The sequence below is a fragment of the Streptomyces sp. CB01881 genome, assembly GCF_002953255.1.
Taxonomy (GTDB): Bacteria; Actinomycetota; Actinomycetes; order Streptomycetales; family Streptomycetaceae; genus Kitasatospora.
On the sequence record NZ_CP026498.1, the window covers coordinates 8,317,297 to 8,363,573 of the forward strand.

General features: G+C 73.9%; 40 protein-coding genes, 3 tRNA genes and 1 pseudogene. 24 read left to right on the forward strand and 20 right to left on the reverse strand.

Features of this window, described 5'->3' with window-relative positions; translation table 11 throughout:
• Positions 1-1,231: pseudogene (locus C2142_RS26290) on the forward strand (glycine--tRNA ligase); the annotation flags it as partial.
• Positions 1,232-1,309: 78 nt separating this feature from the next.
• Here the strand turns inward: C2142_RS26290 and C2142_RS26295 are convergent.
• The 3 genes from C2142_RS26295 to C2142_RS26305 all read right to left on the reverse strand — a co-directional run bounded on the left by C2142_RS26295 (position 1,310) and on the right by C2142_RS26305 (position 4,445).
• Entirely contained in the window at positions 1,310-2,683 is a 1,374-nt protein-coding gene (locus C2142_RS26295) for a hypothetical protein (protein WP_153882822.1), read from the reverse strand.
• A 68-nt stretch (positions 2,684-2,751) separates the two neighbouring features.
• Complete coding sequence (locus C2142_RS26300; protein WP_148645228.1) at positions 2,752-3,870, reverse strand: hypothetical protein; 1,119 nt, start codon at positions 3,868-3,870, stop codon at positions 2,752-2,754.
• A complete protein-coding gene (locus tag C2142_RS26305; RefSeq protein ID WP_148645229.1) occupies positions 3,867-4,445 on the reverse strand; it encodes an NADAR family protein in 579 nt (192 codons plus the stop codon). Before C2142_RS26305 ends, C2142_RS26300 begins: the two co-directional genes overlap by 4 nt.
• A 92-nt stretch (positions 4,446-4,537) precedes the next feature.
• On the opposite strand from C2142_RS26305, the gene C2142_RS26310 reads away from it, so the two are divergent.
• A complete protein-coding gene (locus C2142_RS26310; RefSeq protein WP_148645230.1) occupies positions 4,538-4,975 on the forward strand; it encodes a hypothetical protein in 438 nt (145 codons plus the stop codon).
• 222 nt (positions 4,976-5,197) lie between these two features.
• Here the strand turns inward: C2142_RS26310 and C2142_RS26315 are convergent, their stop codons facing one another.
• A complete protein-coding gene (locus C2142_RS26315; protein WP_148645231.1) occupies positions 5,198-6,535 on the reverse strand; it encodes an ALF repeat-containing protein in 1,338 nt (445 codons plus the stop codon).
• Positions 6,536-6,746: 211 nt separating this feature from the next.
• Positions 6,747-8,096: an MFS transporter gene (locus C2142_RS26320; RefSeq protein ID WP_241003273.1), complete on the reverse strand. Its 1,350-nt coding sequence runs from the start codon at positions 8,094-8,096 to the stop codon at positions 6,747-6,749.
• 311 nt (positions 8,097-8,407) lie between these two features.
• Here C2142_RS26320 and C2142_RS26325 point away from each other — a divergent pair, with 311 nt between their 5' ends.
• On the forward strand, positions 8,408-9,310 hold the full coding sequence (locus C2142_RS26325) for a helix-turn-helix transcriptional regulator (protein WP_148645234.1): 903 nt from the start codon (positions 8,408-8,410) through the stop codon (positions 9,308-9,310).
• Between the two features lie 92 nt (positions 9,311-9,402).
• On the opposite strand, the gene C2142_RS26330 is transcribed toward C2142_RS26325, so the two are convergent.
• Both C2142_RS26330 and C2142_RS26335 read right to left on the reverse strand, forming a co-directional pair.
• A complete protein-coding gene (locus tag C2142_RS26330) occupies positions 9,403-9,816 on the reverse strand; it encodes a hypothetical protein (RefSeq protein ID WP_148645235.1) in 414 nt (137 codons plus the stop codon).
• The gene (locus tag C2142_RS26335) at positions 9,813-10,355 is read right to left on the reverse strand and encodes a hypothetical protein (protein ID WP_148645236.1); all 543 of its coding nucleotides are present in this window, start codon (positions 10,353-10,355) and stop codon (positions 9,813-9,815) included. The genes C2142_RS26330 and C2142_RS26335 overlap by 4 nt, the downstream gene beginning before the upstream one ends.
• Before the next feature lie 135 nt (positions 10,356-10,490).
• Here C2142_RS26335 and C2142_RS26340 point away from each other — a divergent pair, with 135 nt between their 5' ends.
• The 6 genes from C2142_RS26340 (at position 10,491) to C2142_RS26365 (ending at position 18,541) form a co-directional block, all read left to right on the forward strand.
• On the forward strand, positions 10,491-11,720 hold the full coding sequence (locus C2142_RS26340; protein ID WP_148645237.1) for a sensor histidine kinase: 1,230 nt from the start codon (positions 10,491-10,493) through the stop codon (positions 11,718-11,720).
• Entirely contained in the window at positions 11,708-12,352 is a 645-nt protein-coding gene (locus C2142_RS26345) for a response regulator transcription factor (RefSeq protein ID WP_148645238.1), read from the forward strand. Before C2142_RS26340 ends, C2142_RS26345 begins: the two co-directional genes overlap by 13 nt.
• A 2-nt stretch (positions 12,353-12,354) precedes the next feature.
• The gene (locus C2142_RS26350) at positions 12,355-13,152 is read left to right on the forward strand and encodes a DUF4097 family beta strand repeat-containing protein (RefSeq protein ID WP_148645239.1); all 798 of its coding nucleotides are present in this window, start codon (positions 12,355-12,357) and stop codon (positions 13,150-13,152) included.
• Positions 13,153-13,312: 160 nt separating this feature from the next.
• Positions 13,313-14,482, forward strand: a complete 1,170-nt coding sequence (gene dusB / locus C2142_RS26355) for a tRNA dihydrouridine synthase DusB (RefSeq protein WP_148645240.1) — start codon at positions 13,313-13,315, stop codon at positions 14,480-14,482.
• 563 nt (positions 14,483-15,045) lie between these two features.
• Positions 15,046-17,754, forward strand: a complete 2,709-nt coding sequence (gene ppdK, locus C2142_RS26360) for a pyruvate, phosphate dikinase (RefSeq protein WP_148645241.1) — start codon at positions 15,046-15,048, stop codon at positions 17,752-17,754.
• A gap of 268 nt (positions 17,755-18,022) precedes the next feature.
• Positions 18,023-18,541 (forward strand): ribonuclease domain-containing protein, encoded by a 519-nt coding sequence (locus tag C2142_RS26365; protein WP_148645242.1) that lies wholly within the window; start codon positions 18,023-18,025, stop codon positions 18,539-18,541.
• 118 nt (positions 18,542-18,659) lie between these two features.
• Here C2142_RS26365 and C2142_RS26370 read toward each other — a convergent pair whose 3' ends face one another.
• Entirely contained in the window at positions 18,660-18,944 is a 285-nt protein-coding gene (locus tag C2142_RS26370) for a hypothetical protein (RefSeq protein WP_148645243.1), read from the reverse strand.
• Entirely contained in the window at positions 18,848-19,738 is an 891-nt protein-coding gene (locus C2142_RS26375; RefSeq protein WP_148645244.1) for a hypothetical protein, read from the reverse strand. The genes C2142_RS26370 and C2142_RS26375 overlap by 97 nt, the downstream gene beginning before the upstream one ends.
• 26 nt (positions 19,739-19,764) lie before the next feature.
• On the opposite strand from C2142_RS26375, the gene C2142_RS26380 reads away from it, so the two are divergent.
• Positions 19,765-21,033 (forward strand): ADP-ribosylglycohydrolase family protein, encoded by a 1,269-nt coding sequence (locus tag C2142_RS26380; protein ID WP_194235812.1) that lies wholly within the window; start codon positions 19,765-19,767, stop codon positions 21,031-21,033.
• Between the two features lie 12 nt (positions 21,034-21,045).
• Here C2142_RS26380 and C2142_RS26385 read toward each other — a convergent pair whose 3' ends face one another.
• Positions 21,046-21,771 carry a GNAT family protein gene (locus tag C2142_RS26385; RefSeq protein WP_148645245.1) on the reverse strand — a complete coding sequence of 242 codons (726 nt, stop codon included), beginning with the start codon at positions 21,769-21,771 and terminating at the stop codon, positions 21,046-21,048.
• Between the two features lie 689 nt (positions 21,772-22,460).
• Here C2142_RS26385 and C2142_RS26390 point away from each other — a divergent pair.
• Both C2142_RS26390 and C2142_RS26395 read left to right on the forward strand, forming a co-directional pair.
• A complete protein-coding gene (locus tag C2142_RS26390) occupies positions 22,461-23,405 on the forward strand; it encodes a PAC2 family protein (RefSeq protein ID WP_148645246.1) in 945 nt (314 codons plus the stop codon).
• Positions 23,406-23,668: 263 nt separating this feature from the next.
• Positions 23,669-24,649, forward strand: a complete 981-nt coding sequence (locus C2142_RS26395; RefSeq protein ID WP_162002548.1) for an SGNH/GDSL hydrolase family protein — start codon at positions 23,669-23,671, stop codon at positions 24,647-24,649.
• Positions 24,650-24,772: 123 nt separating this feature from the next.
• On the opposite strand, the gene C2142_RS26400 is transcribed toward C2142_RS26395, so the two are convergent.
• Positions 24,773-25,363 (reverse strand): TetR/AcrR family transcriptional regulator, encoded by a 591-nt coding sequence (locus C2142_RS26400; protein ID WP_162002549.1) that lies wholly within the window; start codon positions 25,361-25,363, stop codon positions 24,773-24,775.
• Between the two features lie 97 nt (positions 25,364-25,460).
• On the opposite strand from C2142_RS26400, the gene C2142_RS26405 reads away from it, so the two are divergent.
• From C2142_RS26405 to C2142_RS26430, 6 genes are all read left to right on the forward strand, one after another.
• Entirely contained in the window at positions 25,461-26,750 is a 1,290-nt protein-coding gene (locus C2142_RS26405) for an MFS transporter (protein WP_148645249.1), read from the forward strand.
• A 20-nt stretch (positions 26,751-26,770) separates the two neighbouring features.
• The gene (locus C2142_RS26410; protein WP_148645250.1) at positions 26,771-27,184 is read left to right on the forward strand and encodes a nuclear transport factor 2 family protein; all 414 of its coding nucleotides are present in this window, start codon (positions 26,771-26,773) and stop codon (positions 27,182-27,184) included.
• A 163-nt stretch (positions 27,185-27,347) separates the two neighbouring features.
• Positions 27,348-27,713 carry a hypothetical protein gene (locus tag C2142_RS26415; protein WP_148645251.1) on the forward strand — a complete coding sequence of 122 codons (366 nt, stop codon included), beginning with the start codon at positions 27,348-27,350 and terminating at the stop codon, positions 27,711-27,713.
• 156 nt (positions 27,714-27,869) lie between these two features.
• A complete protein-coding gene (locus C2142_RS26420; protein WP_148645252.1) occupies positions 27,870-29,180 on the forward strand; it encodes a deoxyguanosinetriphosphate triphosphohydrolase in 1,311 nt (436 codons plus the stop codon).
• Positions 29,181-29,242: 62 nt separating this feature from the next.
• Complete coding sequence (gene dnaG, locus C2142_RS26425; protein WP_148645253.1) at positions 29,243-31,150, forward strand: DNA primase; 1,908 nt, start codon at positions 29,243-29,245, stop codon at positions 31,148-31,150.
• 226 nt (positions 31,151-31,376) lie between these two features.
• Positions 31,377-32,489, forward strand: coding sequence for a sigma-70 family RNA polymerase sigma factor (locus C2142_RS26430; RefSeq protein ID WP_241003274.1), 1,113 nt, complete (start codon positions 31,377-31,379; stop codon positions 32,487-32,489).
• Here the strand turns inward: C2142_RS26430 and C2142_RS26435 are convergent.
• The 4 genes from C2142_RS26435 to C2142_RS26450 all read right to left on the reverse strand — a co-directional run bounded on the left by C2142_RS26435 (position 32,486) and on the right by C2142_RS26450 (position 37,486).
• Positions 32,486-33,640: an XRE family transcriptional regulator gene (locus C2142_RS26435; protein ID WP_148645255.1), complete on the reverse strand. Its 1,155-nt coding sequence runs from the start codon at positions 33,638-33,640 to the stop codon at positions 32,486-32,488. The genes C2142_RS26430 and C2142_RS26435 overlap by 4 nt on opposite strands.
• A gap of 489 nt (positions 33,641-34,129) precedes the next feature.
• Positions 34,130-35,533, reverse strand: a complete 1,404-nt coding sequence (locus C2142_RS26440; protein ID WP_148645256.1) for a glutamate decarboxylase — start codon at positions 35,531-35,533, stop codon at positions 34,130-34,132.
• Positions 35,534-35,651: 118 nt separating this feature from the next.
• Positions 35,652-37,085: an FGGY family carbohydrate kinase gene (locus C2142_RS26445; RefSeq protein WP_148645257.1), complete on the reverse strand. Its 1,434-nt coding sequence runs from the start codon at positions 37,083-37,085 to the stop codon at positions 35,652-35,654.
• Between the two features lie 107 nt (positions 37,086-37,192).
• Entirely contained in the window at positions 37,193-37,486 is a 294-nt protein-coding gene (locus tag C2142_RS26450) for a hypothetical protein (protein ID WP_241002793.1), read from the reverse strand.
• 243 nt (positions 37,487-37,729) lie between these two features.
• Between C2142_RS26450 and C2142_RS26455 the strand changes: the two genes are divergently transcribed.
• Positions 37,730-37,802, forward strand: a tRNA-Asn gene (locus tag C2142_RS26455).
• A gap of 60 nt (positions 37,803-37,862) precedes the next feature.
• Positions 37,863-37,935 (forward strand) — tRNA-Asn (locus C2142_RS26460).
• A gap of 133 nt (positions 37,936-38,068) precedes the next feature.
• Here C2142_RS26460 and C2142_RS26465 read toward each other — a convergent pair.
• Positions 38,069-38,818, reverse strand: coding sequence for a trypsin-like peptidase domain-containing protein (locus tag C2142_RS26465; RefSeq protein ID WP_148645259.1), 750 nt, complete (start codon positions 38,816-38,818; stop codon positions 38,069-38,071).
• Between the two features lie 155 nt (positions 38,819-38,973).
• Positions 38,974-39,837, reverse strand: coding sequence for a hypothetical protein (locus tag C2142_RS26470; RefSeq protein ID WP_148645260.1), 864 nt, complete (start codon positions 39,835-39,837; stop codon positions 38,974-38,976).
• A 191-nt stretch (positions 39,838-40,028) separates the two neighbouring features.
• Here C2142_RS26470 and C2142_RS26475 point away from each other — a divergent pair.
• Together C2142_RS26475 and C2142_RS26480 are read left to right on the forward strand one after the other, a co-directional pair.
• Positions 40,029-40,102: transfer RNA gene (locus tag C2142_RS26475), tRNA-Ile, on the forward strand.
• A 196-nt stretch (positions 40,103-40,298) separates the two neighbouring features.
• Positions 40,299-41,222 carry a pyridoxal-phosphate dependent enzyme gene (locus C2142_RS26480; RefSeq protein ID WP_148645261.1) on the forward strand — a complete coding sequence of 308 codons (924 nt, stop codon included), beginning with the start codon at positions 40,299-40,301 and terminating at the stop codon, positions 41,220-41,222.
• Here C2142_RS26480 and C2142_RS26485 read toward each other — a convergent pair.
• Together C2142_RS26485 and C2142_RS26490 are read right to left on the reverse strand one after the other, a co-directional pair.
• The gene (locus C2142_RS26485; protein WP_148645262.1) at positions 41,219-42,778 is read right to left on the reverse strand and encodes an LCP family protein; all 1,560 of its coding nucleotides are present in this window, start codon (positions 42,776-42,778) and stop codon (positions 41,219-41,221) included. The two genes, C2142_RS26480 and C2142_RS26485, sit on opposite strands and share 4 nt — an antisense overlap.
• 157 nt (positions 42,779-42,935) lie before the next feature.
• Complete coding sequence (locus tag C2142_RS26490) at positions 42,936-43,400, reverse strand: MarR family transcriptional regulator (RefSeq protein ID WP_148645263.1); 465 nt, start codon at positions 43,398-43,400, stop codon at positions 42,936-42,938.
• Positions 43,401-43,494: 94 nt separating this feature from the next.
• On the opposite strand from C2142_RS26490, the gene C2142_RS26495 reads away from it, so the two are divergent.
• Positions 43,495-44,517: an NADP-dependent oxidoreductase gene (locus C2142_RS26495; protein WP_148645264.1), complete on the forward strand. Its 1,023-nt coding sequence runs from the start codon at positions 43,495-43,497 to the stop codon at positions 44,515-44,517.
• 361 nt (positions 44,518-44,878) lie between these two features.
• The gene (locus C2142_RS26500; protein ID WP_148645265.1) at positions 44,879-45,373 is read left to right on the forward strand and encodes a DUF3145 domain-containing protein; all 495 of its coding nucleotides are present in this window, start codon (positions 44,879-44,881) and stop codon (positions 45,371-45,373) included.
• 73 nt (positions 45,374-45,446) lie between these two features.
• Here C2142_RS26500 and C2142_RS26505 read toward each other — a convergent pair.
• Positions 45,447-46,277 (reverse strand): beta-ketoacyl-[acyl-carrier-protein] synthase family protein (locus C2142_RS26505; RefSeq protein ID WP_241002794.1); only part of this gene is annotated, 831 nt, incomplete at its 5' end.

Below are 46,277 nucleotides of genomic sequence, written 5' to 3' on the forward strand. Positions count from 1 at the left end.
GCCTGGCGCGCGATGGTCCAGGCCCGCGAGGACGTCGTCGGCCTCGACTCGTCGGTGATCCTGGCCCGTGAGGTCTGGGAGGCCTCCGGCCACGTCGCCACCTTCAACGACCCGCTGACCGAGTGCCTCTCCTGCCACAAGCGCCACCGGGCCGACCACCTGGAGGAGAAGTACGAGGCCAAGCACGGCTTCCCGCCGCCGAACGGCCTCATGGACATCAACTGCCCCGACTGCGGCACCAAGGGCTCCTTCACCGAGCCCCGGGAGTTCTCGGGCATGCTGAAGACCCACCTCGGCGTGACCGAGGAGGCCGGCGGCCTGGCGTACCTGCGCCCGGAGACGGCCCAGGGCATCTTCACCAACTTCAAGGCCGTCCAGACCACCTCGCGCAAGAAGCCGCCGTTCGGCATCGCCCAGACCGGCAAGAGCTTCCGCAACGAGATCACCCCCGGCAACTTCATCTTCCGCACCCGCGAGTTCGATGGAGATGGAGTTCTTCGTCAAGCCGGGCGAGGACGAGCAGTGGCACGACTACTGGCTCCAGCAGCGCTGGGACTGGTACGTCGACCTCGGTCTGCGGACCGAGAACATGCGCTTCTTCGAGCACCCGAAGGAGAAGCTCTCCCACTACGCCAAGCGCACGGTGGACATCGAGTACCGCTTCAACTTCGGCGGCCAGGAGTTCTCGGAGCTGGAGGGCGTCGCCAACCGCACCGACTACGACCTCACGGTGCACAGCGAGGCCTCCGGCCAGGACCTCAAGTACTTCGACCAGGAGTCCGGCGAGCGGTACTTCCCGTACGTCATCGAGCCGGCGGCGGGCCTCAACCGCGCCATGCTGGCCTTCCTGATCGACGCCTACTTCGAGGACGAGGCGCCCAACGCCAAGGGCGTCATGGAGAAGCGCGTCGGCATGCGGCTCGACCCGCGCCTGGCCCCGGTCAAGGTCGCCGTGCTGCCGCTCTCGCGCAACGCCGACCTCTCGCCGAAGGCCCGCGGCCTCGCCGCCGACCTGCGCACCGCGTGGAACGTCGAGTTCGACGACGCCGGCGCGATCGGCAAGCGCTACCGCCGCCAGGACGAGATCGGCACGCCGTTCTGCGTCACCGTCGACTTCGACACCCTTGAGGACAACGCGGTGACCGTGCGCGACCGCGACACCATGTCGCAGGAGCGGGTCTCGCTGGACCAGGTGAAGTCGTACCTGGCGGCGCGGCTGATCGGCTGCTGACGTCCGGTTCTGCTCCGGGGAGCCCCCGTTCGCCTTCGGGCGGGCGGGGGCTCCCTGCGTCCTGCAGGGGCCGGCTCCCTAGCGCCTCCCCCAGCGGGAGCGGGGCGGGGCGGCCTGGGTCGTCGGCAGGCCGGCCGTGCGGAGGGCGGCGAGGGTGCTGCGGTGGCGGACCTCGTCCGCGGTCAGGGCGGCCAGCAGGGCGCCGTACAGCTCCCGGTGCGGCTCCAGGGCGGCGGCCAGTCCGACCAGTTCGTCCGGCGGGCGCAGCGCCGCCAGGTCGTGCAGCAGGGCGGCGGGCAGCGGGGCGGGGAGCGAGCCGGCCAGCGCGGCGAGATCGGCGGTGGGCCGGCCCGCGGCCTGGCGCAGCAGCGCCCGGGCGTCGCCGGACCGGCCGCCGCGCTCCAGTGCGGTGGCGAGCGCGGCCAGTTCGGCGGTCGGTGCGGATCCCCACTCCCAGAGCAGGGTGGCGCCGTCCGCGTGCTGCCCGGCCCGCTCCAGCGCCGCCAGCAGGGCGGGCAGGGCGGCCACCGGGTAGCTCCACAGGGCGTGGAACAGCTCGGCCGCCTCGGCGGCCAGCCCCGCCTGGCGCAACTCGGCGAGCGTGCCGGCGGCCTGTGCGGGGGTGCTCCGGGCCGCGCCGCGGGCCAGCAGGAGGGAGGCGTCGGGCGGGCCGCCGCGGGCGAGCAGGCCCGTCAGGTGGGCGGTGTCCTGCGGGAGGAGCAGGGTGGCCGCCTCCTCCAGCAGGGCGGTGTACGCGTGGGCGGCGCCCTGGCGGTGCAGGGCGCTCACCTGTTCGGCGAGGGCGGCGAGTTCGGCGGGGGAGCGGCGGCGGGGGCCCTGGGTGCTCTGGGGGATCGGCGGCGGAGGGGGTGCCGCCGTGGCCCCTGCGGTCTCCGTGGGCCGGGGCTGGGGCTGGGGCTGGAACTCGGATCGGGGCTGGGGCTGGGGCTGGGGCTGGGGCGGGAGCTGGGAGTGCGGCGGCGGTTGAAGCTGGGGCTGTGGCTGGGGCCTGCCGAAGCGGGCCCCGGTGGCGGGGGGTGCCGGTTGTGGCGTTCCGGGGGCGGGCGCTTCCTCGTACACGCTGTCCGGGAAGTGGGCCCCGGCGGGCTGACGGGGCGCGGGGCCGGCCTGCCGCGACGCGGGGCCGCCCTGCCGCGGGGCCGGCTGGCGCAGGCGGCCCTCCAACGCGGTGAGCTGCTCGGTCAGTTCGATGCAGCGCGCGCCGAGGTCCTCGCGCAGCGTCCGCGCCTGGTCCAGCTGCCGCAACAGCTCCCCGTCCGGCCGCTGCCGCTCCGGGAGGGCCCGCACGGCCTCCCTGAGGCGGCGTTCGCGCTGGTTGGCGTACTGCCTGGCCCGGAATAACTCGTCCAGCTCCGCTCGGAGCTCAAGTGCGTCCTGCTCGCTCTCGCCGATGTGCCCGGTTGTTGGTTGTTCTGTGTGACGTATCCGCATGATCGCCGCACCCTATCCATCTCGACCCTGATTGCGGGTCATCCTGGCGTCGGTATACGGCTGCCGAGTTACGGGAGTGCGTCCAGCGGTTGGCGAGTCGCATCCAGGGCCGCACAGGTGGCGGTGGCGGCGAGGAGCCCGACGACGGCCGCCGGGAGCAGGGCGGCCTCGTAGTACGGCGCCGGGAACCAGAGGACGGCCAGGGCGCCGGCGCCCGCACCGGCGACGGCGGGGAGTGCGAGCCGGACCGCGTGCCCGGCCACGGCGGCGAGCAGCACCACGGCGCCCGCCGCAGCGGCGACCCAAGGGGTGCCGAAGCTGCCGGCGTACCGGATGGCGAGGGCGGGGACGAGGAACAGCGCGAGGCCCCGGCCGAGGGTGTGCGAGAGCGCCGTGACGCGCGGGCCGGGAAGCTCCTCGTACCGCGAGGCGAAGGTGGTCGCGACGAGCACGGCCGGCACGGTGAGCGTGCTCTCCAATCCGGGGCCGAGGCGGGCGAGGTTGTAGAGCAGGACGCTGTCGTACAGCGTCAGCATCAGATGGCCGTACGCCCAGAGGTCGACCGCGAAGACGAGCGGCCGGGGGGCGTACGGCGTGGTGTCGGGCTCCCGTCCCGCGATCCAGGCGAGGAGCGGCGGGGTGACGACCGCCGACAGCACCCGGATGACGATGTCGTCCACCGTGTACGGGTTGCGGAGGTCCCACTCGACCGCGCAGAACGCGACGGTGTACGAGGCCGCGGCGAGCGGGAGCAGTGGCGAGCAGGCCACCCGGACGTACAGCACCCGGTCCAGCCGGCGCAGCACCGCGGCGAACGAGAGGAGCACGAGCGGGAGTTCGAGGAACGCCTGGACGCGGAGGACGGACGGCGCGAGCAGTCCGGGCGCGGGCGTGTGCGCGGCGAACCAGTCGACGACCGGGTTGTCGCGCGGCACGTCGAACCAACCGGGCGGCAGGTACCGCGCGATGAACTCGGTGCTCCCCCCGTGCACCCGCTGGACGTAGACGGCGAAGGCCAGTTGGTTGACGAGGATCAGCGCCACCACGATCGCGAGCAACGCCTCCGGCCCGGGCACGCCTCCGCGCCCGGGCCGGACCTCCCGTCTCAACGCCCGTGGCGTGACGGCCAGGGCGGCGACGGCCGACACGACCACCGCGGCGTCCAGGACGTGCGCGACGGTGCTCACCGCGCCAGCCGGGTACGGGCCTCCATCAGGGCGAACCCGAGCAGGTTCTCCCCGCGCCAGTCGGCCGGCCGCTGCGCACGCTCGTCGTCGGCGGCGAGTCCGATGCCCCAGAGCCGGTCCACCGGGCTGGCCTCGACCAGGACGCGGTTCGCCGTGCCGAGGAGGTACGCGCGCAGTGCCTCGTCCTGCCCGAACTTGGCGACGTTCCCCTCGGTGACCAGCTCGAACCGCCCGGCCGCCCAGGCGGGTTCGTCGAACCCCTTGACCATCCGGCCGAGCTTCTTCGCCTCGGCGGGGGTGCGGGCCGCCAGGATGTGCGGCACGATCGCCTCGTCCCCGAACATCCGCGCCTTGCCCGCCATCATCCAGTGCTCGGCGCTGGCGTACGCCACCCCGTCGACGCTGAACCCGGACGGCCACCACTGGCTGAGCGACCCCGGCCCGACCGACCCGTCCCGCTGCGGCCGGTGGCCCCAGAACATCAGCCACTTCGGCTGCGCGCCGGCCGCGATCGCTGCCGTCAACTCCGCGCGGTTCCGGGCGTCGAGTGGGTCCCCCGTGTACGTGCTGCTCATATCGTCATCCTGACATGAAGGGGGTGGGCGGTGCCAGCGCTTTCCCCGCACGCCGGTTGCGGCCGGGGCCCTCGGAGCGGAATCATCGCCGTGTGTTCGAGATCCTCCCCGGTGTCGGCCTCCGCCTGCCCGGCCGCGCGGGCGTGCTCCGCTTCGGCGACGACGAGCGGACCGCGCAGTGGGCCGTCGCCACCGTCGCGGACGTGCGCGAGGGGTGGGTCTGCGGGGCGGGCTGGTCGTTCACGGCGGAGTACGAGGGTCTCCGGCTCGGCGTCCTCGGTGACGTCGGCGACCGCCACGGCCGCTACGAGGACGTTCCCGGCCTGGCGGGCGTCGACCTCACCCGGGACCCTCTCTGCCTGACCGCCCCGGTGGTCCTCGACGGCATCGACCTCTTCGGTCACCCGAGTGCCGAGGTCCTGGACGCGCTCGGCGACAACCTCCCCCCGGCCGTCCGCCTCCGCGGCGACGGCCACCACTTCACCACCATCCGGCTCGACGCGGAACGCGTGCCGGCCAGGGACACCTGAGGGCCGGAGCGGGACGTCGGACTCGCCGGCTTCCCGCTCCGCACCGGTGGTGGCGTCGTCGGGAGAGGCGGACGCCCGCGGTGGGACGGCGTGTTCGCACCGGAGGTCCGGAGGCTTGGAGACCCGGGGGCCTGGAGCCCCGGGGCCCACTGCCCCGGCCCGCGGAAAGCGGCGTGCCCCGGCCGGTGGGCCGGGGCACGCTGTAGCCGGGGGGAGCCGGGGTCAGCTCCCGGTGGCCTGGCGGCGGCGGGAGACGGCGACCAGGGCCGCGCCCGCGGCGACGGCCGCGGCGGCGCCGCCGGCCTCCCAGCCGAGGTCGTCGCCCGCGCCGGTGGCGGCGAGCCGGCCGGAGGCCGCGGTGGTCGTCGTCCAGGCGGCGGCCGGCGCGTGGGCCGAGGCCGGGTTGGTGCCGGTGGTCGAGACGTTGGCGGCGGTCTGGACGGTCGTGCCGGTGCCAACGCCAGTACCGGCGCCCTGGGCGGCCTGGTCGGGCTGCGGGGCCGGCTGGGTGGGCTTGGCGGCGGCCGCGGCGTTGGCCTCGTCCTCGGCGCGGGCCGTGTACTGGCCCTCCTTGAGGAACTTGACGACATCCGCGTAGGTGCCGTCGAGCGCGGCGCCGGCGGCCTTCCTGACGGCGGGGCCGCCGGCCTCCAGGAGCTGGGAGACCTTCACCCGGTCGTCGCTCTCGCGCAGGGCCGGCAGCTCGACGTCGAGGAAGCGGCGGACGTCCTCGGGCGTGCCGCTCAGCGCCTTCTGCGCGGCGGCGTTGACCCGCGGGCCGGTCTCCTTGTTGGCGATGATGACGAGCACCGCGACCCGGTCGTCCTCGGCGCGGGCCTTGGGCAGGTCCTCGTCGAAGAGCTTGTGGAGGGCTTCGGCGGTGTTGATCCGGAGAGCCTTGTCGACGGCCTCCTTGACGGAGCGCCCGCCCGCGTCGGCGATCTGCACCGCCTTCAGCCGGAGGTCGGACGTGCGGGCTTCCTCCAGGCCGGTCGCCAGGAACTGGCGCAGCTCGACGGCGCTGCCCTTGAGGGCCTTCTCGGCGGCCTCGCGGACGCCGCGGCCCGTCTCCTTGTCGGCCAGGATGCGCTCCACCGCGGCTCGGTCGTCGTCCTCGGCGCGGGCCGTGTACTGGCCCTCCTTGAGGAACTTGACGACGTCGGCGTAGGTGCCGTCGAGTGCGGCGCCGGCGGCCTTCTTCACGGCGGGGCCGCCCGCGGCCATGATCTGGGCGAGCTTGACCCGGTCGTCGTCCTGGCGCTGCTTGTCCAGCTCGACCTCGAAGAAGTGGCGCAGGTCGACGGCGCTGCCCTTGAGGGCCTTCTCGGCGGCCTCGCGGACGCCGCGGCCCGTCTCCTTGTCGGCCAGGATGCGCTGGATCTCCGCGCGGTCCCGGTCCTCCTGGGTGGTGTCGTGGTCCCCGGCGGGGTCGGACGCCGTGTCAGGACCGGACAGCCCGGTGGGCTTCGGCTGGTCCGCGGCGGACGCCATCGAGGGGAACAGGACGGTGGGGGCCAGCACAGCCGCGGCGAGGACAGCGGACGCCCGGGGCAACTTCATCAAGCAGACCTGCTTCTCATGGGGAGATCACGGGGAAGGTTCGTGAACCTGCACAGCATAGATCGTTCTGGCTGCTCGGCATATCAACTATTCGGCGGGGTGGGTTCGTTCAGGATGTTACGGACAACTGCCGACAAACGGCGCCGCGCCCGCCCGCCCCGTCGGGGGCAGGTGGGCGCGGCGCCGTCCGTGACCCGGCCGTCCGGGGCCGTCAGCCGATGGACCGGGGGAGACGCGTGGTCAGGTACAGGATGGTGAAGGATCCCAGGAGCTGGATGCCGAGGCAGAGGGCCAGGGTGCGGTCCATGCCCAGCGTCGAGGAGAGGGCCAGGTAGAGGCTGCCCAGGGTGGCCACGCCGAGGGCGAGGCTGGACTGCTGGCCGGTGGCGAGGACGCCGCTGCCCACACCGGCGCGGTCGGCGGGGACCTTGGAGAGGACGACGCGGAACAGCGGGGTGCCGATCAGGCCCTGGCCGATGCCGGCAAGGGCGACACCGGGGGCCATCCGCAGCGGCGAGAAGTGCTGCCAGTCCGCGAGGACGGTGAGCGCCAGGGTGGCGAGGCCCAGGGCCTGCACCACGGCCCCGGCCGTGAGGACGCGGCTGCCGAAGCGGCCGATCAGGCGGGGGCCGGACAGCGAGGCGGCGAAGTAGCCGACGGCCATCGGGACGAGCGCCCAGCCGGCCGCGACCGGCCCGAGGTGGAGGCCCTGCTGGAGGGCGACGGCGATCACGAACATGAAGCCGCCGAAGCCGCCGAAGTAGGGGAGCGCGATGCCGAGGCCGCGCCGCATCTCCGGGATCCGCAGCAGGCTGGGCGGCACCAGCGGGGTGGCACCGCGGCGTTCGGCGCGCAGCTCGACCACGCCGAACGCGACCGCGAACACCGGGAAGAGCGCGAGCAGCAGCCAGGACCAGAGCGGCCAGCCGGCGGCGCGGCCCTCCATCAGCGGGACGAGCAGGGCGAGCAGGGTGGCGGTGAGCAGCAGCGTTCCGGGGACGTCCACGCGGGCGGCCTGCTCGGCGCGGCTCTCGGGGACGTAGCGGACGGCCAGGACGAGGGCGAGCAGGGCGAACGGGACGTTCAGCAGGAAGACGGAGCGCCAGCCGCTTCCGAACAGGTCGGCGGCGACCAGCATCCCGCCGAGGACCTGCCCGATCACCACCGAGATGCCGCCGACCGCGCCGTAGACGGAGAGCGCGCGGCCGCGGCGTGCGCCGTGGGTGGCGGCGGTGATGGTGCCGAGCACCTGGGGGATGAGCAGGGCGGCCGAGGCGCCCTGGGCGGCGCGGGCGGCGACCAGGGTCCAGGCGCCGGGGGCGAGTCCGCAGGCGAGCGAGGTCAGGGCGAAGGCGGCGGCGCCGACGACGAACAGCCGGCGGCGGCCGAAGATGTCGCCGAGCCGCCCGCCGAGGACCAGCAGCACGGCGAAGGCGATGCCGTAGCCGGCGGCCACCAGCTCCAGGACGGCGGGGCCCGCGGCGAGGTCGTGGTCGATGGTGGGCAGGGCGACGTTGACGATGAAGAAGTCGAGCATCGGCAGGAAGGCGCCGAGCAGCACGGTGACCAGCCCGGCGGTGCCGAGGACGGAGCCCGGGGCGGCCGCGGCGGAGCCCTTCCCGGAGGTCCTGGTGGAGGCCTGGGCGGAGCTCTCGGCGGAGGGCCTCGGGGAGGGGGCGGAGTCCGGGGCGGCGGAGGCGGCGGTGGCCGGTCCGGCGGGACGGGCGGTTGCGGCGACGGTGGTCTTGGCGACGGCGAGTTGTGGGGTCACGGGTCATACGATCCGCCGTCCGCCAACCTGGTACCAGAGTGTGGTTATCCAGGTATAAGAAGTACCTGGCAACAGGATGCGCGTTGGCGCATGCTGGGTGCATGAGCCTGACCACCGCCCCCGCCACGACCGCGCCGGTGAGAGCCGTCCCCGCCCCCGACGAGGCCCGGCGGCACGAGCTGGCGGCCTTCCTGCGCAGCCGTCGCGAGCGGATCGCGCCCGAGCAGGTGGGCCTGCCGATGACCGGCCGCCGCCGTACGCCGGGGCTGCGCCGCGAGGAGGTGGCGCAGCTCGCCGCGGTCGGAGTGACCTGGTACACGTGGCTGGAGCAGGGGCGGGACATCCAGGTGTCCGCCCAGGTGCTGGACGCGGTCGCCCGCGCGCTGCTGCTGGATCCGGCCGAACGGGGCCACCTGTTCGTGCTGGCCGGGACGGAGGACCCGGCGCCGGTGCGGGAGTGCCTGACGGTGACTCCGGCGATCCGGCTGGTGCTGGAGCAGATGTCGCCGATGCCGGCCGCGGTGGTCAACACCCGGTACGACGTGCTGGCGCACAACCCCTCGTACGCCCATCTCGTCGGGAACCTCGACGAACTACCCTTCGAGGACCGGAACCTGATGTGGATGGCGTTCACGCCGTCGCGGTTCCGGGAGGTGCTGGTGGACCACGAGAACGAGCGGGACGGGATGGTGGCCCGGTTCCGCTCGGGGATGGCCGACCACAGTGCCGAACCGGCCTGGAAGGCGCTGCTCGCCCGGCTGCGCAAGGCCTCACCGGACTTCGAGGCGGCCTGGCAGCGGCACGACGTGATGCTCCCGGGCAACGGGCTGAAGCGGTTCATGGTGCCGGGCGTCGGGCTGCTGCACTGCGACTACACGAACTTCTGGCTGGGGCCGCGTCCGAGCGCCCGCCTGATCGCGTACACGCCCAGGGACGAGGAGACCCGTGAGCGGATGGAGCTGATGGCGGGTGGGCTCCAGGGCGGGGCGCAGGGCGGGGCGTAGGACCGGGCGCGGAGCGAGGCGTAGGGGCGGGTCCCGGAGCGGGGCGTGGCAGCGCGGGCACCGGGGCGTGCTGCCGGCCGGACCGCGGTGGGTCAGGCGCGGGCCGCGCGGCGGCCGAGTGCCAGGCAGAGCGCGGCCAGCGGCAGTTCGATGCAGCCGGCCATCACCACGGCGGCGAGCAGCGGCAGGCCGGTGCCGGCGGTGCCGATGTCGGCCAGGGCGTCGCCGGCGAGCAGCAGCGCCACCGCGCAGGCGGGCAGGATCGCGGCCGGGCTGCGGCGGCGCAGCAGCGCGTCCAGCGAGAGCAGGGCGGCGAGTTCGAGCAGGTCGAGGACGACCCACGGGATCTCGTGGCTGACGGCGAGCACCGCCAGCCAGGGCAGCAGGGCGAGTGCCGCGAAGGCGGGCACCCGCTCGGCCCACGCCGGCAGCGCCGCGGTGCCCGGAGCCGTGGTGCCACGAACCGTGGCGCCACGAACCGCGGCGCCCAGGACGGCGGTGCTCATCGCGCACCGCCGGTCGCGGCACCGCGCCGACGGCCGGGGACCCGCGCCAGCGACTGCCGCTCGCAGCCGCCCGCGTGCTCCACCAGCACCCCGTCGAACCGCCCGTGCGCCCAGGCGAGCCAGAACTCCCCGGCCACCGTGACCACTTCGGGACTCCCGGCGACCCGGCCGGCCCGTCCGAGCCACCCGCCGGTGAACCGTACGGCGGGCGCCGCGCCGTCCTGCGCCAGCCGCCCCCAGGCCAGCCCGTACCGCCCCCGGGAGCCGGGGACGGCGCAGCGCCGGGCACCGCGCAGCAGCTGCGAGGTCAGCCGGGCCGCGACCAGGACGTCCAGCAGCTCCCCGTGCTCGTACACCTCCAGCGCCGCACGCCCCCGCGTCGCCCGGGCACTGCGCACCGCCCACGGCCCGCGCGGACCGGCGGGACCGGCCGGGTCGGCCGGGCCGACGGGCAGCGGCCCTTCTGCGTCGGCCGTCCCGGCGCCCGGGGCGGGCCGCCCGTGGGGCGGAGTGGCGGAGTGCGGTGCAGGGCTCGTCATGTCCTCAAGACTTCCGCGCACCACCCCCCGGTGTCGGTAGTGCACCGCTCCGAATCGGGGGTGTAGCCAGGTACACCCCCGTCCTCCAGCCCCCTTCATGGCGTCAGTCGATCTTCGGGGCCTACGCTGTCGGGCATGCCCTCCACCCCGCTGCGCCGAGCGCTCGCCAGGAGCGCCGAGCGCCCGCCGTGGTCGGCCGCCGCCTGGCGCGACGTCCGTTTCATAGCCGCCGGCATCCCGTTGGCCATGCCGATCTGGCTGGCCTGCCTGACCCCCAAGGCCTTCCTGCCGGTCACCGCCCTGACCCTGCTCTGCCTGCGCCTGCTGACGGCGGCTCAGCGCGGCCGGCTGCGCGCCCTGCGCGGCGTCGAGGTGCCGGCGCTGCTGCGGTCCGCGGACACCCCTGCGGGCCTGCTGACCCGGCTGCGCACGGGGGTGAGCTGGCGTCAGGCCGGCTACCACCTGCTGGTCGGCCCGCTGCTGGCGCTCGGCTCGCTCTGCCTGCTGTACGCGTGGGGCGCCGGCCTGCTGCTGACCACCGTCCTCGGCTGGGCGTGGCTGATGCCGTCGTCCAGCCCGGTGCGGGAGCACCCGCTCCAGCTGGACGTCCCGGTGACCCTCTGCGGCGCCGTCCTGCTCGCGGTGCTGCCCTGGGCCGTCGCGTGGCTGGCCCGGCTGGAGGAGACGGCCGCCCGGCGGATGCTGGGCCCGGGCCGGGCGGAGACGCTGGAGCGCCGGGTCGAGGAGATCGCCGAGAGCCGGGCCGGCCTGGTCGACGCCGTCGACGCCGAGCGCCGCCGGATCGAGCGCGACCTGCACGACGGCGCCCAGCAGCGGCTCACCTCGCTGGCGATGAACCTGGGCCTGGCCCGGCGCGCGCTCAAGGACGTCCCGCCCGAGGTCATGCAGGTGATCGTGGACGCGCACGAGGAGGCCCAGGCCGCCATCGACGAACTGCGCGACCTGGTCCGCGGCCTGCACCCGGCCGTCCTGGAGGACCGCGGCCTGGACGCGGCGCTGTCCGGCATCGCCGCGCGCGCCCCGCTGCCGGTGCGCCTCGACGTCGACCTCACCGAGAGGATCGCGCCGACCGTCGAGGCGGTCGCCTACTTCACCGTCTCCGAGGCGCTGACCAACGTCGCCAAGCACGCCCGCGCCTCGCGGGTCCAGCTCTCGGTGCGGACGGCCGGGGGCCGGCTGCTCCTGGTCGTCAGCGACGACGGCGTCGGCGGCGCGGACGCCTCGCGCGGCACCGGGCTGACCGGCCTGCGCAAGCGGGCCGCCTCGGTCGACGGCACGCTGTCCGTTCTCAGCCCCCTCGGGGGTCCCACCACCATCACCGTGGAGTTGCCGTGCGCGCTGTGATCGCCGAGGACTCGGTCCTGCTCAGGGTCGGCCTGGTCAAGGTCCTGGAGGCGGTGGGCTTCGAGGTGGCCGCCGCCGTCGGGGACGCCGAGGAGCTGCTCGCCGCGGTGGAGGAGCACCGGCCGGGGGTGGTGGTGGCGGACGTCCGGATGCCTCCCGGCTTCACCGACGAGGGCGTCCGGGCGGCGCTGATGATCCGCCGGCAGTGGCCGGAGGTGGCGGTGCTGCTGCTCTCCCAGTACGTCGAGGAGCGGTACGCGGCCGACCTGCTGGCCACCAACACCAGCGGGGTGGGCTACCTGCTCAAGCAGCGGGTGGCCAACGTGGACGACTTCGTCGACGCCCTCCAGCGGGTCGCCGAGGGCGGCACCGCGCTGGACCCGGAGGTGGTCGCCCAGCTGCTGGTCCGCCGTCACCGGGATCCGCTGGAGAAGCTGACCCCGCGCGAGCGGGACGTGCTCGGCCTGATGGCGGAGGGCCGCTCCAACGCCGCGATCGCCGCCGCCCTGGTGGTCAGCGACAGCGCGGTGGCCAAGCACATCAACTCGATCTTCACCAAGCTCGACCTGCCGCCGGCCGACGCCAGCCACCGCCGGGTGCTGGCGGTGCTGCGGTTCCTGGAGGTCGGGTAGCGGTGGGGTGGGGACGGGGGACGGTCGGCGGGCACCGGGCCTGGCGGATCACCGGGACGCTGGCGATGGCGCTGACCATGGCGTTCGGCGCCGTGCAGACCTGGGGGCTGGTGGTGCAGCAGGAACGGGTGTACTACCGGGCGTACCCGGTCGCCGCGACCAGGGTGCACCTGGACACCGGTACCGCGGCGGTGCGCATCAGGCCGGGACAGCCCGGCCGGGTCGTGGTGACCCAGCGGCTGGACTGGACGGTGCGCCGGCCGCGGGTCGAGACCCTCGTCGTGGGCGACGTGGTCACCGTCCGGATGCGCTGCAACCAGGTGCTGCCGGTCGTGGAGCTCGGCTGCGGCGCGCAGATCGAGCTGGAGGTGCCGGCCGGCATCTCGGTGGACGGCGGCGCGTCCTCCGGCAGCGTCGATGTCGGCGGCCTGAGCGGGGACGTCCGGCTCGACGCCTCCTCGGGGGCGATCGAGCTGTCCGGGCTCTCCGGGCAGGTGTACGCGCGGACCACGTCCGGGATGGTGAAGGGCACCGGCCTGACCTCCGGCCGGGTCGACGTGAACGCCACCTCCGGCGCGGTCGAACTGGACTTCGCGCGCCCGCCGCACGTGGTGTCGGTCGGTGCGACCTCGGGATCGGTGTCGGTGACCCTGCCGCATGGCTCGGGCTACAGCTTCGCCGTCGACCACGGCTCGGGCGACGTCCACGTGGACACCGGGCTGTCCGACCCCGCCAGCCCGGACACCGTCCAGGTCTCCACCACCTCGGGCGCGGTCAACGTGGTCCCGGCCGAGGGCTGACCCGGGGCCGGGCGGCGACCGGGCCTGGGGCCGGAGCGGGGCCGGGCCGGCGAGCGGGGCCGGGCCGACGGGGGACGGCCGGACCGGACGGCTGAGGGCCCGATCCGCGGGTGGGGGACAATGAAGAGTCCCGAGCCCCCGTCCCCGAGGTCAGCCGCGCATGACAGTCACGCCCGCACCCACCGCGACCACCGACGAGTTCGCGCCGCTGACCATCGGCCCGATGAAGGTGTGGCCGCCCGTCGTGCTGGCACCGATGGCCGGCATCACCAACGCGCCGTTCCGCACCCTCTGCCGCGAGCAGAGCGGCGGCAAGGGCCTGTACGTCTCGGAGATGATCACCACCCGGGCCCTGGTCGAGCGCAACGCCAAGACGATGCAGCTGATCAGGTTCGACGCGAGCGAGAAGCCGCGCTCGATCCAGCTGTACGGGGTGGACCCGGTCACCGTCGGCAAGGCGGCCCGGATGATCGCCGACGAGGACCTGGCCGACCACATCGACCTGAACTTCGGCTGCCCCGTCCCCAAGGTGACCCGCAAGGGCGGCGGATCGGCGCTGCCGTACAAGCGCAACCTGCTGCGCGAGATCCTCCGCGAGGCGGTCGCCAACGCCGGGGACCTCCCGGTGACCATGAAGATGCGCAAGGGCATCGACGACGACCACCTCACCTTCCTGGACGCCGGCCGGATCGGCGCCGAGGAGGGCGTGGCCGCGATCGCCCTGCACGGCCGCACCGCGGCCCAGCACTACGGGGGCACCGCGGACTGGTCGGCGATCGCCCGGCTGCGCGAGTCCGTCCCGGCGCACATCCCGGTGCTCGGCAACGGGGACATCTGGTCGGCGGACGACGCGGTGCGGATGATGCGCGAGACCGGGTGCGACGGCGTGGTGGTCGGCCGCGGCTGCCTGGGGCGGCCGTGGCTGTTCAAGGACCTGGTCGCGATCTTCGAGGGCGAGGTGGACTACGCCCGCCCGAGCTTCGCCGACGTGGCGCGGGCCATGGTGCGCCACGCGCAGCTGCTCGGCGAGTGGATCGGCGACGAGGCCCGCGGCGTGATCGACTTCCGCAAGCACGTGGCCTGGTACACCAAGGGCTTCTCGGTCGGCTCCGAGCTGCGGGTGAGGCTGGCCAACTCCTCCTCGCTGGCCGGGTTGGCCGAAACCCTCGCCCAGGTGGAGCAGTCCCAGCTCTGGCCGGCCGGTGCGGACGGCCCGCGCGGGCGCACCAGCGGCAACAACCGGGTGGTTCTGCCGGAAGGCTGGTTGGACGATCCGTACGACTGCGCTCTGCCCAGCGTGGACGCCGAATCGGACACCTCTGGCGGATGATCTGTCCGTAGTGGCAAAAATGCCTCGTGACCGGTGATTGCCACCGCGTCCCAGCCCTCTTGTCCTATCTGGCCAAGAGGGCTCCTTTTTGGTGCATTGGTGTCACGGAACGAGCACATCCGTGCACACAGTGCGACGATCGGCGGAGGAGGACTACGTCCGGCGGGCGAGATGCACTCGTGACGCTTGCCACATGCGGTGGCGACTGACGGTCACTCAGGGGACGAAATGGCCACATCGGCGGTGAATCGCTTCCCGAAGGGGGTGGCGCGGGATCGGCCGGTCCGGGTGCAGGAAATCAAGCCGGGGTGGCACGGTGGACGGCCGACCGCTACTTTCCGTCCCGATCGTGTGATCTTCCAGTTTCCTTGCCTTCAAGACTTGAAGGCAAGCTAGCGTCATCCGGACGATTTCACCAACAGAGGTGAACGCCTTTATGTGCATTCGATCTGCTGGGTTACCACCGAGTACGGGCCTCGTACGGCCTATTGGCGGCGCAGAAGTGCCTTCGAAATGGGTATGTTCTCCGGCGTCAGGGCAACCGTGTGCGAGGAGACCGACCCGTGTCGTCCCAGCAGAAGTTTGTTTACTCCTTCACCGAAGGAAACAAGGACCTCAAGGATCTTCTTGGTGGCAAGGGCGCGAACCTGGCCGAGATGACCAACCTGGGCCTCCCGGTCCCTCCGGGGTTCACCATCACCACCGAGGCCTGCAAGGTCTTCCTGGAGACCGGCACCGAGCCGGCCTCGCTCCACGAGGAGATCAGCGCCCACCTGGACGCCCTTGAGCAGGAGATGGGCAAGAAGCTCGGCCAGGCCGACAACCCGCTCCTGGTCTCGGTCCGCTCCGGTGCCAAGTTCTCCATGCCCGGCATGATGGACACCGTCCTGAACATCGGCCTCTCCGACGCCTCGGTGGCCGGTCTGGTCGCGCAGTCCGGCAACGAGCGCTTCGCCTGGGACTCCTACCGCCGCCTGGTCCAGATGTTCGGCAAGACCGTGCTGGGCGTCGACGGCGAGCTGTTCGAGGAGGCCCTGGACGAGGCCAAGCACGCCAAGGGCACCGTCAACGACCTGGACCTGGACGCTTCCGACCTCCGGGAACTGGTCGAGGTGTTCAAGGGCATCGTCGAGCGCGAGACCGGCCGGGCCTTCCCCCAGGACCCGCGCGAGCAGATGGACCTCGCGGTCCACGCCGTCTTCCACTCCTGGAACGGCGACCGCGCGCGGCTCTACCGCCGCCAGGAGCGCATCCCGAACGACCTGGGCACGGCGGTCAACGTCTGCTCCATGGTGTTCGGCAACCTCGGCGAGGACTCCGGCACCGGTGTCGCCTTCACCCGCGACCCCTCCACGGGCGCCGTCGGCGTCTACGGCGACTACCTCTCCAACGCCCAGGGCGAGGACGTCGTCGCCGGCATCCGCAACACGCTGCCGCTGTCCGAGCTGGAGAAGCTCGACAAGTCGTCGTACGACGAGCTGATGGCGATCATGCAGAAGCTCGAGAACCACTACCGCGACCTCTGCGACATCGAGTTCACGATCGAGCGCGGCAAGCTCTGGATGCTCCAGACCCGCGTGGGCAAGCGCACCGCGGCCGCGGCCTTCCGGATCGCCGTCCAGCTGGTCGACCAGGGCCTGATCGACCTGGACGAGGCCCTCATGCGGGTCACCGGCGGCCAGCTCTCCCAGCTGATGTTCCCGCGCTTCGCCCCCGACTCCGCCTCGAAGCAGATCGCCTGGGGCCTCGCCGCCTCGCCCGGCGCCGCGATCGGCAAGATCGTCTTCGACTCCTACACCGCGGTGAAGTGGTCCCGTTCCGGCGAGAAGGTCATCCTGGTCCGCCGCGAGACCAACCCGGACGACCTGGACGGCATGATCGCCGCCGAGGGCATCCTCACCTCGCGCGGTGGCAAGACCTCGCACGCCGCCGTCGTCGCCCGCGGCATGGGCAAGACCTGTGTCTGCGGCGCCGAGGAGCTTGAGGTCGACACCAAGCGCCGCCGGATGACCACCTCCGACGGCCTGGTGCTGGAGGAGGGCGACATCGTCTCGATCGACGGTGCCACCGGCAAGGTCTACCTCGGTGAGGTACCCGTGCTGCCGTCCCCCGTGGTCGAGTACTTCGAGGGCACCCTGCACGCCGGCGCCGACGTCCAGGGCGGCCTCGTCCAGGCCGTGCACCGGCTGATGTCGCACGCCGACGGCCGCCGCCGGCTCGCGGTGCGGGCCAACGCCGACAACTCCGAGGACGGCGGGCGCGCCCGCCGCTACGGCGCCCAGGGCATCGGCCTCTGCCGCACCGAGCACATGTTCCTCGGCGAGGAGCGCCGCAAGGAGGTCGAGCACCTGATCCTGGCGGACAACGACAAGGACCGCGAGCTCGCGCTCTCCACCCTGCTGCCGATGCAGAAGGGCGACTTCGTGGAGCTCTTCCAGGCGATGGACGGGCTGCCCGTCACCGTCCGCCTGCTCGACCCGCCGCTGCACGAGTTCCTGCCCGACATCACCGAGCTGTCGGTGCGCGTCGCCCTCGCCGAGGCCCGCAGGGACCCGAACGAGAACGACCTGCGCCTGCTCCAGGCGGTGCACAAGCTGCACGAGCAGAACCCGATGCTCGGCCTGCGCGGCGTCCGCCTCGGCCTGGTCATCCCCGGCCTGTTCGGCATGCAGGTCCGCGCCATCGCCGAGGCCGCCGCCGAGCGCAAGCTGGCCGGCGGGGACCCGCGCCCCGAGGTGATGATCCCGCTGGTCGGCACCGTCCAGGAGCTGGAGCTGGTCCGCGACGAGTGCGAGCGCGTGCTCGCCGAGGTCGCCCAGTCCACCGGCGTCCAGCTGGACATCAAGCTCGGCACCATGATCGAGCTGCCGCGCGCCGCCGTGACGGCCGGCCAGATCGCCGAGGCCGCCGAGTTCTTCTCCTTCGGCACCAACGACCTCACCCAGACCGTGTGGGGCTTCTCCCGGGACGACGTGGAGGCCTCCTTCTTCACGGCCTACCTGGAGAAGGGAATCTTCGGGGTCTCCCCGTTCGAGACCATCGACCGCGACGGCGTCGGCTCGCTCGTCAAGCACGCCGTCGAGGCCGGCCGGGCCACCCGCCCCGACCTCAAGCTCGGCGTTTGCGGCGAGCACGGCGGCGACCCGGAGTCGGTGCACTTCTTCCACGAGGTGGGGCTGGACTACGTCTCCTGCTCCCCCTTCCGGATCCCGGTGGCGCGCCTTGAGGCCGGCCGCGCCGCCATCGAGACCGCGGGCAGCGACTCGCGCTGAGGCGGGTAGGCGCCCTCCTCGCCAGGCATCGGCGAGGAGGGCCCATCCGACCACGGCGCGGTCCCTTCGCTGACCGCATCCCTCCCACCCGGGAGGGCGTACACCGGAGCTCGGCGCAGGAGAACCGGCGTACGTAACGCGGCCGGGGCGGGAACGGACAACGGCGTCCGTTCCCGCCCCAGCCGCTTTCCTCGTGCGCGCGGGGTGTGGCCTTGGCCACGTGTGTGGCTGTCCGCCGGTGGCCGGGCCCGCTGCCAAGCTGGAGCGCATGACCAGCAAGAACCGCCTGTTCGTCCTCGTGGCCGTCCTGATCTGCGTGATCGCGGCCGCGGCCGGGTACGTCCTCTCGGACGACGGGGCGAGCCGCCCGAAGGCCGCCGTGGGCACGGCCTCCGCCGCGGGTCCGACGGCTTCCAGGTCCTCCGCGCCCAAGCCGTCCGCGCCGGCCTCGTCCGCGCCCAGGCCGTCGCCGCCGGCCGCCACCTGGGTGCCCGCCGACCCCGCGCTCGCCGACGTCTGCCGCACCAGGCTGCCGAGCCAGGCCCTCGACACCCTCGGCCTGATCGCCAAGGGCGGCCCGTACCCGTACCGCTCCGACGGCATCGTCTTCGAGAACCGCGAGAACCGCCTCCCGCGGAAGACCTCCGGCTACTACCACGAGTTCACCGTCGTCACCCCCGGCTCGGGCGACCGCGGCACCCGACGCGTCGTCACGGGTGACGCCGGCGAGCAGTACTGGACGGCCGACCACTACGGCAGCTTCCAGGAGATCGACCCGCGCTGCTGAGGCGCTGCGCCTCGCCCGGCGGGCCCAGGCGGCCGCCCAGGCCGCGGGCGGCTTCGGCGTTCGCTGCCGGCGTCCGCCGGGGCGGAGAGGGCTGCCCGTCCGCGCGATGCCCGCCGCCTCACCGGGCCCGTCGCCAGCTGAGCCGCGCGTGCGGGCCGTGCGGGCCGGTGGCGAGGAGGGCGGCCAACTCCTGGAGCACGGAGGCCGGATCGCGCCGCAGCCGGACGGGGGTGGTGCGGACGACCGGCAGGCCCGCGGCGGTCAGCCGGTTGGCGCGGGCCAGGCTGCGTTCGTGGCCGGCCGGGCTCAGGTGCCAGGCCCGGGAGTCGATCTCCAGCGCGACGCAGGCGTGCGGCCAGTAGGCGTCCGGGACGGCGAGGAAGCGGCCGTCCAGGAAGAGCACCGGATTCCAGAGCGGTTCCGGCAGGCCCGCCCGTGCACCAGCTCCCGGGCCTCGCCCTCCACCACCGACCGCACCCCGGCCGAGAGGCCCTCCATCACCTGCGCGACGTGCGGGAGTTCGAGGGTGCCGGGGCGGGCGAGCAGCTGGTCCAGCAGCTCCCCGAAGGCGCAGTGGCGCCGCTGCACCGCCTCCGCGCAGAGAGCCCGGAGCCGGCGCCGCCCGGTCTCGCACGGCGCCAGGTCGGCCAGCGCCCGGGAGACCGTGGTGCTCCAGAGCCCGTCGTCCCGCTCGAATCCGCCCGGCATCGCCCCGGCCGCCCGGTGCACCCGGACGAACCCCCGGTCGGCGACCCGGCGTTGGCCGGGGATCAGCACGTCGACCTCGGCGAGGTCCGCGGGGTGCCCGGCGGACGGCAGCCCCGCGTCGGCGAGCACGGCGACCCCGGTCAGCAGCACCTCGCCGCCCTGCACCGCCCTGCCCTTCGGCCCGGCGTACGCCAGCGCCGCGCGCCGCCGTTGATGCGACGTCAGCCTCCCGGTCTGCAGGCAGATCACCCGGGGCAGCACCCGCTGCCACGGGCCGCCGGGGCGCAGCCGGTGGGCGATGGTGCCGGGCGGTACGCCGAGGCGGCGCAGCTGCGCCCGGGTGACGATGTGCTGCTGGTCGGCGCCGAGCAGCAGCAGCGGGTCGAGGAGGTCGACGCGGGTTATGCCCGGGTGCTTCCCGCCCGGGTCGGAGGTATGCGAAACGTCCCTCTCCGGGGGAGCGGGCCGGGAATGAGGTTGACGCCGCACCGGTCGGGGGGCTGGGCTTGGGCGCGATGAGTACCCTTCACACCGGCCCCGCGCTCGACGCGCTCAACGGCCTCTCCGTCGGCGACGCCCTCGGCGCCCAGTTCTTCGTACCCGACACCGCCGCGGCCCACTTCGCCGCCCGCAGCGCACCGCCCGGCCCCTGGCCGTGGACCGACGACACCGAGATGGCCTGCTCGGTGTACGCGGCCCGGACCGAACGCGGCGCCGTCGACACCTTCGACCTCACCCACTCCTTCGCCCGCCGGCACGACTTCGACCGCGGCTACGGTCCGGCCGCCAACCGCCTGCTGCGGCTGGTCCGCGAGGGCGGCGACGCCAAGGCCCTGGCCGCCGAACTCTTCGACGGCCAGGGCTCGTACGGCAACGGCGCGGCGATGCGGGTGGCGCCGCTGGGGGCGCTGTACGCCGCGAACCCGCCGGAGGCGATCCGGCCGGCGGTCGAGACGGCGCTGATCACCCACACCCACCCGCAGGCGGTGGACGGCGCGATCGCCGTCGCGGTGGCCGCGGCCTTCGCGGTCCAGGCGCGGACGACGAGGATGACACCGGAGAGCTTCCTGCAGAAGGTCGGTCACCACACGCCGGCGGGAGCCGTTCGGGAGGGGCTGGACGAGGCCGTCGGGCTGCTCGCCGAGCCGGACCCGAAGGTCGCGGCCAGGGTGCTCGGCAACGGCAGCCGTACCAGCGCGGCCGACACCGTCCCCTATGCGCTCTGGTGCGCGGCCCGGCGGCTCACCGACTACCCGGCGGCCGTCTGGGAGGCCGTCGGTGCGGGCGGCGACATGGACACCGTCGCCGCCATCACCGGCGGTGTGGTCGCCGCGTACACCGGCACCACGGGCATCCCGGCGGCCTGGATGGCCGCCCGCGAGCCGCTTCCGGCCTGGGCGTTCCCGGAGCCCGGCAGCGTCACGGACGGGCCGGGGAGGGGAGGGATGCGGGTGCCGCGCCCCCACCCCGTCCCGGACGTGCAGTGGACGGACGAGGAGTGGCAGCGCATCCGGACCGGGCCGGATCCGGTCACGCTGGACTTCCGCTGGACCGTCCACACCCACGAGGGGACCGTCCGGATCTGCCGCCCGAACCGCTTCGCGGTCTGGGAGGTGACGGTCGCCCGCGTCCGCGGGGGCTGGCGCCCGGTGTCCGCGGTGGTCGAGGCGAGCCCCGACCGCTGGCCGGCGCTGCCGGTGGATCCGCACGGCCTCGACGTCCTCACCCGGGTGCTGAGGACCGCCGCGACCGGGAGGCCCTGCCTGGTGGACCCGCCGGCCTGAGGCCGCCCCTCGTCAGGCCGTGATCAGGTGCGCGGCGCCGCCGTGTCTAAGGCACTCCTGGTTGATCGCCCGGTCCGGGGCGCTCGGCGAGGTGGCGGCGGCGATCCGCAGCTCGATGATGTCCCGCACGGCGGGCCACTCCGAGTCGAGGATCGAGTAGAACGCGGTGGAACGCACCACCCCGTCCAGTCCGCGCGAGTGAGCCCGGCGGACGCCCTCGCAGGTGGCGCCGAGGCGCTCGATCGCCGCCCGGGAGCGCAGGTTGCGGGCGTCGGCGCGCAGCGAGATCCGCTGCACGCCCCACTCCTCGAAGGCGTACCGCAGCATCAGCAGCTTCGCCTCGGTGTTGATGCCGGTGCCCTGGGCGCGCGGCGAGAGCCAGGTGTTGCCGATCTCGGCGGCGTCCGGGACGGCCGTGGCGGGGTCGCCGAACGGCACGCCGGGCACCGGCGGCCAGACGACCGGGCCCTGCCAGTAGTCGAGTTCCAGGAAGCGCGTGGAACCGACCACCCGGCCGTCGGCGAGGTTCACCGTCGCGAACGGCATCGACCGGCCCGCGGCCTGGTCGGCGAGGGCGCGCGCGATGTAGTCGCGGGCCGCTTCCAGGCCGTGCGGGACGGCCGTGAAGGCATAGGTCGTACGGTCCTCGGCGCCGGCCTCGGCGATGGCCTCGGCGTGGTGCGCGGCGAGGGGCTCCAGCCGCACGGTGCGGCCGGTGAGGATGACAGGTACGGGCACGGAACCTTCGGTCCTTCATCGGTCGGAGGGCGCGTCCCGTGCCGGGATAGGGCGCGGGCTGCGGTGGACTTCGCCCCGGCTCCGGAGGCCGCCCGTCCAAGGCCGCGCACGCCGGAGGCCGGTCGAGCGGGGTGGGGGCGGCGGCCCGGTGGCGGGCAGCGCGGTGCCGGAACGGACACGGGTCGACGGACCGGTCCGGCGGGATGAGCGAGGGGACAGTGTGCGTCCGCGAGATGGCCGAAGAGGAAACGAGAGCGCGAAGGGAAGCAGGCGGCCAGGTGAAGGCAAGATGCGTCGTGGGTGACTGGCCGAGCACCGGGCCGGGTCGTGATCGACGGCGTTACGGACGACGTGACGACGACGCGACGATGCGAGGCAGCGAGAGGACGATACCCGCCAGAAGGCGGTGCGTCACTTCGCGGCACACGAATGGCCGCGCAGCTTTGCCCCGGAGGCCCTTCCGGAGGCCTCTGGGCGCCCGTGACCAGCGGTTTTCCGTCCGGGTGCGATCATGGTCGGGACGGCACTCCGGTGGGCCGCGGAGGGCACTCCGGCGGGTCGCCGGACGTTCACCGGTGCAGCGGCGGTCCGACGCCCGGCCAGCGCGGGAATTCCGGCGGGTCCGGGCACGCTGCAGACGAGGAGAAGCCGGTACGAGTCGACGAGTAGAGAACGGGGTTGGGTGCGCGGTGCGTGATCCCCAGGCGCTGTACGAGCTGGATCAGCAGGGCGTGGCCGCGGTGGCCGCGGCGAACGCCGCGTTGGCCGACACCGGCGCCGGCCTGGTCCTGCTCCACCACTTCGAGGGCTTCATGGACGCAGGCGAGGCCGGCGGACAGGTGATGGCCCACCTGCTGGAGCAGGGTTCGCCGCAGGTGGTGGCCCGCTTCGACCACGACCGCCTGGTGGACTACCGGGCCCGCCGCCCCGCGATGGTCTTCGACCGCGAGCACTGGTCCTCCTACGACCCGCCGGAGATCCTGCTCCAGCTCGTCCACGACGCGGCCGGTGCGCCGTTCCTGCTGCTCACCGGCCCCGAGCCGGACGTCGAGTGGGAGCGCTTCTCGGCCGCCGTGCGCGGGCTGGTCGAGCAGTTCGAGGTCCGCCTGACGCTGGACTTCCACGGCATCCCGATGGGCGTGCCGCACACCCGCCCGGTCGGTCTGACCCCGCACGGCAACCGGCTGGACCTCGCGGCCGGGTACCCGCAGTGGTTCGAGCAGGCCCAGGTGCCCGGCAGCGCGCAGGCGCTGCTGGAGTACCGGCTCGCCGAGGCCGGGCACGACGTGCTGGGTTTCGCCGTGCACGTGCCGCACTACGTGGCGCGCTCGGAATATCCGGCGGCGGCGGTGCTGATCCTGGAGGCGGTGCAGTCGGCCACCGGCCTGGTGCTGCCGGGCACCCGGCTGCGCGAGCGGGTCGGCGAGGTCTACGCCGACATCGAGGAGCAGCTGGCCCAGGGGGACGGCGAGTTGCGCTCGGCGATCCGCGGCATGGAGGGCCAGTACGACGCGGTGGCGGGCGCCGAGGGCCGGGACAGTCTGCTGGCCGAGCCGGTCGACCTGCCGTCGGCGGACGAGCTGGGCCGGCGCTTCGAGCAGTTCCTCGCCGAGCACGAGCGCGGCCCCGAGTAGGCCGTACCGCAGGATCCGGGAATCCCCGGACGGGCGGGAGTCATCGGACACCGCCCGTTCGTTGGCGACGAGGTGCCCGGGGGACGGGCCGCCACAGGGAGAGACGTCGTCGTTCCGACCCCCGGGGGGATTCCATGCCGGTGCCCACAGGCCCGACCACGCCAGGCCCGACGGCAACAGGCCCGGCCACACGCCCGACCGCGTGCTCGGCTGTGCGCCCGCTGCCGTTTGCGCGCCCGCTCCCTGCTGCGCGCCCGCTGCCGGTGCGGGCCGCTGCTCTGGCCGCCGGGCTGGCCGTGTTGCTGCTGGCCGGGTGCAGCGGCGGGGGCGGCGACGGAACCGGGGCCCCCGCGCCGGACGGCCCGCACCCGGTCCGGGCCACCGCGACGCCGACGCCGACGCCGACACCCACGCCCGTCGGCCCGTACGTCGCCCTCGGGGACTCGTACACCTCGGGCCTGAAGATCGCCCCGCAGGTGGGGGAGCCCAGGGGCTGCGCCCGGTCGGCGGTCAACTACCCGTCCCTGGTGGCCAAGTCGCTGGGCCTGGCGGACGGCCAGTTCCGCGACGTCAGTTGCAGTGGCGCCCGCACCGGCGACCTGACGGGCTCCCAGCAGACCGACGGCGGGGCCAACCCGCCCCAACTGGACGCGCTCACCCCGGCCACCCGGCTGGTCACGGTCGGGATCGGCGGCAACGACGCCGGGTTCATGGAAGTCGTCGGCGAGTGCGCCAGGGAGAACCTGGTCGACGTGGTGAAGGGCCTGGTCGGATCGGGCCGGGCCGAGTCGCCGTGCCGCGAGCACTACGCCTCCGCCGCCGGCGCCGTCGACCAGGTGCAGAGCAAGGTCGACGCGGCCGGCGAGCGACTGGGCCGGGTGCTCCAGGAGGTCAGGCGCCGGTCCCCGCAGGCCCGGGTGTACGTGGTCGGCTACCCCTCGCTGCTTCCGGCCGACCCGGCCGCCTGCGCGCCGGTGCTCGGCGGCGCCGTCGCCGCGGCCGACCTCGGCTTCCTGGCGGAGAAGGAGCAGCAGTTGAACGCGATGCTCAAGGGCCGCGCGGAGACGGCCGGCGCGGTCTTCGTGGACGCCGCCGCCCCCTCGGCCGGTCACGACATGTGCGCGGGGGAGGCCGACCGCTGGGTCGAGCCGCCCTTCCCGGCGTCCGGCCTGGCGGCGATCCACCCCAACGCCAAGGGGCAGCAGGGCGTGGCCGCCGCCGTGCTTAAGGCGGTCCGGGGCTGACCGCGGCCGTGCGCGAGGCGGTCCGGGGCGTGACCGCCGACGCGCGTGAGGTCATCCGGGGCTGACCGCCGCCGCGCTCAACACCGCCCGGGGCGTGACCGTCGCCGGCCGGATTCCGGCCCGTCAGTTCCGGGAGTGCCCGGGGCCCTTGCCACCCCGGGCCACCAGGGTGACGCTGCGCGCCAGTTCGGCGGCGTAGTCCCAGGTCAGGGACGGAACGTCGAACAGCAGCCGGTACCACATCGGGCCGAAGACGAGGTCGATCAGGTGGTCGTCGTTCGGGTGGACGACCTCGCCGCGCTCCCGGCCGCGGGCCAGCAGCTCACGCACCGCCTCCCGCCGCACCTTGATCAGCCGCTCCCAGAGCAGGGCGCCGAACTCGGGGTCCTGCAACGCCTCCGCGGCCAGGGCCCGGTTCAGGGTGCCGCTGACCGTCCGCTGCGCCTCGAACGTCGCCGTGAGCAGGACGGTCAGGTCGCCGAGCAGTGAGCCGGTGTCCGGCGTCGGCAGCCTGGTCGCGGCGATGCCGCCGAGGGTGTCCAGCACCACCTCGCCCTTGCTGCGGTAGCGGCGGTACACGGTTTGCTTGGAGACGCCGCTGACGGCGGCGATGCCCTCCATGCTCAGGCCCCGGTAGCCGTCGCGTTCGACGATCTCGGTGACGGCCGCGCGGATGGCGGCGTCGACGGCGGGGTCGCGTGGTCGTCCGGTCATGGGGCCCACTCTAGAGCCCACTCCAGGGGTTGACATACGGTGCGTCTCGTATTGGAATAGCAATACGCAACGGACCGTATTGGAAAGGGGGGCTCCGATGCATCCCCACCCCGCACAGCAATCCGGGCAATCCGGGCAGCCCGGGCGACCGGAACGACCCGGGCAGTCCGCGCAAGCCCGCAACCCCGGCCGGCCCGACCGAGCCGCACCTGCCCTGCTGGCCCTCTCGCTCGGCTACTTCACCCTCGGCACCAGTTCGCTGGCGGTGGTCGGCCTCGGCTCGCCGATCGGCCGTGACCTGCACACCGGGCCCGGCAGCGTCGGCGTCCTGGTCAGCGTGTTCGCACTGAGCTTCGCGCTGGCCGCGCCCTTCGCCCCCGCCCTGCTCGGCCGGCTGGACCGCCGGGCCGCACTCCTCGTCGGCCTGGCACTGCTGACCGCCGGCGGCGTGCTCGGCGCCCTCGCCCCCTCCTACGGGGTGCTGGCGGTGTCGCGCGTGGTGGCCGGGCTCGGTGGCGCCGTGTTCGGCCCGGCCTCCTCGGCGGTCGGCTCGCTGATCGTCCCCGAGGAGCGCCGCTCCCGTGCGCTGGCCACCGTGTTCGCCGGAATGACGGTCGCGGCGGTCGCCGGTGTGCCGCTCAGCTCCTACCTGGGCGAGGCCGTCGGCTGGCGCTGGGCGCTGGCCGCGGTGGCGGGGGCGAGCCTGCTGGCGCTGGCCCTGGTCGCCGCCCTCGTCCCGGCCGTCCCGGCGGGGGAGCCACCGACCGCCGCCGCCTACCGGGCCGTGCTGGCCGCCCCGGGCGCCTCGGCGACCGTGCTCACCACGCTGTTCTGCATGGCCGCCCAGTTCACCGTCTACGGGGTCGCCGGCGCCTACCTCGCCGCCCGCTTCGGGCTCGGGCCGGGTGCGGTGACGGGGGTGCTCTTCGCCTTCGGCGCGGTCGGCGTCCTGGGCAACGCCTGCGGGGTCCGGCTCTCGGCGCGGCTCGGGGGCGCGGTCACGGTCACGGTCACCCTGGCCGGCCTGGCCGCCGCCTTCGCCGGTCTGCTCGCCTCCCCGCGCGGACCGGCCGGAGCGCTGCTGCTCTTCGCCGTCTGGGCCTTCTTCGGCCAGCTCTACCAGGCCCCGCAGCAGGCTCGGCTGATCGCGCTCCGCCCCGACCAGCGCGGCGTGCTGCTCGCGCTCAACGCCTCGATGCTCTACGTCGGCATCAGCCTCGGCAGCCTGCTCGCGGGCTCGCTGCTGTCCGTCCTCGGCGCCCGGGCGCTGCCCGCGGTCGGCCTCGCCGCACTCGCCTTCGCCGGCCTGTCCCACCTCGCCTCCGTCCGCGGCCCGGTCCGCCGCCGGCCCGGCGCCGCCGTCACCGTCCAGTCCCGTACCGCCTGACCCCGAACAGGAGCCGTCCCATGAACGTCACCACCGCCACCACCACCGCCACCGCCACCGACCTCGCCACCGCCCGTGAGCTGGTCCGGGACTACCTGGAGACCGTCTGGAACCAGGGGCGGACCGACCTGGCCGGCCGCTACCTCGCCGAGGACCTCGCCCAGCACAACCCCAACCTCCCCGACGGCCGCGCGGCGCTCACCGCCTTCGTCGACGGCCTCCGCGCCCAGCTGCCGGAGCTCCGCTTCGAGCTGCGCCGCCTCGCCGCCGACGGTGACCTGGTCTTCGCGCACTCCCTGTTCACCGCCGCCCCGGGCGACGACGGCCGGGCCGTCATCGACGTCTTCCGCCTCGAAGGCGGTTTGATCGCCGAGCACTGGGACCTCAACGAGGCGGTCCCCGCCACCACCGCCAGCGGCCGTCCGGTCGTCTGACCCACCGCGGCCCGGGTGCGGCGCGACGGCGCGACCCACCGGCTCCCCCGGACCGTCCGGGGGAGCCGGTGCAGGCGCGCCACCGGCCGACGGGGCTGCCGCCCGCCGTCCGCCCCGTGATCAACCCCTTCCGCCCGCCGCGCCCCCGTGCCACCATGCCGCCGTGAACTCCGCCACCGCGCCCCGGGATCCGGTCCGGCTCGCCGACGCCCTCCGCTTCCTCGCCGAACTGGTCGCCTGGGTCGCCACCCCCTGGGCGCTGGCCCCGCATTCGGTCGTGCTGGCGGTCCTCTCGGTGGTCGTCCTGATCGGCCTTCCCACCGTCCTCGCCACCCCGGGGGACAAGAAGCAGGTCCTCGTCGCGGTCCCCGGCGCGGTCACCATCGGGCTGGTGGTCCTCCAGCTGGCAGCCGCGGTCGTCTCCTCCTGGCTGGCCTGGCCGGCACCGGTCGCCGTCGTGGTCACCGTTCTGGCCGCCGCCTGCGCGGTCACCGAAGTCCCCCGCTGGCGCGGGCTGCTCGCCGCCTGACTGCGGCTCCGCGCCCCGACCACGCCCCGGCACGCCCCGCCCGCGCCGCGCGCCCCGCCCACCCCGGCCCGCAGGCAAGGGTTCACGCTCCGGCCCGCGCCCCTTCGCGCGCGGCACCCCCCGGGTGTCGGAGCCGCGGCGTACCGTGATGGCCATATGGACGACACCGCGCACCGCCTCACCGCAGCCCCGAGCCCGTACGACCACGCCGCAGAGGCCCGCTGGGTGCCCGAACCGGACAAGCGCCCCGGCCGGACGGCGTTCCAGCGCGACCGCGCCCGCGTGCTCCACTCCGCCGCCCTGCGCCGGCTGGCCGGCACCACCCAGGTGGTCGCCCCGATGCGCAGCGACTTCCCCCGCACCCGGCTCACCCACTCCCTCGAATGCGCCCAGGTCGGCCGGGAGTTGGGCGCCGCCCTGGGCTGTGACCCGGACCTCGTCGAGACCGCCTGCCTGGCCCACGACATCGGCCACCCGCCGTTCGGTCACACCGGCGAGGAGGCGCTCGACCAGGCCGCCGAGGCCTGCGGAGGCTTCGAGGGCAACGCGCAGTCGCTGCGCATCCTCACCCGGCTGGAGCCCAAGCGCTTCGCCCCGCAGGACGATCAGCCCGCCCGGCTCGCCCCCTGGCCCGGCCGCAGCGTCGGCCTCAACCTGAGCCGCGCCGCCCTGGACGCCGCCACCAAGTACCCCTGGACGCACGGCGCCCACCCCACCGACCCGGCCTCGCCCAAGTACGGCGTCTACGCCGACGACCTGCCGGTCTTCCGCTGGCTTCGGGCCGGCTCCCCGGCCGGGCGCAAGTGCTTCGAGGCCACCGTCATGGACTGGTCCGACGACGTGGCCTACTCCACCCACGACGTCGAGGACGGTCTCCAAGCCGGCCACATCGACCCGGCCGTGCTGCGGGCGCCGAGCGAGCGCGCCGAGCTGTTCAAGGTGGCCGGGCGCTACGCCCAGGACGCCGAGCCCGAGGAGCTGGCGGCGGCGTTGGACCGGCTGCTCGCCCAGGAGTGGTGGCCCGGCTCCTACGACGGCTCGGCCCGGGCCCGGGCCGGGCTCAAGGACCTCACCAGCCAGCTGATCGGCCGCTTCTGCCTGGCCGCCGAGCAGGCCACCCGGGCCCGCTACGGCCCCGGCCGGCTCACCCGGTACGCGGCCGAGCTGGTGGTGCCGCGGGACGTCCGGCTGGAGTGCGCGGTGCTGAAGGCGGTCGCCGTCCGGTTCGTGATGCAGCGCGACGAGCAGGCCCAGCTGCGGGCCCGCCAGCGGATCGTGATCGCCGAGCTGGCCTACGTGCTGAACCAGCGCGCCCCCGAGGGCCTCGACCCGGTCTTCGCCACCCTCTACGAGGAGGCGGACGACGACCGCGCCGCCCTCCGTGCGGTGATCGACCAGATCGCGACCCTCACCGACGCCTCGGCCACGGCGCTGCACGCCAAGCTGGTCGGGGCGGCCTGGAAGTAGCCCCGGCCCCGGTCCGCCCCGCGCCGCCCCGGAAACCCACGGCACCCAAGTAGACTTCCGGGGTGGCCGGGCGCATCAGGGACGAAGACGTACAGGCGGTGCGCAGCGCACTGCCGATCGACGTGGTCGTCGGTGACTACGTACAGCTCACCAATGGTGGCGGTGGCGAGTACAAGGGTGTCTGCCCCTTCCACGACGAGAAGTCCGCCTCCTTCTACGTGAACCCCTCCAAGGGCGTCTTCCACTGCTTCGGCTGCCAGGAGAACGGCGACACCATCGCCTTCCTGATGAAGATCGAGCACTTCACCTTCGCCGAGGCCGTCGAGCGGATGGCCGCCCAGGCCAACATCACGCTCCGCTACGAGGAGGGCGGGTACAGCCCCCGCCACCAGCAGGGCGAGCGCACCCGCCTGGTCGAGGCGCACAAGGTGGCCGCCGCCTACTACCAGGAGCAGCTCGTCTCGCCGGAGGCGGAGATCGGCCGCCGTTTCCTGGACGAGCGCGGTTTCGACGAGCAGGCGGCGCAGACCTTCGGCGTCGGCTACGCCCCGGCGGGCTGGGAGCACCTGGTCCGCTACCTGCGCGGCAAGGGTTTCAGCGACAAGGAGATCCTGCTCGGCGGCCTGGCCTCGCAGGGCCAGCGCGGCGGCCTGATCGACCGCTTCCGGGGCCGGCTGGTCTGGCCGATCCGGGACATCGCGGGCGAGGTGGTCGGCTTCGGCGCCCGCCGCCTGCGCGAGGACGACAACGGCCCGAAGTACCTGAACACCCCCGAGACGCCGATCTACAAGAAGTCCCACGTGTTGTACGGCATCGACCTGGCGAAGAAGGAGATCGCCAAGTCCGGCCGGGCGGTGGTGGTCGAGGGCTACACCGATGTGATGGCCTGCCACCTGGCGGGTGTCACCACGGCGGTGGCCACCTGCGGTACGGCGTTCGCCGAGGATCACATCAAGATCATCCGCCGGCTGCTGATGGATACCTCCCAGTACCGCGGCGAGACCGTCTTCACCTTCGACGGCGACGCGGCGGGCCAGAAGGCCGCCCTGCGCGCCTTCGAGGACGACCAGAAGTTCGCCGCCAAGACCTCCATCGCGGTCAGCCCCGGCGGAATGGACCCGTGCGAGCTGCGCCTGGCCAAGGGCGACGAGGCGGTCCGCGAGCTGATCGACAACCCGGTCCCGCTGTTCGAGTTCGCGCTGCGCTCGGCCGTCGCCCGGCACCGCGTGGAGACCCCGGAGGGCCGCTCGGCGGCGCTGGAGGAGGCCGCCCCGATCGTCGCCAAGATCAAGGACCGCTCGATCCAGCACCAGTACGCCGTCCGGCTGGCCGGCATGCTCGGCATCCTGGACGAGCAGTTCGTGGTCCGCCGGATCTCCCAGCTGGCCCGCTGGGACCGCGAGCGCCAGCTGAACCCGAGGGCCAACGGCCAGCAGCGCCGCCCCGAGCAGCCGCAGCCGGTCAGGTCCGTCACCCCGCTCTTCCGCCTCAACCCGCGTGACCCGGCCCAGTTCGTCGAGCGCGAGCTGCTCAAACTGGCCCTTCAGCACCCGGACCTCGTCGCCCCGGCCTTCGACCACTACGGCGAGGACGAGTTTCCGACCCCGCCGTACACCGCCGTGCGCCGGGCCATCGCCCAGGCCGGCGGAGCGGCGCACGGGGCCGGCCGGGCCGACTTCACCAGCGAGGTGCGCGAGGCGTCCCCGGACGACCAGGTGCGGTCGCTGGTGACCGAGCTCACCGTGGAGCCGGTGCGGTCGCGCCGCAAGGCGGACGCGATCTACGCGGGGGAGTTCCTGGTGCAGCTGCGGCTCCAGGCGGTGGACCAGAGGATCACCGAAGGGCGCGCCTACCTCAACCAGCTCCACGCTCGCGGCGCGAGCGAGGAGTGGAACGCGGTGAGCAACGAGCTCTGGCAGCTTGAGCAGTACAAGCAGCGACTGCGCAGCCAGGGTGCCGCGGGGCTGTAGCCCTCTCCGGAGAAAGTCCGCGCACGAGTCTCGGCCACGGAGTGTGGCGTGCCGCACACTGGAGGGCGTCCCACCTCCGTACAGCGCGGGTCCGCCAGAGTCGCGCCCGCCCCGAGGGATGCCCGTGGACCAAGGTCTTGCCGCGACCACCCGCCCGACCACCGACCCGCTCGCCCCCCACGACGACCACGGCCGGGCCGGCACTCCGCCGCCGGACGGTGCCCGGGTGCCCGCGCAGGGCCACCCCGAGGTCCCCGAGGTCCCCGAGGACCCTGAACCCTCAGAAGCCGAAGCCGAAGCCGAAGCCGAAGCCGAAGCCGACTCGGACCCGGAACCGGACGCCGAACCCGGTACCAGGGCCGAAGCCGATGCCGACCCGGACGTCGAACCCGACCTCGACGCCGACCCGGCTCCCGCCGGCGTGACCGGCCCCTCGGCGGACCTGCTCCGCCAGTACCTGCGCGAGATCGGCCGGATCCGGCTGCTGAACGCCGCCGAGGAGGTGGAGCTGGCCCGCCGGATCGAGGCCGGCCTCTTCGCCGAGGAGCGGCTGAACCGCGAGCCGCCGCCCGCCGACCCGCTGGCCGGTGAGCTGGACACCCTGGTGGTGATCGGACGGATCGCCAAACGGCGGCTGATCGAGGCCAACCTGCGCCTGGTGGTCTCGGTCGCCAAGCGCTACATCGGTCGCGGGCTGACCCTGCTGGACCTGGTCCAGGAGGGCAACCTCGGCCTGATCCGGGCAGTGGAGAAGTTCGACTACGCCCGCGGCTACAAGTTCTCCACCTACGCCACCTGGTGGATCCGGCAGGCGATGAGCCGGGCGCTGGCCGACCAGGCGCGGACGATCCGGGTGCCGGTGCACGTGGTCGAACTGATCAACCGCGTGGTCCGGGTGCAGCGCGCGCTGCTCCAGCAGCGCGGGACCGAACCGACCCCGGCGGAGATCGCCGTCGTGCTGGAGCTGACCGAGGCGAGGGTGCGCGAGCTGATCCGGCTGGCCCAGGAGCCGATCTCGCTGCACACCCCGGTCGGCGAGGAGGACGACGTGGCGCTCGGCGACCTGATCGAGGACGCCGACGCCGCCTCACCCGCCGAGTCCGCCACCTTCCTGCTGTTGCGTCAGCACCTGGAGGCGGTGCTGGCCACCCTCGGCGAGCGCGAGCGCCAGGTCGTCCAGCTCCGTTACGGCCTGGACGACGGCCGCCCCCGCACTCTGGAAGAGATCGGGGTGGTGTTCGGGGTGACCAGGGAACGGATCCGCCAGATCGAGTCCAAGACCCTGGTCAAGCTCCGCGACCACGCCTTCGCCGAGCAGCTCCGCGGCTACCTGGACTAGGAGCCGCTCGGGCTCGCGCCACCCGGGCTCGCGGCGTCCGCGCCCGGGGCGGTCGGGCTCGCCGTGGTCGGCGGCGAGGCCGGGCCGATCGGGATCGGGGTGGAGGCGACCAGGTGGGCCAGGTCGGAGGCGCTCACCGTGCAGGCGCCCCCGGCCGGCTGCTGTCCGCAGACCTGGAAGGTCGCGGCCGGGTCCGCCGCGTTGACCATCAGCGAGTAGTTGTCGTAGCCCCAGTGGATGAGCGCCGTCTCCGTCTCGCCGCTGCTGCTGGTGATGGTGGAGGAGTCGCCCGGCTCGCCCTCGGTGATGGCGGCCCAGGCGGCCTGGCACTTCTCGCTGTACCGGAGGTAGATGACCACCTTGGCGATGTTGTTGGTCTGCAGGGTCCGGGCGTCGGCCCCGCAGCCGGTCGCCTTGGGGTCCTTGTGCGAGCAGCCCATCGCCTGGCAGGCGGACGCCGGCGGGGCCGGCGAGGCGGGCTTGGCGGCCGGGCTCGTGGCCGTGGCCGTGGTCGGGACGGGCTGCGCGACGGCGGCCGGCTCCTCCCCGCCGCCGTGGGTGTACCGGACCCCGGCCAGCACCAGTAGCACCGCCGCCGCCATCGCGCCGGCCGCCAGCGCCACCGGCCGGCGCCACCACGGCGTCGCCGGGGAGGGCTCCCCGGCGAAGGGGCCCACGGCAAGGTCCTCCGCAGGGTCGGCGGCCTCCGTCGCGGGCCCGCTCACCGTCTCGGCCACCGGCCCGGAGAGGACGTCCGTGAGGCCCTCCGGCACGGGCTCCCCACCGGGTTCCACGGGTTCCCCGCCGGGTTCCACGGACTCCGCACCGGGCTCCACGGACTCCATGCCGGGCTCCACGCCGGCCCCGGCCCGGGGCTCCCGGACGTTCTCCGGTGCCACCGCGTCCGCCCAGAGCACCCGCAGCCTGGGGCCGTCGCACTCCACGGCCCCGATCAGCGCGTCCAGCGCCTGCTCGGTGACGACCCGCTTGCCGTTGAGCCAGCGCTCCCAGGAGGCGCGGCTGTAGTGGGTCCGGGTTGCCAGCTCCGACAGCGAGAGCCCGGTCGCGTCCTTGACGGCGCGGAGCTCCTCCGTCAGGCGTCGGGCGGGGCCGGACAGCTCGTCCGGCAGTTGCTTCCAGGCGGATGCCATGAGGCCTTCCCAACATCAGAAACAGGGGACGCGGGACCAACAGGGCCGAGTTGGGCACCGGCCCGGGGCCTGGGGGCGTCTCCGCGTCTCCAACCTCACCGGCCTGCCGTCTCAAACACCAGGTCATGGCGCTGAGACGGACGGAAGTGTCTCACACCCCCGCTGACGACTCGAACATTCACACGTCAGTCGTGCAGAGTTCTCAGGCCGGTCCGATTTCGGCGCCCTGATCCTTCGTCCGGGCACCGATTCCGGGCCCGGTTCCCTGACGTCCCGAATCCCCCACCGGCCGGGGCAGCCTCGCGGGGGGAGGCTGCCCCGGACCGCAGGGACGCGCGGCGGGGAGGGCGCATCGTGCAGCCCTCCCCGCCGCGACCATTTCCTCCCCGGAGCGGCGCAGGTCCCCAGGACCGGCGCGAGTCCCAGGACCGGCGCGGGGGAGCGGGGGATCCGGGGCGCATCCCGGGCGCACCGGGGGCCGTGACGCGGTCAGTGGTGGAAGCCGGTGCGCGGCGGCACCCCGAGGTCCTTCAGCGGGCCGGGCTGGCGCCGCAGTTCCGGCAGCAGCCGGGTGAGGTCGGCGAGCAGCAGGTCGGCGAGGTCCCGGGAGAAGCCGTTGCGGCAGACGATCCGCAGCACCGAGAGGTCCTTCCGGTTCTCGGGGAAGGTGTACGCGGGCACCTGCCAGCCGCGCTCGCGCAGGCGCCGCGAGACGTCGAACACGTCGAACGGCACGTCGTCGGTGGTGGTGAAGGCGAAGACCGGCAGCTCCTCGCCCCGGGTCAGCAGCTCGAAGCAGCCGAGCGCCTCGATCCGCCCGGCCAGGTAGACGGCGACCTCGCGGCAGGCCTCCTGCACCGCGCGGAAGCCGCCCCGGCCCAGTCGCAGGAAGGTGTAGTACTGCGCGATCACCTCGGCGCCCGGGCGGGAGAAGTTCAGCGCGAAGGTCGGCATCTCGCCGCCGAGGTAGTTGACCCGGAAGACCAGTTCCTCGGGCAGCGCCTCGTGGTCCCGCCAGAGCGCCCAGCCGACGCCCGGGTAGACCAGGCCGAACTTGTGGCCGGAGGTGTTGATCGAGGTGACCCGGGGCAGCCGGAAGTCCCAGACCAGCTCGGGGTCGAGGAAGGGCGCGACCATGCCGCCGGAGGCACCGTCCACGTGCACCGGGACGTCCAGGCCGGCGCGCTCCTGCAGCGCGTCGAGGGCCGCGCAGATCTTCGCCACCGGCTCGTAGGAGCCGTCGAAGGTCGAGCCGAGGATCCCGACCACGCCGATGGTGTTCTCGTCGCAGAGGGCCACGGCCTGCTCGGCGCCGAGGTGGTAGCGGTCCCCCTCCATCGGGGCCAGGCGTGCCTCGACCTCCCAGAAGCTGCAGAACTTCTCCCAGCAGACCTGCACGTTGACGCCCATCACCAGGTTGGGCCGGGCGCCGGCCGCGTAGCGCTCGGCGTTGCGGTGCATCCAGCGGCGCTTGAGGGCGAGGCCGGCCAGCATGCAGGCCTCGCTGGAGCCGGTGGTGGAGCAGCCGACGGCGCTGTCCGGGTCCGGGGCGTGCCAGAGGTCGGCGAGGATCGCGACGCAGCGCCGTTCCAGCTCGGCGGTCTGCGGGTACTCGTCCTTGTCGATCATGTTCTTGTCGAGACACTCGGTCATCAGCCTGGTCGCCTGGACCTCCATCGACGTGGTGACGAAGGTCGCCAGGTTGAGCCGGGCGTTGCCGTCCAGCATCAGCTCGTCGTGGATCAGCTGGTACGCGGTGTCGGCCGGCACCGGGTCGTCGGCGAGCCGGTGGAGCGGCGGTGCCAGCTCCATCGGGCCGAGCGGGTCGGCGGTGCCGACGAACGGGCTGACGGTCAGCCGGCGGTCGTCGCCGGCTCCTTTGTGCAACGCCATGAGGCCCTGCCGTCCTTCGCTCCGGTGACCGCTTCGCAGTCCACGCTGCCACCGGGCGCGGGGTGACGCATCTTCACCGCCGCACGGGACGTCCCGACGGGCCGTCCCAGGGACCGTCTCACCTGGCCGTCTCCGGGTGGATCTGCTCGCGGGCGGCCCGGTACTGCTGGCGCACCGCCGAGCCGACCGGCAGGTCCTGCTCGGCGTCCGGGGTGACGGTGACCGTCTCCGGCAGCTCCCACCGCGGCGGCTCGGGGGTGCCGGCCAGCGCCCAGGCGGCCTGTCGGGCCGCGCCGCGGGCCGCGTGGGCGCCGGGCGGCGGCACCACGACGGGGACGCCGAACAGCAGCGGCGCGATCTGCCGGACGGCGGGCAGGCGCCCGGCCGCGCCGAGCAGGAAGACCCGCTTCACCTCGACGCCCCGGGCGCGCAGCACGTCCAGCGCGTCCGCGAGGTTGCAGAGCATGCCCTCGACGGCGGCCCGGGCCAGGTGCTGCGGGGTCATCGACTCGGCCCGCACCCCGGTCAGCGTGCCGGCCGCGTGCGGCAGCGCGGGCGTCCGCTCGCCGTCCAGGTAGGGCAGCAGCACCATCCCGTACGCGCCGGGGGAGGACTGCAGTGCGAGCTCGCTCAGGCCCTCCAGGTCCCGGCCGAGCAGGGCGGCGGTGGAGCGGAGCACCTGGGCGGCGTTCAGGGTGGCGACCATCGGGAGGTGGCGGCCGGTGGCGTCGGCGAACGAGGAGACCAGCCCGGTGGCGTCCACCACGGCCTGCCCGTGCACGGCGAAGATCGTCCCGGAGCTGCCGAGGGAGACCGCCGCGTCGCCGGGTTCGAGGCCGAGGCCGAGGGCGGCGGCCATGTTGTCACCGGTGCCGGCCGAGATCAGCAGGCCCTCGGGGGTGTGCCCGGCGGGCTCGGCCGGGCCGAGCACGTGTGGCAGCCTCAGCTCGTGGCCGAGGGCCAGCTCGATCAGGTCCTGCCGGTACTCGCCCGTGATCGGCGACCAGTAGCCGGTGCCGGAGGCGTCGCCGCGGTCGGTGGTGCGCCGTTTGGGGTGGCCCAGCAGTTGCCAGACCAGCCAGTCGTGCGGCAGCAGCACCTCGGCCACCCGGCGGGCGTTGGCCGGCTCGAACTCGGCCAGCCACCGCAGCTTGGCGATGGTGTACGTCGGGCCCGGGACGGCGCCGATCGCGGCCGCCCAGGCCGCCGGGCCGCCGAGCGCGTCCAGCAGGGCGGCCGCGGCGCCGCTGGAGCGCGGGTCGTTCCAGAGGATCGCGGGCCGTACCAGCACGCCCCCGGCGTCCAGGCCGATCATGCCGTGCTGCTGGGCGCTGACGCCGATCGCCCGGACGCCTTCCAGCAGGCCGCCGGCGGCCGCGTCGCCGAGCGAGTGCAGCCAGATCTGCGGGTCGGCCTCGCCGGCCCGGGTGTCCTGGCCTTCGGGGGTGGGGTGCGGCGCCTTGCCGGACCGCAGCACCGCGCCGGTGCCGGTGTCGCACGCGACGATCCGGGTGCGACCGGTCGAGCTGTCTATCCCCGCGACGATGGCCATGTCGAGATCATGCCTCAGCGGGCGTCCGGGCGCGGTCCGTCCGGGCAAGTGTTGCCCCTTCGGTACCGCTCCGGAGCCGTCCCGGACACCCTGCCGTCACCGGCCGGTCACGGACGGAAGGTACCCCAGCTGTCGTCCTCCACCCGGGGCCGGTTGAAGTACGGCACCCGGTCGGTGACCGAGTTCGGCAGCTTGTCCCCGACCTTGTCCGCGACGGCTCCGGCCGCCTTCCCGGCGGCGGCGCCGGCCTGCTGCCTGGCCTTGTCGGCGGCGGTCTGCACCTTGGGGTTCTGGGCGACCTGCCGGGTGACCTTGGCGATCTGCTCGTACCGCTGGCGCCCCGCCCGCGAGCCCAGGACGTAGCCGGCCGCGAGTCCGACGATCAACGACAGCTTCCACATGATCGGATTCCACCCTCTCCTGGCGGCGTCTGCCGCATTGCCCTACCCGTCCTTCGGGGCGGCGAACCGTCCGTGCCCCCAGCATCCCCGGGTGCTCCGCGGGGCGCGCGCGGGGCGCGCCGGGCGGGGTCGCCGGGAGGGCCGGGGAAAGCGATTGGCGGACCACCCCCCCGAGTGCGCTAATGTATGTCCCGCAGCGAGCGCCGAGGAGCCCGGGGAACCGGGGGCCGAAGCGGAAGCCGATCCCCCATAGCTCAATTGGCAGAGCAGCCGACTGTTAATCGGCAGGTTATTGGTTCGAGTCCAATTGGGGGAGCTCAGGTGGAGGTCCCTCCGGGGGCGGTCGGCCTGTCCGTGGTGGCGTGTGTCATCGCGATCCCGCATAGCTCAATTGGCAGAGCAGCCGGCTGTTAACCGGCAGGTTTTTGGTTCGAGTCCAAATGCGGGAGCTTCACCGGGTCCGCCCGGTGTCTGCTCAGAGCGAAGGCCCCCCGGTCGACCGGGGGGCCTTCGTGTTGTGCCGCACGTTCGGGCCGTCCCGTTGTGCCGCACGTCCGGGCGTCCCGCCCGCGCGGCCCGGCCTCAGGCCGTGGCCTGGCGGTACAGCTCGGCGACCCGGCCGTCGAAGGTGACGCTGTACGAGGTGCCCGGGGTCTCGCCACCTTCCTGGTAGCCGCCGATCACGCCGACCACCGCGCCGGTCGGGGTGATCCACGGGCTGCCGCTGGTGCCGTCGGTGTAGCCGCCGCAGTCGAAGCGTTCCTGGGTGGGACTCTGCGACCTGGTCCGGGTCGAGCAGGTGATCGGCTCGTCGCTCGCGTTGGGGTAGCCGGTCACCGAGACCGGGAGACCGAAGCCCTGGCCGGTGCCGAGCGGGTTGCCGCCGACCGCGTCCTCGACCTCCCGGCCGCCAGCCGGGCGGAGGGTGATGAACGCCACGTCGTACTCGGGGTCGTCGCCGGCCGACCAGCGTGGGTCGACGGTCACCGACTGCACCGGCCAACTCCCGTAGGGGGAGTATCCGTTGCGGTAGCCGGGGGTGAACACCAGGCCGTCCAGCAGGCCGGTCCGGCGGCTCTGCACGCAGTGTGCGGCGGTCACCAGCAGGTTGCGCCGCGGGCTGTGCACCACGCTCGCCGTGCAGGCCCGAGGGCCGTCGGCGGTGTGGATCGAGAGGGTGCCGACCCGGTCGCCCGCCGGGCTCTGCTGCGCGACCGCGGCGGTCGGGGGCAGGTTGTCCCCTCCGCCGCACGCGGTGCCGGCGGCGAGCAGCAGGGCCGCCAGTGCGACCGCCTGGGCCGCACGCGGGAGCCGTACCGGGCGGGAGGCCATCGCGGCTCCGTCTCGTCCTCGGGGCGGCCCCTGCGGGTCGTGCGGACCGCCGTACGTGAGGAAGATCTACCAGTCCCCGCCCGGCGGCGCCAACCCCGGCGCCCGGCGCCTTCCCTTTGGGGCGTCCGGGTGGTCCGGGGGCGGTCCGGGCCCGGTCAGCCGGTGGCGCGGTCGTACAGCGCCTGGACCCGGTCCCCGAAGTAGCTGCTGTACGAGGTGTCGGGGGTGTCGCCGCCCTCCTGGTAGCCGCCGATCACGCCGACCACGGTGCCGGTGCGGGTGTCCGGGTCGAAGTCGGTCACCCAGGGGCTGCCGCTGGTGCCGCCGGTGTAGTCCGGGCAGTCGATCCTCAGCTGGGTGGGGCTCTGCTCGGTGGTGGTGTTGCTGCAGGTGATCGGGACCTCGCTGGTGCCGGGGTAGCCGGTGATCTTCACCGGGAGCTGGTAGCCGCGGTCGACCCCCAGCCGGTTGGCGCCGAGCACCTGCTGCACCTGTTGCCCGTTCTGCGGCTGCACCACCGCGAAGGCGACGTCGACGTCAGGGTCGCCGTCGTCCTTCCAGGCCTGGTCGACGGTGACCGCCAGCACCGGCCAGACGCCGCTCGGGGTGTCGCCGTCCCGGTAACCGGGGACGAACACCAGGTCGCTGCGCTGGCCGAGCTGCGGGTCCCAGACGCAGTGCGCGGCGGTGACGATCAGGTTGAGCCCGGCGCTGTCGACCACGCTGGCGGTGCAGAAGTGGTCGCCGTCCGCGTTGCGGGTGAAGACGGCGCCGACCAGGCCGTTGAGCACGGTGGGCTTGGCGGTGCGGGTGACGCCGGTCTGTCGGCCGAGGGCGCCGCGCAGCCGCTCCCGGCTCCAGCCGTGGCTGCCGGTGGAGGCGGGGCCCGAGCCGGAGGGCGACGCCGGGTGCGAACCCACCGTCGGGGTGGCACCGCCGGGGCCCGCCGCGGTGGTGCAGCCCGCCGCTGCGAGGACTGCCAGTGCGGCTCCGGTCGCCGCCAGCTCACGTACCGTCATCCGCCCAGGTTCCAGGGGGCCGCCGGGGTCCTGCCAGCGGAGCTGCTCCGCGCGGGGAGGCGTGCATCCGCGCGCACCCATGTGCGCCCCCGGCGCGCACCACGGGTGATCGACCGGCTATGCTGCCCGGGACGGCCTCGCGGGGCCGTCTGCTGCTGCCGCGGCCGGGCGACCGGTGCGCGCGGCGAACCGGGGCGGTAGCTCAGCCGGTTAGAGCAGGGGACTCATAATCCCTTGGTCGTGGGTTCGAGTCCCACCCGCCCCACCCTTCGCCCGGACGACCGGGCTTGACCAGGTGTGGTCATCTGCACGCACTCTAGTGACCGGTGGCGTCGGCGGCCGTACCGACAGGCCGGGAATCACCCGAATAGGGCCGCTCCCGGGGCTCGTTGACGCCGCCCGCCGCCCGGGGTCCGCCCCCGTCGCCGTGATGCCGCGCCCCGCCTCCGTATCCTGGCCCGATGCTCGAACCCGCACTGCTGCCGACCCCGCTGGTGGACTGCACCGACGAGGTGCTGGCGCGGGCCGGGGTGCGGCTGCGGCTCAAACGCGACGACCTGCTGCACCCGGCGGTGCCGGGCAACAAGTGGCGCAAGCTCGGGCCCAACCTGGAGGCGGCCGTCCGGCAGGGGCGGACCAGGCTGCTGACCTTCGGCGGGGCCTACTCCACCCATCTGCGCGCGGTCGCCGTGGCGGCCGGCGCGCTCGGGCTGGAGAGCGTCGGGCTGGTCCGCGGCGAGGAGCTGGCCGACGCGCCGCGCAACTGGTCGCTGCGGGCGGCCGAGGCGGCGGGGATGGAACTGGTCTTCCTGTCCCGTTCCGAGTACCGGGAGACGGCCGGGCGCTGTGAGCTGGACGAGGACGTGGCGGAGGGCCTGCAACGGCGCTGGGGCCCCTGTACGGTGCTGCCGGAGGGCGGCTCCAACGCCTTGGCGGCGACCGGCGCGGCGGCCGTTCCGGCGGAGCTGCCGGACCTCGGCGAGCGGGACGTGGTCTGCTGCCCGGTCGGCACCGGCGGCACCCTGGCCGGGATCGCGGCCGGCCTGCCGCCGGGCGCGCGGGCGCTGGGGGTGGCGGTGCTGCGCGGCGGCGCCGGCTACCTGGAGGGCGAGGTCGCCCGGCTGCACCGGGCCGCCTACGGGCGGGAGTTCGGCAACTGGCGGATCGACCACGACCACCACGGCGGCGGCTACGGCCGGGTCCCGGCCGGGCTGGAGGCCTTCGCCGAGGGCTTCGAGCGGCGCCACGGGATCGCCCTGGAGCGCCGCTACGTCGCCAAGCTGCTGGCCGCCCTGTACGACCTGGCCGGGGCCGGGGCGTTCCCGGCGGGCACCCGGCTGACCGCGGTGGTCACCGGTCTGCCGGACCCGCCGGACGCCGGCTAGCCGAAGGTCAGGTTGGCGCAGGGGTCGGTGTCGGCCCCGCGGCTGTTCTCGGCGATGCCGCTGGGCACGCCGCTCGGGGCGGGCGTGCCGGTGGTGGTGGGGCCGGCGGCCGGCCCGCCCGGGATGTCGACGGAGTCGAGCCCGGTGCCGGCCGTCGGGCGGTAGTCGCGGCCCAGGGTGACGGTGATTCCCCCGGAGCCCGCCTCCTCGACCGGCCGTGCCCCCGGGAAGAGCGGCGCGAGCTGGTCGGCGACGGCCTTCAGCGCCGGGTCGTACGCGATCTCGGTCTGCAGCCGGCCGCCGTTGGTGGGGCCCAGGGTGACGTTCTGGAAGCCCTTGGCGCGGACGGCCTCGGCGCCCTTGCCGGCCAGCCCGGGGGTGCCGACGCCGTTGACGACGGTGATCGGCGCGGCCGCCTGGTCGGGCGAGAGCGCGGTGGGCGAGAGCGCGGTGGGCGAGGCCTCGGAGGCGGTCGTGGCGGAGGGGGCGGCACCCGGGGCGGCGGAGGCGGCGGACGGCGAGGGGGAGGCGGGGGCCGCGCCGGTGGACTGCCCGTCCAGCGTGCGGTCCTCGCGCAGCAGCTTCCAGAGGGTGTCGACGTCCGGGTGGACCAGGGCGACCCGGTCGCCGGAGTAGCGCCAGGGGGTGGTGACGAAGGTGATGTCGGACAGCTTGATCTGCTGGAGCGACTGGGCGAAGTCGACCAGCTTCATCGCGGTGCCCAGGCCCTCGTCCACGGTGAGCGAGCGGGTGGCCGCGTCGGCCAGCGGGAGCAGGGTCGGCAGCGAGAAGCCCTGGCCCTGGACCTTCCTGATCATCGAGGAGAGGAATGCCTGCTGGCGCTTCATCCGGCCGATGTCGGAGTTGTCGCCGAAGCCGTAGCGGGCCCGCAGGTAGTCCACCGCGGGCTGCCCGGAGAGCTTCTGCATGCCCTTCTTGAGGTGGATGTTGTGCGAGTTCACGTCGTTGGGGACGCAGGCGTCCACGCCGTTGACGGCCTCGGTCATCGCGGCGACGCCCTTGAAGTCGACCACGATGGTGTGGTCGATCCGCAGGCCGGTCAGCGTCTCGACGGTGTTCTGCGTGCAGGCCGGGTTCCCCTTGGGGAACTCGCCCACGGTGAAGGCCGAGTTGAACATCTGGTTGGTCCTGGGGGACGTCCAGCCGCCGCCGGGCAGCCGGCAGGCCGGGATGGTCACCAGCGTGTCGCGGGGTATGGAGACGCCGACGGCGTGCTTGTGGTCGGCGTATATGTGCAGCAGGATCGCGGTGTCGGAGTGGCCGACGCCCTCCTCGCCGCCGCCGAGGTCCGCGTTGCCGTCGTCCCGGGTGTCCGAGCCGAGGACCAGGACGTTGACCGGGACGGAGGCGCCGGGGGTGACCGGGACGGGGGCCGGCGGCCGTTCGGTGGCGACGCCGCCCGCGTCGAAGGTGGTGATGTTGCTGTCCAGCCGGTGGTAGAACCAGGCGCCGGCGCCGGCCACCGACAGCACGAGAACGGCGGCGAGGCCCACGGCGGTCCGTACGATGCGCCGCCGGCGCGAGCTGCTGCTCATCCCCCGGGCCCCCCGTCTTCTGGTGTCGTTCCCTGCGCGCACCGGCTCATGGGCAGGCCGGTGCGAGTCTCGAACGTTAGACGTTCCGGGGGAGTGTTCGGTTACAGCCGCAGGCCTGCCAATTGCGCCGGATCGGCCGGCGGGGCCGTGATGCTGCTCACGCTCCGGGGCCGGAGGCGCCCGAGAGCATCCGGCGGAGCAGGTCGCGCAGCACCGTCCGCTCGTCGGGGCCGAGGGCGGCCAGCGGCTCGCGGGCGAAGTTCAGCGACTCGCGCAGCTCCTCGGAGGCGGCCGCGCCGGAGTCGGTGGCGGCGACCAGCTTGACCCGGCGGTCCTGCCGGTCGGCCTCCCGGGTGACGAAGCCGCGGGACTCCAGCCGGTCGACGATGCCGGTGATGTTGGACGGCTCGCAGCTGAGCGTCTGGGCGATGTGGCGCATCGGCATCGGTCCGCGCCGCAGCAGGGCGAGGACCTTGGCCTGGGCGCCGGTGAGCGAGCGGGCGGCGGCGGCCTCCTCGTACTCGCGATGGAAGAGCGCGACCAGGTTGGCCATCAGGTCGACGACCTCACGGGTGATCTCGTCGGGCTGCGGCGCGCCGGATCGGGTCGGCTGGGTGTCCATGACCCACAGTCTACCTGAACAGTTGACAACATGAACCTTTCATGTCCATCGTTACTTCATTAAGTCAACCTTTCAGGCAGTAAGGAGCACCCCGATGGCCGAGCAGGAAGCGCCCGCCACCGCCCGCGAATGGCACCTCGCCGCCCGCCCCCAGGGCTGGCCGGTCCCGACCGACTTCGCGCTGGTCGAGGCGCCGGTCCGAACCCCGGGCCCGGGCGAGATCCTGGTCCGCAACGCCTACCTCTCGGTCGACCCGTACATGCGCGGCAGGATGAACGACGTGAAGTCCTACGTCCCGCCGTTCGAGCTCGGCCGGCCGATGGACGGCGGCGCGGTCGGCTACGTGGTCGCCTCCGCCGCCGAGGGCTTCGCCCCGGGCGACGCCGTGCTGCACGGGCTCGGCTGGCGCGAGTACGCCACCGTCGAGGCGAAGCGCGCGGTGAAGGTCGACCCGTCCGTGCCGCTCTCCGCCTACCTCGGCGTGCTCGGCATGACCGGCCTCACCGCGTACGCCGGCCTGCTGGCGGTCGGCGGCCTCAAGGAGGGCGACCGGGTCTTCGTCTCCGGCGCGGCCGGCGCCGTCGGCTCGATGGTCGGCCAGATCGCCCGGCTCAAGGGCGCCTCGCTGGTGGTCGGCTCGGCCGGCTCGACGGAGAAGGTCGCCAGGCTGACCGGCGAGTACGGCTTCGACGCCGCGTTCAACTACAAGGACGCCCCGGTCGCCGAGCAGCTCGCCAAGGCCGCACCGGAAGGCATCGACCTCTACTTCGACAACGTCGGCGGCGACCACCTGGAGGCCGCGATCGGCGCGCTCGGCGTGCACGGCCGTGCGGTGCTCTGCGGCGCGATCGCCCAGTACAACGAGACCACCGCGCCGGCGGCCCCGCGCAACCTGGCGCTGGCGATCGGCAAGCGGCTGCGCCTGGAGGGCATGCTGGTGGGCGACCACGCCGCCCTGCAGCCGCAGTTCGTCGCCGAGGTCGGTGGCTGGCTGGCGGAGGGCAGGCTGCGCAACGAGGAGACCGTGGTGGACGGCTTCGAGAACACCGCCGACGCCTTCCTGGACCTCCTGCGCGGCGGCAACACCGGCAAGATGGTGGTCCGCCTCGACGGCTGACGCCGAGTCAGTACCCGCCGCCGGGCCGCCCCGCCGCACCCCGTGTGCGCGGGGCGGTTTGCGTACCGGGCGCAGGGGATCCGGCCGCACTACCGGATTCCGGCCGGATCCGAAAGTGCGTCATCCATCGTGCGGGGCGGCGCGGTACGGTGGTCCCGCCTGGCGATGGGGCCGTTCGGGGGAGAGATCCGACCGAGGGGTGGACCTCGTTCAGGATTCGACTAGCATTGAGCGAAAGCCTGTCCGTTTTGCTCAATTTAGTGGCTTAATGTCGGCTAACGTGGGTAACTGTGGATCAACTACAGGCGCGAACGCGAGGCAGCTGGGGAAGGCGACCCTCGTCCACAGCCTGGAGGTCCCGGTGACGACACGTGGAGTCCTGTACGTCCACTCCGCGCCCCGCGCGCTGTGCCCGCACGTCGAGTGGGCCGTCGCAGGGGTGCTGGGTGCACGGGTGAGTCTGGACTGGATCCGCCAGCCGGCCGCGCCCGGACACTGGCGCGCCGAGCTGTCCTGGCAGGGCGAGCCCGGTACGGCCTCGAAGCTCGCCTCCGCCCTGCGCGGTTGGCAGCTGATGCGGTACGAGGTCACCAGCGAGCCCTGCGCCACTGCGGAGGGCGAGCGGTACAGTAGCACGCCCGCGCTCGGCATCTTCCACGCCGTCACGGGCATCCACGGCGACATCCTGATCCCCGAGGACCGGTTGCGCGCCGTCCTGCTGCGCGCCCGCAGCGAGGGGGCGGACCTGGAGGCCGAGATCTCCCGGCTGCTCGGCAAACCCTGGGACGACGAGCTGGAGCCGTTCCGCTACGCGGGTGAGGGTGCCCCGGTGCGCTGGCTGCACCAGGTGGTCTGAGACGACGCGAAGGGGCCGGCGCCCGTGGCGGGCGCCGGCCCCTTCGCGTGTGCGATCAGGCGGTCCTGGCGGTTCAGACGGTGCGGAAGGCCAGCACCACGTTGTGGCCGCCGAAGCCGAACGAGTTGTTCAGCGCCGCGATCCGGCCCTCGGGCAGCGGACGGGCCACGTCCCGGACGATGTCCGCGTCCACGTCGTCGTCCAGCTCCTCGACATTGATGGTCGGCGGGGCGGTCCGCTTGTACAGGGCCAGCACGGTGGCGACGGTCTCGATGCCGCCGGCGCCGCCCAGCAGGTGGCCGGTCATCGACTTGGTGGCCGAGACGGCGATGTGGTCCAGGTGCTCGCCGAGCTCCTTGCGCAGCGCCTTCAGTTCGGCCGTGTCACCCTGCGGGGTCGACGTGGCGTGCGCGTTGACGTGCACGATCTCGGCCTTGTCGAGCTCGTTGCGCTCGAACAGGTCGGCCAGCGCACGGGCCACACCGGCGCCGGTCGGCTCGGGCTGGGCGATGTGGTGGGCGTCCGAGGACAGGCCCTGGCCCACGGCCTCGCAGTAGATCCGGGCGCCGCGCGCCTCGGCGTGCTCGACCGACTCCAGCACGACCACGCCGGCGCCCTCGCCGAGCACGAAGCCGTCGCGGCCCTTGTCGTACGGGCGGGAGGCGCGCTGCGGGTCGTCGTTGTTCTTGGACATCGCCATCATGTTGGCGAACGCGGCGATCGGCAGCGGGTGGATCGCGGCCTCGGTGCCGCCGGCCACCACGACGTCGGCGCGGCCGGTACGGATCATCTCGATCGCGTAGCCGATCGCCTCGGCGCCGGAGGCACAGGCGGAGACGGGGGTGTGCACACCCGCGCGGGCGCCGACCTCCAGGCCGACGTTGGCCGCCGGGGAGTTGGGCAT

Excerpts from the sequence above, each read along its gene's own strand:
- C2142_RS26480 (WP_148645261.1), top strand. The coding sequence starts at position 40,299 with ATGCTCGAACCCGCACTGCTGCCGACCCCGCTGGTGGACTGCACCGAC.
- C2142_RS26405 (WP_148645249.1), top strand. The coding sequence starts at position 25,461 with ATGCATCCCCACCCCGCACAGCAATCCGGGCAATCCGGGCAGCCCGGG.
- C2142_RS26315 (WP_148645231.1), bottom strand. The coding sequence starts at position 6,535 with ATGAAGTTGCCCCGGGCGTCCGCTGTCCTCGCCGCGGCTGTGCTGGCC.
- C2142_RS26470 (WP_148645260.1), bottom strand. The coding sequence starts at position 39,837 with ATGACGGTACGTGAGCTGGCGGCGACCGGAGCCGCACTGGCAGTCCTC.
- C2142_RS26485 (WP_148645262.1), bottom strand. The coding sequence starts at position 42,778 with ATGAGCAGCAGCTCGCGCCGGCGGCGCATCGTACGGACCGCCGTGGGC.
- C2142_RS26340 (WP_148645237.1), top strand. The coding sequence starts at position 10,491 with ATGCCCTCCACCCCGCTGCGCCGAGCGCTCGCCAGGAGCGCCGAGCGC.
- C2142_RS26420 (WP_148645252.1), top strand. The coding sequence starts at position 27,870 with ATGGACGACACCGCGCACCGCCTCACCGCAGCCCCGAGCCCGTACGAC.
- C2142_RS26410 (WP_148645250.1), top strand. The coding sequence starts at position 26,771 with ATGAACGTCACCACCGCCACCACCACCGCCACCGCCACCGACCTCGCC.
- C2142_RS26400 (WP_162002549.1), bottom strand. The coding sequence starts at position 25,363 with ATGACCGGACGACCACGCGACCCCGCCGTCGACGCCGCCATCCGCGCG.
- dusB (WP_148645240.1), top strand. The coding sequence starts at position 13,313 with ATGACAGTCACGCCCGCACCCACCGCGACCACCGACGAGTTCGCGCCG.
- C2142_RS26365 (WP_148645242.1), top strand. The coding sequence starts at position 18,023 with ATGACCAGCAAGAACCGCCTGTTCGTCCTCGTGGCCGTCCTGATCTGC.
- C2142_RS26440 (WP_148645256.1), bottom strand. The coding sequence starts at position 35,533 with ATGGCGTTGCACAAAGGAGCCGGCGACGACCGCCGGCTGACCGTCAGC.
- C2142_RS26335 (WP_148645236.1), bottom strand. The coding sequence starts at position 10,355 with ATGACGAGCCCTGCACCGCACTCCGCCACTCCGCCCCACGGGCGGCCC.
- C2142_RS26295 (WP_153882822.1), bottom strand. The coding sequence starts at position 2,683 with ATGCGGATACGTCACACAGAACAACCAACAACCGGGCACATCGGCGAG.
- C2142_RS26325 (WP_148645234.1), top strand. The coding sequence starts at position 8,408 with ATGAGCCTGACCACCGCCCCCGCCACGACCGCGCCGGTGAGAGCCGTC.
- C2142_RS26330 (WP_148645235.1), bottom strand. The coding sequence starts at position 9,816 with ATGAGCACCGCCGTCCTGGGCGCCGCGGTTCGTGGCGCCACGGTTCGT.
- C2142_RS26445 (WP_148645257.1), bottom strand. The coding sequence starts at position 37,085 with ATGGCCATCGTCGCGGGGATAGACAGCTCGACCGGTCGCACCCGGATC.
- C2142_RS26490 (WP_148645263.1), bottom strand. The coding sequence starts at position 43,400 with ATGGACACCCAGCCGACCCGATCCGGCGCGCCGCAGCCCGACGAGATC.
- C2142_RS26495 (WP_148645264.1), top strand. The coding sequence starts at position 43,495 with ATGGCCGAGCAGGAAGCGCCCGCCACCGCCCGCGAATGGCACCTCGCC.
- C2142_RS26305 (WP_148645229.1), bottom strand. The coding sequence starts at position 4,445 with ATGAGCAGCACGTACACGGGGGACCCACTCGACGCCCGGAACCGCGCG.
- C2142_RS26435 (WP_148645255.1), bottom strand. The coding sequence starts at position 33,640 with ATGGCATCCGCCTGGAAGCAACTGCCGGACGAGCTGTCCGGCCCCGCC.
- C2142_RS26450 (WP_241002793.1), bottom strand. The coding sequence starts at position 37,486 with ATGTGGAAGCTGTCGTTGATCGTCGGACTCGCGGCCGGCTACGTCCTG.
- C2142_RS26465 (WP_148645259.1), bottom strand. The coding sequence starts at position 38,818 with ATGGCCTCCCGCCCGGTACGGCTCCCGCGTGCGGCCCAGGCGGTCGCA.
- C2142_RS26380 (WP_194235812.1), top strand. The coding sequence starts at position 19,765 with ATGAGTACCCTTCACACCGGCCCCGCGCTCGACGCGCTCAACGGCCTC.